This window comes from Micromonospora sp. NPDC005553, from assembly GCF_042871765.1.
GTDB lineage: Bacteria > Actinomycetota > Actinomycetes > Mycobacteriales > Micromonosporaceae > Micromonospora.
This window is the reverse complement of record NZ_JBIAJD010000010.1, coordinates 1-57,671: the sequence shown is the minus strand read 5'-3', so window position 1 is coordinate 57,671 and position 57,671 is coordinate 1. Positions and strand designations below refer to the sequence as shown.

General features: G+C 70.8%; 46 protein-coding genes (1 of these 46 running past the window's edge). 33 read left to right on the top strand and 13 right to left on the bottom strand.

Annotation, left to right across the window (positions count from 1 at the left end):
* From ACFYPG_RS30645 to ACFYPG_RS30630, 4 genes are all read left to right on the top strand, one after another.
* Window positions 1–9,658 carry the 3' portion of a LamG-like jellyroll fold domain-containing protein gene (locus ACFYPG_RS30645; protein ID WP_387354686.1) on the top strand. 200 nt of this gene lie to the left of the window's left edge, so the window shows 9,658 of its 9,858 coding nt (coding positions 201–9,858); the start codon falls outside the window, past its left edge; it ends in the stop codon at window positions 9,656–9,658.
* A gap of 129 nt (window positions 9,659–9,787) precedes the next feature.
* The gene (locus ACFYPG_RS30640; protein ID WP_387354684.1) at window positions 9,788–10,081 is read left to right on the top strand and encodes a hypothetical protein; all 294 of its coding nucleotides are present in this window, start codon (window positions 9,788–9,790) and stop codon (window positions 10,079–10,081) included.
* A 198-nt stretch (window positions 10,082–10,279) separates the two neighbouring features.
* A complete protein-coding gene (locus ACFYPG_RS30635) occupies window positions 10,280–12,565 on the top strand; it encodes a hypothetical protein (protein WP_387354682.1) in 2,286 nt (761 codons plus the stop codon).
* A 95-nt stretch (window positions 12,566–12,660) separates the two neighbouring features.
* Window positions 12,661–13,404, top strand: coding sequence for an ArsR/SmtB family transcription factor (locus ACFYPG_RS30630; RefSeq protein WP_387354680.1), 744 nt, complete (start codon window positions 12,661–12,663; stop codon window positions 13,402–13,404).
* A gap of 285 nt (window positions 13,405–13,689) precedes the next feature.
* Here the strand turns inward: ACFYPG_RS30630 and ACFYPG_RS30625 are convergent, their stop codons facing one another.
* A complete protein-coding gene (locus tag ACFYPG_RS30625) occupies window positions 13,690–14,058 on the bottom strand; it encodes a hypothetical protein (protein WP_387354678.1) in 369 nt (122 codons plus the stop codon).
* 46 nt (window positions 14,059–14,104) lie between these two features.
* On the opposite strand from ACFYPG_RS30625, the gene ACFYPG_RS30620 reads away from it, so the two are divergent.
* The 5 genes from ACFYPG_RS30620 (at window position 14,105) to ACFYPG_RS30600 (ending at window position 18,899) form a co-directional block, all read left to right on the top strand.
* Window positions 14,105–14,500 carry a cytochrome P450 gene (locus ACFYPG_RS30620; RefSeq protein WP_387354676.1) on the top strand — a complete coding sequence of 132 codons (396 nt, stop codon included), beginning with the start codon at window positions 14,105–14,107 and terminating at the stop codon, window positions 14,498–14,500.
* A complete protein-coding gene (locus ACFYPG_RS30615) occupies window positions 14,497–15,294 on the top strand; it encodes an isocitrate lyase/phosphoenolpyruvate mutase family protein (protein ID WP_387354674.1) in 798 nt (265 codons plus the stop codon). Before ACFYPG_RS30620 ends, ACFYPG_RS30615 begins: the two co-directional genes overlap by 4 nt.
* Before the next feature lie 153 nt (window positions 15,295–15,447).
* Window positions 15,448–16,416, top strand: coding sequence for a DUF5715 family protein (locus ACFYPG_RS30610; RefSeq protein ID WP_387354673.1), 969 nt, complete (start codon window positions 15,448–15,450; stop codon window positions 16,414–16,416).
* A 4-nt stretch (window positions 16,417–16,420) separates the two neighbouring features.
* Window positions 16,421–18,010, top strand: a complete 1,590-nt coding sequence (locus tag ACFYPG_RS30605) for an asparagine synthetase B family protein (protein WP_387354671.1) — start codon at window positions 16,421–16,423, stop codon at window positions 18,008–18,010.
* 61 nt (window positions 18,011–18,071) lie between these two features.
* Window positions 18,072–18,899, top strand: coding sequence for a MerR family transcriptional regulator (locus tag ACFYPG_RS30600; protein WP_387354669.1), 828 nt, complete (start codon window positions 18,072–18,074; stop codon window positions 18,897–18,899).
* Between the two features lie 4 nt (window positions 18,900–18,903).
* On the opposite strand, the gene ACFYPG_RS30595 is transcribed toward ACFYPG_RS30600, so the two are convergent.
* Together ACFYPG_RS30595 and ACFYPG_RS30590 are read right to left on the bottom strand one after the other, a co-directional pair.
* Complete coding sequence (locus ACFYPG_RS30595; RefSeq protein ID WP_387354667.1) at window positions 18,904–20,115, bottom strand: SLC13 family permease; 1,212 nt, start codon at window positions 20,113–20,115, stop codon at window positions 18,904–18,906.
* A 146-nt stretch (window positions 20,116–20,261) separates the two neighbouring features.
* Window positions 20,262–21,707, bottom strand: a complete 1,446-nt coding sequence (locus tag ACFYPG_RS30590) for a hypothetical protein (protein WP_355009854.1) — start codon at window positions 21,705–21,707, stop codon at window positions 20,262–20,264.
* A 138-nt stretch (window positions 21,708–21,845) separates the two neighbouring features.
* On the opposite strand from ACFYPG_RS30590, the gene ACFYPG_RS30585 reads away from it, so the two are divergent.
* Together ACFYPG_RS30585 and ACFYPG_RS30580 are read left to right on the top strand one after the other, a co-directional pair.
* The gene (locus tag ACFYPG_RS30585; protein ID WP_355009855.1) at window positions 21,846–22,553 is read left to right on the top strand and encodes a DUF305 domain-containing protein; all 708 of its coding nucleotides are present in this window, start codon (window positions 21,846–21,848) and stop codon (window positions 22,551–22,553) included.
* A 27-nt stretch (window positions 22,554–22,580) separates the two neighbouring features.
* Window positions 22,581–23,780, top strand: a complete 1,200-nt coding sequence (locus ACFYPG_RS30580) for a sensor histidine kinase (RefSeq protein WP_355009856.1) — start codon at window positions 22,581–22,583, stop codon at window positions 23,778–23,780.
* Window positions 23,781–23,826: 46 nt separating this feature from the next.
* Here ACFYPG_RS30580 and tnpA read toward each other — a convergent pair whose 3' ends face one another.
* Window positions 23,827–24,261: an IS200/IS605 family transposase gene (gene tnpA / locus ACFYPG_RS30575; protein ID WP_355009857.1), complete on the bottom strand. Its 435-nt coding sequence runs from the start codon at window positions 24,259–24,261 to the stop codon at window positions 23,827–23,829.
* A 23-nt stretch (window positions 24,262–24,284) separates the two neighbouring features.
* On the opposite strand from tnpA, the gene ACFYPG_RS30570 reads away from it, so the two are divergent.
* From ACFYPG_RS30570 to ACFYPG_RS30560, 3 genes are all read left to right on the top strand, one after another.
* Window positions 24,285–25,487: a transposase gene (locus ACFYPG_RS30570; protein WP_355009858.1), complete on the top strand. Its 1,203-nt coding sequence runs from the start codon at window positions 24,285–24,287 to the stop codon at window positions 25,485–25,487.
* Between the two features lie 76 nt (window positions 25,488–25,563).
* On the top strand, window positions 25,564–26,229 hold the full coding sequence (locus tag ACFYPG_RS30565; RefSeq protein ID WP_355009859.1) for a response regulator transcription factor: 666 nt from the start codon (window positions 25,564–25,566) through the stop codon (window positions 26,227–26,229).
* 146 nt (window positions 26,230–26,375) lie between these two features.
* Window positions 26,376–28,850, top strand: a complete 2,475-nt coding sequence (locus ACFYPG_RS30560) for an ABC transporter permease (RefSeq protein ID WP_387354664.1) — start codon at window positions 26,376–26,378, stop codon at window positions 28,848–28,850.
* A 111-nt stretch (window positions 28,851–28,961) separates the two neighbouring features.
* Here the strand turns inward: ACFYPG_RS30560 and ACFYPG_RS30555 are convergent, their stop codons facing one another.
* Window positions 28,962–30,224: a nucleotide sugar dehydrogenase gene (locus ACFYPG_RS30555; protein WP_355009861.1), complete on the bottom strand. Its 1,263-nt coding sequence runs from the start codon at window positions 30,222–30,224 to the stop codon at window positions 28,962–28,964.
* A gap of 123 nt (window positions 30,225–30,347) precedes the next feature.
* A complete protein-coding gene (locus ACFYPG_RS30550) occupies window positions 30,348–31,715 on the bottom strand; it encodes a protein kinase (RefSeq protein ID WP_355009862.1) in 1,368 nt (455 codons plus the stop codon).
* A gap of 538 nt (window positions 31,716–32,253) precedes the next feature.
* On the opposite strand from ACFYPG_RS30550, the gene ACFYPG_RS30545 reads away from it, so the two are divergent.
* The 10 genes from ACFYPG_RS30545 (at window position 32,254) to ACFYPG_RS30500 (ending at window position 40,007) form a co-directional block, all read left to right on the top strand.
* The gene (locus ACFYPG_RS30545; RefSeq protein WP_387354661.1) at window positions 32,254–32,886 is read left to right on the top strand and encodes an RNA polymerase sigma factor; all 633 of its coding nucleotides are present in this window, start codon (window positions 32,254–32,256) and stop codon (window positions 32,884–32,886) included.
* A 16-nt stretch (window positions 32,887–32,902) separates the two neighbouring features.
* Window positions 32,903–33,721, top strand: a complete 819-nt coding sequence (locus ACFYPG_RS30540) for a hypothetical protein (protein WP_387354659.1) — start codon at window positions 32,903–32,905, stop codon at window positions 33,719–33,721.
* A gap of 157 nt (window positions 33,722–33,878) precedes the next feature.
* Entirely contained in the window at window positions 33,879–35,114 is a 1,236-nt protein-coding gene (gene egtA / locus ACFYPG_RS30535; protein WP_387354658.1) for an ergothioneine biosynthesis glutamate--cysteine ligase EgtA, read from the top strand.
* 20 nt (window positions 35,115–35,134) lie between these two features.
* Window positions 35,135–36,472 carry an ergothioneine biosynthesis protein EgtB gene (gene egtB / locus ACFYPG_RS30530; protein WP_387354789.1) on the top strand — a complete coding sequence of 446 codons (1,338 nt, stop codon included), beginning with the start codon at window positions 35,135–35,137 and terminating at the stop codon, window positions 36,470–36,472.
* Between the two features lie 43 nt (window positions 36,473–36,515).
* A complete protein-coding gene (egtC, locus tag ACFYPG_RS30525; protein WP_387354656.1) occupies window positions 36,516–37,262 on the top strand; it encodes an ergothioneine biosynthesis protein EgtC in 747 nt (248 codons plus the stop codon).
* A gap of 50 nt (window positions 37,263–37,312) precedes the next feature.
* Window positions 37,313–38,278 carry an L-histidine N(alpha)-methyltransferase gene (gene egtD / locus ACFYPG_RS30520; protein ID WP_387354654.1) on the top strand — a complete coding sequence of 322 codons (966 nt, stop codon included), beginning with the start codon at window positions 37,313–37,315 and terminating at the stop codon, window positions 38,276–38,278.
* A 217-nt stretch (window positions 38,279–38,495) separates the two neighbouring features.
* Entirely contained in the window at window positions 38,496–39,083 is a 588-nt protein-coding gene (locus ACFYPG_RS30515; protein WP_030338044.1) for a TMEM165/GDT1 family protein, read from the top strand.
* A 39-nt stretch (window positions 39,084–39,122) separates the two neighbouring features.
* The gene (locus ACFYPG_RS30510; RefSeq protein WP_387354652.1) at window positions 39,123–39,485 is read left to right on the top strand and encodes a DUF1622 domain-containing protein; all 363 of its coding nucleotides are present in this window, start codon (window positions 39,123–39,125) and stop codon (window positions 39,483–39,485) included.
* Complete coding sequence (locus ACFYPG_RS30505; protein WP_355009869.1) at window positions 39,482–39,805, top strand: hypothetical protein; 324 nt, start codon at window positions 39,482–39,484, stop codon at window positions 39,803–39,805. Before ACFYPG_RS30510 ends, ACFYPG_RS30505 begins: the two co-directional genes overlap by 4 nt.
* A 4-nt stretch (window positions 39,806–39,809) precedes the next feature.
* Window positions 39,810–40,007, top strand: a complete 198-nt coding sequence (locus ACFYPG_RS30500) for a hypothetical protein (RefSeq protein ID WP_355009870.1) — start codon at window positions 39,810–39,812, stop codon at window positions 40,005–40,007.
* A gap of 98 nt (window positions 40,008–40,105) precedes the next feature.
* On the opposite strand, the gene nhaA is transcribed toward ACFYPG_RS30500, so the two are convergent.
* Entirely contained in the window at window positions 40,106–41,464 is a 1,359-nt protein-coding gene (gene nhaA, locus ACFYPG_RS30495) for a Na+/H+ antiporter NhaA (protein WP_387354787.1), read from the bottom strand.
* A gap of 336 nt (window positions 41,465–41,800) precedes the next feature.
* On the opposite strand from nhaA, the gene ACFYPG_RS30490 reads away from it, so the two are divergent.
* Window positions 41,801–43,264, top strand: a complete 1,464-nt coding sequence (locus ACFYPG_RS30490; RefSeq protein WP_355009872.1) for a polysaccharide biosynthesis tyrosine autokinase — start codon at window positions 41,801–41,803, stop codon at window positions 43,262–43,264.
* Here ACFYPG_RS30490 and ACFYPG_RS30485 read toward each other — a convergent pair.
* The gene (locus ACFYPG_RS30485) at window positions 43,245–43,799 is read right to left on the bottom strand and encodes a low molecular weight phosphatase family protein (RefSeq protein ID WP_355009873.1); all 555 of its coding nucleotides are present in this window, start codon (window positions 43,797–43,799) and stop codon (window positions 43,245–43,247) included. The genes ACFYPG_RS30490 and ACFYPG_RS30485 overlap by 20 nt on opposite strands.
* Window positions 43,800–43,967: 168 nt before the next feature.
* Between ACFYPG_RS30485 and ACFYPG_RS30480 the strand changes: the two genes are divergently transcribed.
* From ACFYPG_RS30480 to ACFYPG_RS30465, 4 genes are all read left to right on the top strand, one after another.
* A complete protein-coding gene (locus ACFYPG_RS30480) occupies window positions 43,968–45,215 on the top strand; it encodes a glycosyltransferase family 4 protein (protein WP_355009874.1) in 1,248 nt (415 codons plus the stop codon).
* 103 nt (window positions 45,216–45,318) lie between these two features.
* Window positions 45,319–47,097, top strand: a complete 1,779-nt coding sequence (locus ACFYPG_RS30475) for a DUF4012 domain-containing protein (protein ID WP_387354649.1) — start codon at window positions 45,319–45,321, stop codon at window positions 47,095–47,097.
* 14 nt (window positions 47,098–47,111) lie between these two features.
* On the top strand, window positions 47,112–47,741 hold the full coding sequence (locus ACFYPG_RS30470) for a hypothetical protein (protein WP_357208032.1): 630 nt from the start codon (window positions 47,112–47,114) through the stop codon (window positions 47,739–47,741).
* A gap of 671 nt (window positions 47,742–48,412) precedes the next feature.
* Window positions 48,413–48,976, top strand: a complete 564-nt coding sequence (locus tag ACFYPG_RS30465) for a hypothetical protein (RefSeq protein WP_387354647.1) — start codon at window positions 48,413–48,415, stop codon at window positions 48,974–48,976.
* A 76-nt stretch (window positions 48,977–49,052) separates the two neighbouring features.
* On the opposite strand, the gene ACFYPG_RS30460 is transcribed toward ACFYPG_RS30465, so the two are convergent.
* A complete protein-coding gene (locus ACFYPG_RS30460; protein ID WP_387354645.1) occupies window positions 49,053–50,492 on the bottom strand; it encodes an MFS transporter in 1,440 nt (479 codons plus the stop codon).
* An 85-nt stretch (window positions 50,493–50,577) separates the two neighbouring features.
* Entirely contained in the window at window positions 50,578–50,814 is a 237-nt protein-coding gene (locus ACFYPG_RS30455; protein WP_091397890.1) for a hypothetical protein, read from the bottom strand.
* 147 nt (window positions 50,815–50,961) lie between these two features.
* Between ACFYPG_RS30455 and ACFYPG_RS30450 the strand changes: the two genes are divergently transcribed.
* Window positions 50,962–52,122: a geranylgeranyl reductase family protein gene (locus tag ACFYPG_RS30450; RefSeq protein WP_355010278.1), complete on the top strand. Its 1,161-nt coding sequence runs from the start codon at window positions 50,962–50,964 to the stop codon at window positions 52,120–52,122.
* 84 nt (window positions 52,123–52,206) lie between these two features.
* Entirely contained in the window at window positions 52,207–52,380 is a 174-nt protein-coding gene (locus tag ACFYPG_RS30445; protein ID WP_355010277.1) for a hypothetical protein, read from the top strand.
* Between the two features lie 58 nt (window positions 52,381–52,438).
* Here ACFYPG_RS30445 and ACFYPG_RS30440 read toward each other — a convergent pair whose 3' ends face one another.
* Window positions 52,439–54,229 carry a bifunctional metallophosphatase/5'-nucleotidase gene (locus ACFYPG_RS30440; protein WP_387354642.1) on the bottom strand — a complete coding sequence of 597 codons (1,791 nt, stop codon included), beginning with the start codon at window positions 54,227–54,229 and terminating at the stop codon, window positions 52,439–52,441.
* Between the two features lie 186 nt (window positions 54,230–54,415).
* On the opposite strand from ACFYPG_RS30440, the gene ACFYPG_RS30435 reads away from it, so the two are divergent.
* Window positions 54,416–55,318, top strand: a complete 903-nt coding sequence (locus ACFYPG_RS30435) for an SDR family oxidoreductase (RefSeq protein WP_387354640.1) — start codon at window positions 54,416–54,418, stop codon at window positions 55,316–55,318.
* 101 nt (window positions 55,319–55,419) lie between these two features.
* Here the strand turns inward: ACFYPG_RS30435 and ACFYPG_RS30430 are convergent, their stop codons facing one another.
* Both ACFYPG_RS30430 and ACFYPG_RS30425 read right to left on the bottom strand, forming a co-directional pair.
* Window positions 55,420–56,079 (bottom strand): nucleotidyl transferase AbiEii/AbiGii toxin family protein, encoded by a 660-nt coding sequence (locus ACFYPG_RS30430; RefSeq protein WP_357208489.1) that lies wholly within the window; start codon window positions 56,077–56,079, stop codon window positions 55,420–55,422.
* Complete coding sequence (locus ACFYPG_RS30425; protein ID WP_124770765.1) at window positions 56,076–56,417, bottom strand: hypothetical protein; 342 nt, start codon at window positions 56,415–56,417, stop codon at window positions 56,076–56,078. Before ACFYPG_RS30425 ends, ACFYPG_RS30430 begins: the two co-directional genes overlap by 4 nt.
* Window positions 56,418–57,105: 688 nt before the next feature.
* Between ACFYPG_RS30425 and ACFYPG_RS30420 the strand changes: the two genes are divergently transcribed.
* Window positions 57,106–57,671 (top strand): hypothetical protein (locus ACFYPG_RS30420; protein ID WP_387354638.1); only part of this gene is annotated, 566 nt, incomplete at its 3' end.

Genomic DNA, 57,671 nt, shown 5'->3' with positions numbered 1-57,671 from the left:
CGGTGTGGCCTCCGCCGGTCGGGGTGGCGGCGGCGCGAAGCCGAACCAGGCATGGGGTTCGGCGGCCGGCAAGGGTCACGTGACACCCGGACGCCCCAACCGTGACCTGCCGAAGTCCATGCGCGGGCAGTACCCGTTGCACAAGCTCGCCGACAAGCCCGCCCCGGGGCGCAACAAGGCGTCCGTCGCGACGGCACCCGTCGAGGACACCCCAGGCTTCGACAAGCGAACCAGCCGGGAACGACCGGCCGAGCGCGACGTCAACCAGCGGGTCTTCGACAACGCCGACGGCACCCAGACCACCGAGTTCTCCTCCTCCCCGATCAACTACCGCAAGCCGGACGGCACCTGGGCGCCCATCGACCACGCCCTGGTGCCGACCGCCGACGGGTGGGGGATCGCGGCCGACTCGGTCGGTCTGCGCCTCGCCGGCAACGGCGCCGCGAGTCAGGTGGCCCGGGTGAGCTTCGACGGTGACACGGAGTTCGGCTTCGGTATGGCCGAGGCGGCCAACGCGCCGGGCCGGGTGAACGGGAACGCCGTCACCTACCCCGGCGTACGCCCCGACGTCGACCTGCGTCTGGAGCCCCGGGCGGGCGGCGTGAAGGAGACCCTGGTCCTGCGCTCGGCCAAGGCGCCCGCCTCGTTCGTGTTCCCGTTGAACCTGCGCAACCTCACCGCGAAGCTGGTCGACGGTCAGGTCGTCCTCAGTGACCGCGACGGGCGTGAACGCGGCGTGATCCCGGCGGGTTACATGGTGGACGCCGGCACCGGCGCGGCCGGTCCCGCCACCTCCACCAAGGTGGCGTACGAGCTGGTCACCACGGGTGGGCAGACGGCGCTGAAGGTCACCCCCGACCGGGCCTGGCTGACCGACCCGGCCCGGCGGTACCCGGTCGAGGTCGACCCGACCGTCGGCCCTCCAGTCGACGCCGTGAAGGCCGACAGCAGCATGTACGTGCACCGAGACGGCTCCGTCTCGGGTAAGGACGAGTTGCTCGTCGGTCGCACCGGTGATTCCAACGCGGCGGCTTACCTCAAGTTCGGTGACCTGGTCAGCCGACTCCAGAACCACACCATTCACGGCGCGGCGCTCTCGGTAGTCAACTTCGACGCGCGCTCCTGCAAGGCGCGCGCGGTCAGCGTCCACCCGGTGACCGGGTCGTGGTCGGCCGGCACCGGCTACTCGTACCCGGGGCCGGCGGTGGGTGGCGCGCTGGTCAGCCGCTCGTTCGCCCACGGGTACGTCGCTCTCGGCCAGTCCCAGTCCGCCTGCCCGGCAGCCGGGGAGATGTTCGATCTCGGCGTCGGCGGCCGTAACCTCGTGCAGCGCTGGGCCAACGGCCAGCAGGCCAACAACGGTCTCTCGCTGCGCGCGTCCACCACGGACACCTCGGCGTGGAAGAAGTTCGCCGGCACCGGCACCGCGAACCCGCCGGCGCTCTACGTCACGCACAGCCCGTACAACGCCGGGTACGCGATCCCGAAGCCCACTCCGGAGCCGGCCGTCCTGCGTAACCAGGACGGCAAGGTGAAGGTGACGGTCACCAACCTCGGTGCCGAGGCGTGGACGCCGGCCAACTACTACCTCGCGTACCGGGTCTACAACGCGCAGACCGGCGCCGCGGTGACCCAGCAGCGGGCGGCGAACCTACCCGCCACCCTGGCCCGTGGCGCGAAGGTCACCCTCGACGCGACAGTCAAGCGGTTGGAGCCCGGCTCCTACTTCCTCGACTTCACCATGGTGCGTACCGGTGGAGCGGTCTTCACCGACCACCAGGTGCCACCCGGTCGGATCGTGCTCCAGGTGTTCGACGTTCCGCCAGTCGTGCAGGAGCTCTACCCGGAGAACGGGTACCAGGCCCCGACGCTCACCCCGTTGCTCTGGGCGCGGGCCGTGGACACCGACGCCGCACCCGGCGCCACCTTGTCCTTCAAGTTCGAGATCTGCGACCAGACCGACGCCGGTGCGGCGACCAACTGCACCAACTCCGGCTACCAGGCCAAGCAGTCCTGGGTGGTGCCCGCCGGCCGGATGGTCTGGGGCAAGAGCTACCTGTGGCGCTCCTTCGTCAAGGACAGCGCCAACGAGGTCATCTCGCCGTACTCGACAATGCTCAGTTCGGTGCCACAACCGGACCTGCTGTCCCGGATCGCCACCTCGCCCAACGCCGAGCAGGGTCGCGAGTTCGACGCCCAGACCGGAAACTTCGCCACCTCCGCCGTGGACGCCACTGTGGTGACCGTCGGTCCGGAGCTGAACCTGGTCCGCACCTACAACAGCCTCGACCCCCGCACGACCGGCGTCTTCGGCGCCGGCTGGTCCAGCCGGTACGACATGACGCTGGTCCCCGACAACGACGGCTCCGGCAACGTGGTGGTCCGCTACCCGGACGGCCAGGAGGTGCGGTTCGGCAAGAACCCGGACGGCACGTACGCGCCGCCGCCGGGCCGGGTCGCGAAGCTCACCGTCGACAGCAGCAACTGGAAGCTTGTCGACCGTACCGGCAGCACCTACCAGTTCTCCCTGCTCTACAAACTCCAGAAGATCACCGACAACTCCGGGCACTCGGTCAACCTGACCCTCGACCCGATGACCGGCAAGCTCGCCCGGGCCCAGGTCTCCAACAGCCAGACCAACACCGCCGGCCGTTCGCTGACCTTCACCTGGAACGGCATCCACATCGCCTCGGTCAGCACCGACGCGGTCAACGGCGCGAAGCTGACCTGGAACTACACCTACAACGGTGACCTGCTGACCAAGGTCTGTGGCCCGGAGTCCGCCTGTACCAGCTATGACTACGCGGCCGGGTCGCACTACCGCACCGCCGTTCTCGACGCCAAGCCCGACTCGTACTACCACCTCGGCGAGACCGAGGGCACCGGCGCGGCCAGCGACGTGGCGATCAACCTGGGCAAGGACGCCGGCACGTACCGCAACAACGTCACACTGGGCCAGCCCGGTGTGCTGGAGGGCACCAACGGCACCGCCGCCGCCTTCAACGGCACCTCGGCCTACCTCGAACTGCCCAAGGGGCTGGTCAAGAAGAGCCGCGACGTCTCCGTCGAGCTGTGGTTCAAGATCGGTCTGACGCAGACCGGTGGCCCGCTCATCGGCTACCAGGACAAGGCCGTCGGCACCACGGCGACCAGCGGCGTCCCGCTGCTCTACACCGGCACCGACGGAAAGCTGCGCGGCCAGTTCGCCAACGGCACGATCGCACCGTTCACCTCGGCTGGCACCGTCAACGACAACAAGTGGCACCACGTGGTGCTGTCCGCGATGGCCAACACCCAGACCATGTACCTCGACGGTGAGCCGGTCTCCACCCCGCTCGGGCAGACGGGGCAGCCGATCGAGCACTCGCTGCTGACCTTCAACCAGGTCGGCCTCGCCTCGGCGACCTCACCCACGTCGTGGTCCGGCTGGGGCAGCACCGCCCAGCGCTACTTTGCCGGCACGATCGACGAGGTCGCCGTCTACTCCCACCCCATTGGCCTGGACACGGCCAAGGCGCACTACCGGTACGCGAAGCCGGCCGCCCAGCAGCTGACCCGGGTCACCCTGCCCAGCGGCCGGGTCGCCACCGAGGTCGAGTACGACACGGCCACCGACCGGGTCAGGGAGTACACCGACGACAACGGTGGCACCTGGAAGGTGGGTCAGCCCACCGTCTACGGCGGCGATACGGACCTGCGGCGCAGCGTCCAGGTCCTCGACCCGGCCAACCGCCCCTACCTGTACGAGTACGACGCGCTCGCCGGTCGACTGCTGCGCTCCGGCACCCCGCTCGGACTGGAGACCCGCGAGGAGGACCGCCCCGGGCAGACCAGCCCGACGCCGAGCCCGCCGCCCACCGAGGTCTGCACCCAGCCCGACCCGAACGACCCAGCCTTCTGCACCGTGATCCCCGGCGACGCCGGTGGGCCGATCTTCGTGCGGCACCCGTTGGACGGCATGGCCATCCGCTCGTTCTCCTACAACGCGGACGGCCAGCAGAGCAAGGTCACCAACGAGAACGGTGACACGGTGGAGATGACGTACGACAGCCGGGGTCGCCTCGCCACCCGCAAGAGCTGCCGTACGTCCACCCAGTGCTTCACGAACTACTACACCTACCCGGCCTCGATCACCGACCCGTTCGACCCCCGCATCGACCTGGCGGTGGAGCAGCGCGACGGCCGTTCCAGCGGCCCGACCGACAACAAGTTCCGGACCACCTTCACGTACCGGGACCGCACCGGTCAGCCCCTCACCCAGACCAACCCGGACGGCAGCCTGGTCACCCACACCTACACCAGCGGCGGCGAGGCCGGTGTCAACGGCATCCCCCCGCCCGGGTTGCTGGCCAGCAGCACCACCAACGGGCAGACCAAGCCCACCACCTACGCGTACTACGCCAACGGTGACCTGTACAGGGTGACCGAGCCGTCCGGGCTGGTGACCGAGTACACCTACGACGCGCTCGGCCGACGGATCACCGAGAAGGAAATCTCCGACACCTATCCCGCGGGCGTCACCACTACGATCACCTACGACGGGCACTCGCGGGTCGCCACCGTCACCGGCCCGGTCACCACCGACGCCGTCACCGGCAAGCAGCACCAGAGCCGAACCGTCAACGAGTACGACGCCGACGGCAACCCCACCAAGGTCACCGTCAGCGACCTGCTTGGTGGTGACCCCGAGCGGGTCACCAGCACCGAGTACGACGACGAGGGACGGCCGGTCCGGGTCGTCGACCCGGAGGGCAACGAAACCAGCTACGGGTACGACAGGTTCGGCAACAAGACGACCATGACCGACGCCAACGGAAACCGCTACGACTGGGCGTACACCGCCCAGAACAAGGTGGCCGAGGTACGGCTGCGGGACTGGCGCAGCGACCCGGCCGGCACCCCCGGCACCGGCACCGGCGACTACCTGGTCCTGCACTCCTACTCGTACGACTTCGCCGGGCGGCTGGCCAGCGACACCGACGCCATGGGTCGGCGACTGGAGTACAAGTACTACCGCGACGACCTGTTGGAGAAGATCACCCTCAAGGACTTCCGCAACCCTGACGGCTCCAAGCGGGACTACGTCGTGGAGGAGAACACCTACGACGGGGCCGGCAACGTGACCCGCAAGGTCGGGGCCAACGGCACCCAGATCACCGACCACACGCCGGACGAGGCCGGCAAGGTGAAGAGCACCGTGCTGGATCCGACGGGGGTGCGTCGGACCAACACCTTCACCTACGACTACAACGGCAACGTCAAGCAGACCGTCCGGACCGGAAATCCGTCGAACCTGAACTGGGAGGTACCGGCCACCTCCGAGGTCGTCGACTACACCTACGACGATGCCGGCAACGTGCTCACCGAGAAGGTCACCGCCGGCAGCAGCACCCGGGTGACCAGCTACACGTACGACAGGCGCGGCCTTCGCACCTCCGTCACCGACCCGCGTGGCAATGTGAGCGGCGCCGACAAGGCGAAGTTCACCAGCACCTTCCGCTACGACGAGTTGGGTCGCCAGGTCGGGCAGAGCGGCCCGACCGTCCTGGCCGAGAGCGACGGCAACGCCGCCGTCTCCACCAACCCGACCAGTTCGGTCGGCTACAACACCTTCGGCGAGCAGGTCGCCGTCAAGGACCCGCTCGGGCGAGTCTCCACCTCGGAGTACGACAAGCTCGGCCGGGTGGTGCGCAGCCTCGCGCCGATGTACCTCGCGCCCGGTGTGACCCAGCCGGTCACCCCGGAGCACAAGCGCCGCTACGACGCCCTGGGCAACGTGCTGGAGGAGACCGACCCGGCCGGCATCACCAACTACACGTACGACCAGCTCAACCGGTTGACCATCCGGGACGAACCGTCGAAGACCAACGACGACAGGGCGCTCACCCGCTACACCTACACCCGCACGGGCGAGGTCCTGTCGGTCACCGGCCCGACCGGCGCCCGGGTCGAGTCGACCTACGACGATCTCGACCGGCAGGTCACGCAGACTGTCGTCGAGCGACGGCCGACCACCCGCAACCTGGTCAGCAAGCTCGCCTACGACGACGCGGGCAATCTGACCTCGTCGTCGTCCCCCACCGGGGCGACGACTGTCAACACCTTCAACGGGGCCGGCGACATCACCCGCAGTACCGCCCCGACCGGCGAGGCCATGATCTTCGGGTACGACTTCGCCGGCCGCCAGGTCCGGGTCTCCGACGGCCTCGGCCGCACCACCCGGGTCGGGTACGACCAGTTGGGTAACCGGACGAGCACCGTGAACCTCAAGGCCGACGGCACGGTCCTGCGCACCCAGAGCTACGGCTACGACGTGGCCGGCAACATGACCTCGTCGAAGGACCCCTACAACACCGTCACCACCTACGAGTACGACGCGGCGGACCAGCTCGTCAAGCAGATCGAGCCGACCGACGCCGACCCGATCACCACCACCTTCGGGTACGACGCCGCCGGCAACCGGACCCGCTACACCGACGGCCGCAACAACTCCACCATCTACACGTACAACACGTTGGGTCTGCCGGAGTCGGCGATCGAGCCGTCCACGGCGAGCCACCCGACAGTCGCGGACCGGACGTGGACGGTCGCGTACGACGCCGACGGCAACGCGGTACGGCTCAGCGCCCCGGGTGGGGTGAGCCGCATGCGGACCTACGACGCGGCCGGCCGCCTGACAGAGGAGACCGGTTCCGGGGGTGACACCGCTACCGCGACCCGAACCCTGGACTACGACCAGGACGGCCGGCTGAAGAGCGTCAACGCTCCCGGTGGCAGCAACACGTACAACTGGAACGACAGGGGTGGGCTGCTGTCCACCGCCGGCCCGTCCGGCACGGCGAGCTTCGACTACAACGACGACGGTCGGGTCACCAGCCGCACCGACCTGACCGGCACGGCCAGCTTCGGCTACGTCAAGGGTCGCCTCGACACACTCACCGACAGCATCACCGGCCAGCAGCAGAAGCTTGGCTACGACGCCGCCGGTGACGTCAAGACCGTCGACTACGGCGCCGGCCGCGTCCGCACCTTCGGGTACGACGACTACGGGCGGGTCGCCAGCGACGTGCTGCGCAACGCGGGCGGCCAGACGGTGGCCTCGGTCACCTACGGCTTCGACCTCAACGGCCACCTCACCAGCAAGAACACCAGCGGCACCGCCGGGGCCGGCGCCAACACCTACGACTACGACAAGGCCGGCCGGCTGATCTCCTGGACCAGCCCGGCCGGGACCGTCACGTACGCCTGGGACGCCAGCGGCAACCGGGTCCGGGCCGGGTCCAAGACCGCGACCTTCGACGAACGTAACCGGCTGCTCTCCGACGGCGACTACACCTACGCGTACACCCCGCGGGGCACCCTGCGGACCCGCACCAGCTCGGGCCTGGCCGAACAGTTCTCGTTCGACGCCTTCGACCGGCTCACCGGGGCGCAGAACCAGACCTACACCTACGACGGCCTGGACCGGGTCGCGTCTCGCACCGGCAACTCCTTCGTCTACGCCGGGCTGGGCGACGAGGTGGTGCACGACGGTTACGAGTACTACGGTCGCGGCCCTAACGACGAGCTGCTCGCCACCGCCCAGGGCGCCGACAAGCGGCTGTCGTTGACCGACGCCCACGGTGACGTGGTGGCGGCCATCAACCCGGCCGACACCCAACTGTCCACGCTGAACGACTCGACCGCGTACGACCCGTTCGGCAAGAAGGTGACCAGCACCGGCAGCACCGGCCGGCTGGGCTTCCAGGGGGACTGGACCGACCCGGACACCGGGCAGGTCGACATGGGCGCCCGCTGGTACCAGCCCGGCACCGGCACGTTCACCTCGCGCGACAGCGTCAACTACACAACCGGCGACTCGATCCTGGCCAACCGCTACACCTACGGTGCTGGCGCCCCGCTGGACTTCGACGACCCGGATGGTCACTGGCCGCGCTGGATGAAGCGCGCCGCGAGCGCGGTGAGCAACACCGTCTCCAACGTCGTCAGTGGCGCGTACACGGCGTACAGCTACGCCAGGAACTTCGTGTCAACTGTCGCTCACTACGCCTGGTCCGGCCTCAAGGCGGTCGGCCGGGTCATCTCCAGCACCGCGAAGTGGATCGGCGAGAAGACGATGAACGCCGTCCGCTACGTCGGCAGCAAGATCCAATCCGGACTCAACCAAGTCGCTCGCGCCGCCGACTGGGCCAAACAACAGGCCAAGATGGTCGCGCAACGCATCTACCAGGCAAAGGTCGCGGTGACCGCCGCCGCGAAGTCGGCCATCAAACAAGCCGTCAAGTTCACCAAGCTGGCGGTGATCCCGGCGCTGACAAAGCCGCTCATCTCGCTCGGCAAGGTGGTATCCACCGGGTTCAAGATGGCCGCGAGCGTCGTCGCGGTCACCACAATGGCCATTCAGGACCCACAGAAGTACAGCCAGAACCTATGGCTGGCGGCCGCGCAGAAGCTGACGCCGCTCGTCGAGGGCGCCGAGAAGATGTGGGACAAGGCGACCCAGTTCGTCGAGGATCACGCCGCCGAGATCGCCGGCTTCGCCGTCGGTGCCATCGTCGGCCTGGGCTGCGGCGCGGCGATCGGCTGGACCGGTGTCGGAGCGGTGGCCTGCGGGGCGCTCGCGGGTGCGGTCGGCTCGGCGGTCACCGGTTACATGAACGGCAAGCGCGGCTGGGACCTCGCCGGCGCCACCGCCATGGGCGGCCTCACCGGTGCCCTCGGTGGCGCGCTCGGCTCCATCGGCGGCCAGGCGCTGGGTGCTGGTATTCGCGGGCTGAGTGGCGGGCTTCGTTCCGCCGGCAGCAAGGCAGTGAGCGCGGGCATTGGCGAGGCCCGGGCGATTGGTCGAGGCCTGCTTGGCAAGTGCCCCAACAGCTTCACGGGCGAGACCCGGGTGCTGATGGCGGACGGCAGCTTCAAGCGGATCGACCAGGTGCAGATCGGCGAGAAGGTGCTCGCCACCGATCCGACGACTGGCCGCACCGAGGAGCGCGCGGTTACGGCGCTGATCCTCGGCGCCGGCAGCAAGGACCTCGTCGAGATCACTGTCGACACTGACGGCAAGAAGGGTGATCGAACGGAGAGGCTGACCGCTACGGGCGGCCACCCGTTCTGGGTTGCCGGTCAGAACCGTTGGGTCGAGGCGCAGGATCTGGTGAGCGGCTCCGTCTTCGAGACGGCCGACCACCGGCCAGCGTCTGTGGTTGCCACGCGAAAGTGGACCGAGCAGCGCCAGGTTTACAACCTCACGATCGACGCACTTCATACGTACTATGTGATAGCCGGCAACACGCCGGTACTCGTACACAACTGCGGTGAGCAGCACGTGGCGCTGGGCTTGAAGGAAGAGGTAAAGGGTTTCGCCGAAAAAGTCGGCGCGGAGCACTTCATGCGGGACAAGGACTGGAAAGGCTCGGTATGGACTGCGGCTAACCTGCTTAAGTTCGATAAGCCAGGAGTTAGGGTCTCATTCACGCTCGACGGGATGCACGGGGCATCGGATGGCGTTGAGGCTGCCGTCGGTCAGTCGCTCATGAGAAATGCTCGACAAATCGGTGGTGCAACCGATTTGGAAGTGGCATTCTTCAAAGATGCCGGAACTCTAGGTAAGGTCGATTTCTATATCGGCGGCATGAAGCAGCTCAATCCGTTCCAATGAGCAGGGGGTGCCGTGGGCAATATTCAATTTCCACTTCAGTTTGATAGGCGCTTCCAGCTCTGGTCCTTCCATGTCGGCCATGGTGTCCTACTCCTGCGAAGCAACAGCCGGCCCGGCTTGCCTGGGCGCGTGGACGTGATGTTCCGAGGTGTAACTGCCCTGAGGCTGCGGGATGTATATGCGAATCTGGTGATAGATCGCGTGCCGCCTGAGGAGGTGTCGACAATTGTCGACAACGACATCGATGGTGCGGTGGAGCTGGATTCCCATGTTTTCTCTCTTGGGGTTGCTGGCGGGTCGCTAGGCTTCGTGGTGGCAGGAAGTGCTCACTTTTCTGAAGACGACATGGAATATGGTGAGCCGAGTTCGATCGATCATCCCGAACTCTCGGCGCATGTGCTGCGATCTGGAGACTTTGGCTAGATTTTTGTTCGTCTCCGATCGGCGGCTGGAAAGGAGTCGCCGGAACTTGCAGTTGGAGCGATGAAAATTTGCGTAGATTCCCAGGCGTCTTTCCGCCGTTTACCGCTCGCTTAAGGAATTTGAATGCAGGGATTCAAGTATTTGCGTCAGCGCGCCGGCCTCTGGAATGGACTCGCAGCCCTTGGTGTCATGCTGACAATGGCTGTTTCGTCCACTCCGGCGCACGCCGACGCCGCCGGCGGGGGTGGTGACTTCGTACCGATTGACAGCGTCCCCCTCCTGGACACCCGGGACGGCACCGGCGGCACTACCGGTGTTCGGGGCGCGAAGTCCGTCACCACGTTCAACGCCGTCGGCATCGCCGGTATCCCGACCAGCGGGGTCAGCGCGTTGATGGTCGATGTGACGGCTATCTACCCGACCGCCAACACGTTCCTGTCCATCTACCCGGACCTGACGGACCCGAAGGCTTCGGCCATGAACGCTTCCATCGGTGAGGTCATGACCAACTCGGCGGTGGTCAAGCCCGGTACGAACGGCAAGCTCGCGGTGCGCAACGCGGGCGGCAACGTCCACATCAGAGTGGACGTGGTGGGCTACTTCACCACCGCCACCGGCAGCACCGGCTCCGGTTTCGTGCCGGTGAACCACACCCGGGTGGTCGACACCCGGACCGGGCAGGGGATCACCGCCGGCACCATGCCGACTCGTGGCACACGTGCCGCAAACATCTCCGGTGGTGGGCTGGTGCCCAGTTCCGCGACGGCTGTCATGCTGGACGTCGTGGTGATCGGCGCGACCGGTAACGGTTGGATGACCGTCGGGTCGAGCACGGCCGCGGAGACCGGCATCGACTACGCCAAGGGCGCCACCTCGATGGGGATGGTCGTCAAGCTGAACCCCGGCGCCGGCGGCGCAGTGGTGTTGGAGAATCGCGGGCAGGCCGTGCATGTCGCCATCACCGTCCAGGGCTACTGGACCGGCAGCCCGACCACCGGTGCCGGCCTGCGCATGGTTCCTGCGACCACCCTGTACGACAGCCGCTTCCCCAGTGGCGCCCAGCCGGTGCCCGCCTACGGCACCGTCGATGTCGCGGTCGCGGGCACCAACGGCCTGCCGACCCGTGGTATCGCCGCGGCCGTCCTCAATGTGCACGCGGTCGCCCCGACTGTTGACGGGTTCTTCAACGTCACGCCCCTGGGCAGCGCCTTGAACGTTGCGTCGACGACGAACTTCCCCGCCGCGCACGTCGCCCGGTCCAGCATCGTGGTGACCAAGCTGGGCACCGAGGGGAAGGTCCAAATCAGGAACGCCAGCAGCGGGACCGTGCACATCGTGGTCGACCTGCAGGGCTGGTACGCCGACCCGATGCCGTTCCTGCCGACTGAGTCCTTCTCCCGCTCGACGGCGTTGCAGGGGGAGCCGAGCGACGGCAGCTCGCTCGGGACCATCGTCTACGCGCACACCGACAACACCGGGCAGGTGCGGGTCGTCCACCAGCAGAACCCGGACGATTTCAGCAGCGTCCAGCACATTCCCCAGTTCGGTGCGGAGGCGTTCACCGGGCAGCCCGCCTTGAACGTGCAGGGTGGCACCAAGCAGGTGCAGATCAGCGCCCTGCACACCGCCGGCACCGTGTGGACCGGTGCGCAGACGGCGGCGAACGCGGCGACCTGGGCGACGACCGGGAACCTCGGCGGCACCATGGTGGGCCGGCCCGCCTCGGTCACCCTCGCCGACGGCACCAGCGTGATCTTCGCCGTGGACGTCGATGGTCGCCTCTGGCACTACCGACAGACCGGGACGGCTGCGTCGTGGAAGAGCCTCGGTGACGTCGACCTCACCGGCGGCGTCACCCTGGTGAAGGTCGACGCCGGTGTCCGACTGGTCGCCACCACCATGACCGGCACCATCAAGACCGCGCTCTACTCCACCGACGGCACCCTCAGTGCGTGGGTAGACCTCGGCGGAAACGTGACCGGTGTGCCGGCCGCCTTCATCAACCAGGGCTACCGCACCGCCGTGGTGGCCCGTGCCGCCGACGGTTCGCTGATCATGAAGAAGCAGGAACTGGGTGGGGCCTGGCCGACGACCTGGCAGACGGTGGGTACGTTCACCGCAGCCGGTTCCCCGGCCGCGATCCTCGACCCGGCGTTGGGCCGGATCGCTGTCGTCGCCCGCGGGCCCGACAACGAGATGTACCGGGTGTACGAGACCGAGCAGGGCTCCAGCACCTTTGGTGAGTGGCTGCGCCTGTACGAGAACCCGAGCGACCCGACCGCCGCCACCGCCGCCACCGATCCCACCATCGCGCCGATCCAGAACTCCGGCGGAACCGGCTTCGTGGTGGTCTACCGCAACCGGAACAACACCACCATCGCGCTGGACCGGCGGTTCGCCGCCCCCGGTGGGATGGCGGCAGCGAAGGCCGGCCCGTCGGCGGTCAGCTTCACCGCACACCTGATCCCGACGCCGAAGTCCTGAGCTTCGGCACCACCAGCTCGGGGGCCTTCGTCCACGCGACGGAGGCCCCCGGGTCGTTGTTCACCGGCTCGGCGCCTGCTTCCTAGACTGGGGCGATGAGCGTTGGCACCGACGGTCGGGGGATGGCCGAGCTGGCGGCCCTGCTGGCCGACGGCACCCGCGCCGGGATGTGTCTGGCGCTGCTCGACGGGCGGGCATGGACCGCCGGTGAGCTGGCCCGGCGCGCCGGCGTCGCCCCGTCGACGGCCAGCGACCACCTCACCCGACTCGTCCGCGGTGGGCTCCTCGTCGAGGAACGGCAGGGCCGCCACCGTTACCTGCGGCTGGCCGGGCCGTCAGTGGCCCAGCTCATCGAGGACCTGGCCGGGCACGCCCCGGCCACGCCCACACCGACCGGGTCGCTGCGCGCGGCGACCGCGAGCGCTTCCCTGGCGTACGCCAGGACCTGCTACGACCACCTCGCCGGGCGGCTGGGCGTGCTGATGTACGACGCGCTGCTCAGCGAGCGCCGACTCGACCGGGCCAGCGGGCTGGCGCTCACGCCCGACGGGTGGGCCTGGGCGGCCGGGTTGGGCGTACCAGTGGACGTGCTGCGCGTCGCCCGCCGCCCGGTGGTCCGCGACTGCCTTGACTGGACCGAACGCCGCCCGCACCTGGCCGGGTCGCTCGGCGCGGCGCTCTGCCGCCGCTTCACCGAGCTGGGCTGGATCAGCCAGGGCATCGGCCGCGCCGTCCGTCTCACTCCCACCGGCCGCCCCGGCCTGGCCGCGGCCCTGGCCATCCCCGAACACACCCTCGACCTGCCGGTGGTCCCGCCGCCCACGAGCGGTCGCGCCTGACCGTCGAGCAGCGGGTGACAGTGGCGGGATCGTTCGGTGTGGGGCGAACGGTTCGCGCCCTACGGTCGGGCGGTGACTGACAACTGGCCGCACATTGCGCCCGCCCCGGGAACACCCTCGTGTGGACCGCCCTCGTTCGACCCGGAACGCGGTTGGTGGGTGACCCGGCACGCCGACGTGTGCGCCGCGCTGACCGACCCGGCGTTCCAGGTGCCTGCCGTCGACACCGGTCCGCCCGGCACCCTCGCCTGGCTGCGCGCCACGGTCAGCCGCTTCAGTCCACCGCTACGGCACGCCGACCGTCGGGCGGTCGCAGTGCGCGCGCTGGCCCCGCTGGACCCAAACGACCTGCGACTGGATGCGGTGCGGCTGACCGTGGCCGTTCTCGACCGTGCCGGCGACCGCGTCGACGTGATGCGGGAACTGGCCCGGCCGGTGCCGCTGCGGACGTTGGCTGGTCGCCTCGGTTTCGCTGATCCGGCAGCCGCCGGGACGGCGGTCGCGGTCGTCGCGGCGGCGTACCACCCGGGGGTGGACCCGGCCCTGACCGCGCGGGCCGACCGGGCGGTGACGGCGCTGCTGGCGCTCGCCGCAGGGTCCGCCGGAGGTACGGGCGAACCTGATCGGTCTGCTGGTCCAGGCGTGCGATGCCACCGCCGGCCTGATCGGCGCCGCCGCCCATCATCTGCTGCCCCCGGGTGTGCCGACCACGGCACGGACCGCCGACCTGCTGGCCGAGGTGCTGCGCCTCGACCCACCGGTCCGAGCCACCCGACGGGTCACCGTCGACGAGGTACGGCTGGGCGGGCGGGAACTGCCGGCCGGAAGCCCGGTGCTGCTGCGCTTCGACGCGGCCAACCGTGACCCGCAAGCGTTCACCGAACCCGCGACGTTCCGGCCCGGTCGGCCCGATGCCGGGCAGTTGACCTTCGGGACGGGGGAGCGGGGTTGCCCCGGCGACCGGCACGCCCTGGCGCTGGCCACCGGTGTGCTCGACGTGCTGCGGGAACGCTGCCGGCGCGGCCCCACCCCGATGAGTTACGAGCCGCACCCGACACTGCGGGTGCCGACAACCCTGGAGGTGAGCGGCAGATGATCGAACGTCGGGCCGCGTTCCACGCCCTGCACCGCGCCGGCCGCCCCCTGCTGTTGCCCAACGCGTGGGACCACGCCTCGGCGGCGGCGCTCGCCGCGCGTGGACATCCGGCCATCGGCACCACCAGCCTCGGGGTCGCCGCGACAGCCGGCCTTCCCGACGGCGTCGCGGCCACCGCAGCGGAGACCCTCGCCCTGGCCCGCCGGCTGGCTCGGTTGCCGGTGCTGCTCAGCGTGGACGTGGAGGCCGGATTCAGCGACGACCCGGCCGAGGTCGCCGAGTACGCCAGGGAGTTGGCCGGGCTCGGTGTGGTCGGGATCAACCTGGAGGACGGGCGCGCCGATGGCACCCTCGCCGACACCGAGGTCGCCGCTGCCAAGATTGTGGCGGTGAAGGCAGCGGTGCCGGAGCTGTTCGTCAACGCCCGCACCGACACCTGGTGGCTCGGGGTGGACGAACCACTGCCGCACACCCTCGCCCGTGCACGTGCCTACCGGATGGCCGGTGCCGACGGGATCTTCGTGCCCGGGACTGTCGACCTGGCCACCCTGCGCGTCCTCACCGAGCGGATCGACGCTCCGGTGAACGCGCTGTACCAGCCGGGCGGCCCAGGGCTGGCTGAGTTGGGCGGGGCCGGGGTGGCCCGGGTCAGCACCGGCTCGCTGCTGTTCCGGGCCGCGCTGGGCGCCGCGCTCGCCGCCGCCGACGCCGTCCGTGACGGCGGGTCGACCGCTGCGGGGGGACTGCCGTCGTACGCCGAAGTGCAGGCCCTGGTGCCCGCGGGCGGCGACTGACAGCGGCGGCCTGGGCACTCGACGGTGCGTGGTGGGCTGGGCGCACCCTTCGAGGGGAGATAGGAGGAATGTTCGGTCCGTTCCGGTCCCGATGATTACGGTGTGTTTCAGGGCGAACCTACCCAGTGCCGTGACCGGAGAGAGGGACCCGTCATGCGAGTGCCCAGCCGTAGCCCGGGACAGCAGCCCGGTTCGCCTCCGTCGCCCACCGCTCCGGCCCACCGCCGACCCTCCGGTGCGACCCCCCGCCGCGTTTCCGCCCCCGCCCCCGACCTGCCCGCTTACCGGGCCGCCGTCGCCGAACTGCTGGTCGAGGTCGGCGCGCTGGCCGACGCGGCGAGCACCCGGGCCCGGCAGGTGCTCATCGACGAGCGGCTGCGGGAACCGGCGCTCGCCGCCGTCCTCGACGCCACCCCGCAGGGGCTGATCGGCGCGCGCGAGACGTTGCTGCTGGAGATGGCCCGCTACCAACCGAACGAGCGCACGTCGGCGACCGACCTCAGCGCGCTGGTCCGGATCTACCTGCTCTCCCGCATCGACGTGCTGTGGTGGCAGGACGCACCGACCTTCGTCACCGACGAGCAGGTCAACGGCAGCCCCGAACTGGTCGACCTGGAATGGCTGCGCCGCCGCGACCTGCTGCGCTTCCGTTACCAGGAGCAGCCGGCCACGATACTGGGCCGGGCCGCCCGCGGGCTGCGTCGCCGGCTGCGACCCGACGCCACCCCGCGCACCGCGGGGCTGCTGTTCCGCCGCGCCCGGCGCGAGGTGGTGGCGCTGCTCAACGACATCGGACGGGAGTTTTCCGCCGTCGCGCCGCCGGCCACCCCTCCGCTCTGGGTGACCAGCCTGGTCCGCAGCGCCGAACACCAATACCGGCTGCGCCGTCTGGGCTACGCGGCGATGCTGCCCAGCGGGCACTGCCTCGGCTACTCGGCCGACGTCGAGTTGGCCTGGTTCGAGCGTTTCGGCGCGCGCGAGGCCCTGGCGGAACTGCTGCTGAGCAGGCAGGAGGCCGGTGAGCTGAACGTGATCGACGAGGGGCAGGCCTGGCACCTGTGTCTCGCTCCCACCGCCCGGCGTCGCCTACGCCGGTCCTACGAGGCTGAGATGGGGGTCTGAGCCGGTGTGCGGCATCGCGTTGAGCATCGGCCCCGAGGCCGACCCGGCGACCTTCCGGCGGATGCTCGCCGCCCTGGCCCCGCGTGGTGAGGTCACCGAGACCCGGTCCGAGAACGGACTGCTCGCCGGCACCCGGCGGCTGCGGATCGTCGACCGGGACCGGGCGGTGCAGCCGTGGACGTCGACCGACGAGCGGTGGCTGCTCTGCTTCAACGGCGAAATCTTCAACCACCGGGAGTTGCGGGCGCAGCTGACCCGCCTGGGGCAGACCTTCCGCACCGAGAGTGACACCGAGGTGCTGCTCGCCGCGTTCCAGCAGTGGGGCGAGGCGGCGGCGACCCGACTGCGCGGCGAGTACGCCTTCGCGGTCGTCGAACGGGCCACCGGCCGCGCGTACCTGGCCCGCGACCCGCTCGGGGTCAAGCCGCTGTACTGGTCCCGTCGACCCGGCTGCCTGCACCTCGCCTCCGAGGTCAAGGCGCTCGTCGGGCACGGTGCCCCGATCGCCGAGGTGCCGCCCGGGCACCACGGCTGGGCGGAGGCGGACGGGCACGTGCGACTGAGTCCGTACGTCGACCTGCTCACCATCGCCGACGGCCTGCCGGTCATCGACGACCCGGACGAGGCCGCGCTGCTCGTCCGCGCCGCGCTCAGCGACTCGATCCGGATGCGGGTGGAGACCGACCTGACCGTCGGGGTGGTGCTCTCCGGTGGCCTGGACAGCTCGTTGACCCTGCGGCAGGTCCGCGACATTCACCCGGACTGCGTCGCGGTGACAGTAGGCGTCGCGGACAGCCCCGACGTGGCGTACGCCCGGCGGCTCGCCGCCGACCTCGACGTGCCACATGTGGTGGTCGAGCTGCGCCCGCGCGACATCCGGCTCGCCGACGTCCGCGAGGCCGTCCGGATCTCCGAGCTGACCGAGTACGGCGACATCATCAACGCGGTCGTCTCGGTGCCGATCTTCCGGCGGCTCCGCGATCTGGGCATCAAGGTGGTGCTGACCGGCGACGGCTCCGACGAGCTGTTCGGCGGGTACCCGATGTATCACCAGGTCGCCCCGGCGGCGGCCCGCCGACTGTTCCTGCACCGGATCCGCAACCTGTGCCGCACCGAGTTGCAGCGCGTCGACCGGGCCGCGATGGCGTACGGCGTGGAGGCCCGGGTGCCGTTCCTCGACCTCAGCGTGGTGGAGCTGGCGATGCGGTTGCCGGTGGATCTGAAGCTGCGCCACGGGCAGGAGAAGTGGATCGTCCGGCGGGCGTTCGCCGACGTGCTGCCGGACTACATCCTCCGACGTCCGAAGAACCCCATGTCGTACTCGTCGGGGTTGCACGAGCGGGTCCGGCTGTACAAGCCGCTCTTCGCCCGGCTGCACCGCTCCTTCGGCTACGACCTGCAGGAGCCGGTCCGTCGGGACTTCGACACCGTGCTGAGCCGCTGTGGCAACGACCTGGACCTGGCCATCGCCGACGGGCTGACCCGACCCGACTACACGGTCCTGGAGCACGCCCGCGACCTGGTCGGCGCGGCCAAGTGGAACGCCGCTCCGATGGTCCGTCGGCTGGTCGGCCCGCGCCCCGCCCGCCACTGACCGCTGCCCCGCACGCCACGCTTGACTCTGACACGGTGTCAGGGACGAGTGTGAGGGGACCATGTTCACCATCGGAGACTTCGCCAGACTCGGCCGGGTGTCGGTGCGGATGCTGCGCCACTACGACAGCATCGGCCTGCTGCCCCCGGCCAGCGTCGACCCGCACACCGGCTACCGCTTCTACCGCGCCGACCAGCTGCGCCGGCTCAACCGGGTGATCGCCCTCAAGGAGCTGGGCCTCACCCTCGAACAGGTGCGCTCCATCGTCGACGACGCCGTCGACGTGGCCGAGCTGCGTGGCATGCTGCGGCTGCGCCGGAGCCAGCTGGCGGAACAGTTGGCCGCCGACACGGCCCGGCTCACGGCCGTCGAGGCGAGGCTTCGAATGATCGAGTCGGAGGGTCGGATGACCACCCAGGACGTCGTCCTCAAGGAGATCGCGCCGGTCCGCGTGGCGGAGCTGACCGCCGTCGCGCCCAGTTACCAGGGTGAGGACATCAGCCCGGTGATCCAGCCGCTCTACCCGGAGATGTTCCGTCGGCTGACCGCCGCCGGGATCACCCCGACCGGGCCGAGCATCGCCTGGTACGAGCCCGTCGACCCGGGCGGCGACGCTGTCGTCGTACACGCCGGTGTGCTCGTCGACGCCGAGCCGTCCGCGGCGCCCGACGTCACGGTGCGCGACCTGCCGGAGCTGCGCACCGCCGCGACGATCATCCATCACGGGGCGATGGACGACGTCGAGCCGAGCATGCAGGCGCTTGCCCGGTGGATCGAGGAGAACGGCTACCGCACCGACGGCTTCGCCCGGGAGGTCTACCTCGACTACTGCCCGGACACCCCGGAGAAGGGCGTCACCGAGCTTCAGGTCGCCGTGTACCGCGACTGAGCGCTCAGCTCACCAGCAGCAGCGCGCCGACCGCGGCGAGCGTCGCGGTGACCGCGAGCAGGGTGCTGGTCAGCACGAAGCGGGTCACCGGCACCGCGACCCGGGCCGCCCGGCAGCGCTCGAACCACAGCAGGGTGGCCAGTGACGCCCAAGGGGCGGCCAGCGGGCCGACGTTGGTGCCGATCAGCAGGGCCAGCAGGCGGGTGTGGTCGCCGGCCGGCAGCACCGACTCACCGGCCAGGTAGGCGGGCAGGTTGTTCACCGCGTTGGCGAGCAGCGCTCCGGTGCCACCGGCGCGCAGGGCGCCCAGGGCACCACCGTCGGTGCCCACCAGGGTGCCGACCAGGTCGTCCAGCCCGTGCCGGCCGAGGGTCTGCACCACAAGGAACAGGCCGGTGACGAAGAACAGCAGGCGCACCGGGACCAGCCCCGGGCGCAGCGTGGCGGGGGAGCGGACCAGGAACCCGACCAGCACCAGCGCGAGCCCGACCGTGGAGGCGATCTCGATCTCCACGCCGGCGAGGATGCCGGCGACGAAGATCAGGCAACCGGCGAGCGCCGTACGGTGCAGCACCGGATCGGCCGGCACGTGCCGGGTCGGCGGGACGAAGCGCCCACCGGCGGGCCGCTCCCGCCGCCACCACCCGAACCAGAGCAGCGCCATGGTGACCACGACGGCGGCGAGCTGTGGCAACGCCATCCGAGCCGCGTACGTCAGCGGTGCCAGCCCGACCCGGTCGGCGGCGAGCAGGTTGGTCAGGTTCGACACCGGCAGCAGCAGGCTCGCGGTGTTCGCCAGCCAGACCGTGGTGACGGCGAGCGGCGCGGCGGGGACCCGCAAATTCCGGGCCAGCGCCAGCAGCACCGGGGTGAGCAGCACGGCTGTGGTGTCGAGGTTGAGTACGAGGGTGGTCAGCGTGGCGAGACCGCCGCAGAGCAGGAACAGCGCGGCCCACCTGCCCCGGGAGGCGATGGCCAGTCGGCTGGCCAGCACGTCGAAGACACCGGCCACCGCGGTCAGCTCGGCGAGCACGATCACGGTGCCGAGGAACAGCAGCAGCGGCAGGATCCGGTGCAGGGTGGCGGTGGTCTCCGCCCGGGGGAGTAGCCCGCTCAGCGCGCAGGCCGCCCCGACCACGGCGAGGACGGCCGCCACCACGTCCAGCGGGTGAGGCCGCCAGCGCGTGGTCGGTTCGGGCGGGGCTGCGACTGTCACAACTGTTCACGTTGACACAGGGTCTGACCAGGTGCCCGGCAACCCCGCGCCCTGGTGACCAGCCCCACCGTGTCGACCTGCCGCCGGACACGGGCCGGGCCCGGCCCCCGATGATCGGGAACCGGGCCCGGTGTGGTGCGCGGTGCCTACCAGCCCAGGTAGCTGGGCTGGGTCTGCACGTTGAGCTCCTGGTAACGGGTCAGCTTGGCCGACCAGGTACGCCAGTCGTTCAGCTCCAGGACGTCCAGGCCCTTCACCATGTCGTTCGAGTAGATGTGGCCGTTGTAGTAGTACGCGGACCAGGTGCCGCCGCCGACGAAGGTGTCGGCCGACAGCGGGCCGCGCTCCCAGAAGGCGATCTCCTTCGGGTTGGCCGAGTCGGTGAAGTCGAACACCGAGATGCCACCCTGGTACCACGCCTGGACCATGATGTCCTTGCCGAGCACCGGGATCAGCGAGCCGTTGTGCGCCACGCAGTTCTCGGTGTCGGCGTTCGCCCGGGGGATCTTGTAGTAGCTGCGGAAGGTCATCGTCCGGGCGTTGCCGCGGCCGGCGATGTCGTAGATGGCGTCCGCGCCGCGGTTCGGGCCGACGGCCTCGTTGCAGGTCGCCGCCCCGCCGCCACCCAGCTCGTCGGTGAAGATCACCTTGGTGCCGGAGTTGTTGAAGGTGGCCGAGTGCCAGAACGCGAAGTTGGTCTCGTCCCGGACCCTGTTGATGACCCGGGGGGCCTCGCGGTTCTTGATGTCGAGCAGGATGCCGTCACCCATGCAGGCGCCGGCGGCCAGGTCCTTCGACGGGTAGGCGGTGATGTCGTGGCAACCGGTGGTCGCCGAGCCGGTCGGGCTGCCGGGGAAGCCACCGTCCGGGAAGAGGTTCGGCGTCGCGACCACTGCCGCGTCGGTCGGCTTCTTCAGCGGCACCTTGACGATGGAGATGGAGTCGTGCGGCGGCTGGCAGTCCGGGAATTCGGCCCGCGGGCTGTACGACGAGACGTACAGGTAGACGGCCTTGCGGTCCTTGCCCGGCACCAGGGTGTGGGTGTGGGAGCCACAGGCGGTCTCGACGGACTTGATGTAGCGCGGGTTGGCCTTGTCCTTGATGTCGAAGACCTTGATGCCCTCCCACGAGCCCTTCACGTCCGCTCCCTGCGTGGTGCTGTTGCAGGAGTCGTCGCTGCGCGACGAGTCGGTGGAGAGGAAGAGCAGGTCACCGTGGACGGAGATGTCGTTCTGCGACCCCGGGCAGAGCACCCGGGCCTTGACAGTCGGGGCGCTGGGCCGCGAGATGTCGTAGATGACGAAGCCGTTGTAGTTGCCGGCGAACGCGTACTTGCCCTGGAAGGCGATGTCGCTGTTCGTCGCGTCCAGTGGGGCGACCTTGGGCAGGTTGGCGATCTGGCGCAGGTTGGGGCTGCTGACGATCTCGTCGACGCCGGGGATCGTGTTGGTGAGGGCGGGAGCCGGGGCCGTCTGCGGCACCGTCTGGGCGCTGCTCGCCGGGGCGACGAGGGCGCTGGCGACGAGGAGGCCGGTCGTGGCGAGCGCCACGACACGCAGTTGTCGTAACCGTGGCTTGTGGAATCTGATCATCGGCGGGGCCCTTCGCAAGGGGGAGACGATGGTTGACACGTTACCGTCCGACGAAGATCGTCGATGTGAGCTGGATCACATGAAAGCGGGTTCTTCAATGGATAGCATCGCGGTGACCTCGACTGCAGGGAGTGGCCCATGACCAACCGGCGCGCACGCATCCTGGCCGTCGTCACATTGGCTCTCGTGTTGCCGCTGGTGGTGTTCATGGTGATCCGCCTCGACGGCGACACCGGTACGAGCGCACCGCAGCCGGTCTCCGCCCCCGCCACGTCCGCCGCGTCGCCGCCGGCCAGCCCCGTCCCCACCGACCTGACCGTCATCGCGCCCGGCCGTCCGGGCGAGACGGCGGCCACCCGCCCGGCGCACGAGGTCCGCGACGCCGGTCCCGCCCCGCACAACTCGCTGGACGTCTGGTTCGTCCGGATGATGATCCCGCACCACGCGCAGGCCCTGGCGATGGCGGAGCTCGCCCCCGACCGGGCCGCCGACCCCGACGTCCGGGCGATCGCCGAGCGCATCCGGGCCAGCCAGGGGCCGGAGATGGGCATGATGCGCGGCTGGCTGCAGACCCGTGGCCTCCCGGCGGAGATGCAGGGGCACGACCACGGCACCATGCGCGGCATGCAGTCGCCAGAGTCGATGCGGCAGCTCGCCGCGGCCCGTGGCGCTGACTTCGACACGCTCTTCGTCCGGATGATGACCGAGCACCACCAGGGCGCCATCGAGATGGCCACCAACCTGCTCACTGTCGGCTCCGACCTGACGCTCAACGAGTTCGCCAACTCCGTCGCCACCGAGCAGACCGTCGAGATCGACCGCATGCGCGAGGTCCTCGGCGGCTGAGCCCGAGCGCCCCGGCACGTACGCTGGGTGACCGTGACACGCACCCTGTTCGGTCGCCCGCTGCGCGGCGTCGCCTTCGACGTGGCCGTCGCCGCGCTGGTGGTCCTCGTCTCCCTGGCCGCGGCGGTGAACCAGCCGGGCGGTTGGGCGGCCACGGCGGTCGGCCTGGGGATGGCGGTGGCGTTGCTGTTCCGCCGCACCCACCCGAGCGCGGTCACGGTGGCGGTCGCGGCGCTCGCGCTGATCCAGGTCATCGCCCGCTGGGGTCCACTCGTCTACGACGTGGCCGTCCTGATCGCGCTCTACAGCGTGGTGAAGTACGGCCGGCGGCTGCGCGACGGCGTGTTGGCCGGTGCTGTCGCGGCCGTCGGGGTGCTGCTGGCCGCCGCGCAGACCCCCAACGTCATCCAGTGGTGGGTGACCGCGCTGTGGTACGCGCTGGTCACCGGCGCGGTGTGGTTGGTCGCGCTGAACGTGCGGACCCGCCGGCTCTACGTGCTCAGCCTGGAGGAGCGGGCCACCACCCTGGAACGCGAGCGGGAGGCCGAGTCCCGGGCGGCGGTCGCCGAGGAACGCACCCGGATCGCCCGTGAGCTGCACGACGTGGTCGCCCACAGCATGGCTGTGATGATCGTCCAGGCGGACGGGGCCCGGTTCATGCTCGACCGTGACCCCGCCCAGGCGCGCACCGCCGTGAAGGTGGTCGCGGACACCGGCCGGCAGGCCCTCGAGGAGATGCGCCGCCTGGTCGGCGTTCTCCGCGACGCCGGCCCGACCGGCGCGGACGGGACCGACGGGCTCGCGGTGGCGGCCGACCCCGAGCACCGACGCCTCGCGCTGGCCGAGCTGCCCGACCTGCTGGCCCGGTTCGACGACGCCGGTCTGCACGTCCGCAGCACCGTCACCGGTGCGCCACCGGCCCTGCCGCCAGGCCTGGAGCTGACCGTCTACCGGGTGGTGCAGGAGGCGCTGACCAACGCCCTCAAGCACGCCGGCGTCGGCGCCGGCGTCGAGGTCGTGCTGTCGTACACCGCCGAGGCCGTCCTGGTCCGGGTGGTCGACGACGGTCGCGGCCGCCCGCTGGTCAGCCCGGCGCCGTCCGGCGGTCACGGCCTGCTCGGCATGCGGGAGCGGGTGACGGTGTACGACGGCAGCCTCACCGCCGGTCCCCGGCTGACCGGGGGCTGGCAGGTCGAAGTTCGGCTGCCGCTACCGACATGCGGGTAGTGCACCGCCCTTCAGGGCGGTGGTGAAAGCCCGCGTGGGAGGGCCGTCAAGGCCCTGGCGTGCCCTGGACCGCGCGGTTCTGTTGTTCGATGTACTGCCGCAGGACGCTCAGGGGTGCCCCGCCAACGGACCCGGCGAAGTATGACGCTGACCACAGGCGGTTGGTGCGGTAGTAGTGGCGGACGAGGTCGGGGAACTCTTGGCGTAGCCGCCGGCTGGACACGCCTTTGAGGGAGTTGACCAGTTTCGCCAGGGCGATCTTGGGTGGGAAGTTCACCAGTAGGTGGACGTGGTTGTCTTCGCCGTTGAACTCGATCAGCTCGGTGTCGAAGTCGGCGCATACCGTCCGCATGATGTCGTGCATTCGTTTGAGGTGTTGGTCGGAGAAGACTTGGTGCCGGTATTTGGTGACGAAGACCAAGTGGGCATGTAACGCGAAAGTGCAGTGTCTACCGGTGCGGATGTCTCCGAGATCGGCCATAGACCAATGGTAGGCTCGGCCCCGTGCAGCTTCGGTACAACTACCGGCTCTACCCGGATGCTGCCCAGCGTGAGGCGCTGGCGAAGGCGTTCGGGTGTGCGCGGGTGGTGTTCAACGATGGGCTGCGCGCGCGTCAGCAGGCGCGGGAGGCTGGTCTGCCGTATCTGACGGACGCGGAACTGTCCCGGCAGGTCACGGCGGCGAAACTCACCCCGGAGCGTGTGTGGTTGGGTGAGGTGTCGTCGGTGGTGTTGCAGCAGGCCCTGGCGGATCTGAACACCGCGTACCGCGCCTTCTTCGCCTCGTTGTCGGGCAAGCGTAAGGGTCGCAAGGTCGCCGCTCCCCGGTTCCGGTCGCGTAAGGACAGCCGGCAGGCGGTCCGGTTCACCGCCAACGCCCGGTTCAAGGTCCTCGACAACGGTCGACTGCGGCTGCCGAAGATCGGCGATCTGGAAATCCGTTGGTCGCGGGAGTTGCCGGCTGCGCCGACGTCGGTGACGGTGGTCCGGGACGCCGCCGGTCGGCACTTCGCCTCGTTCGTGGTGCAGACCGCCGACCAGCCGTTGCCTGAGCTGGAGTCGGAGGTCGGCATCGATTTGGGGTTGACGCACTTCGCCGTGATGTCGGACGGGTCGAAGGTGACCGCGCCGAGGTTCCTGCGCCGTGCGGCCCGCAAGCTGCGCCGGTTGCAGCAGGGTTTGTCCCGCAAGCAGCGGGGCAGCAACAACCGTAGGAAGGCCGTGGTGAAGGTTGCCCGCGCGCATGCGAAGGTGGCCGACACCCGGCGGGACTGGCAGCACAAGCTTTCGACGCAGATCATTCGCGACAACCAAGCGGTGTTCGTCGAGGACCTGTGCGTGAGTGGTCTCGCCCGCACTCGGTTGGCGAAGTCGGTGTACGACGCTGGGTGGTCGCAGTTTACGGCCATGCTGGAGTACAAGGCTGCCCGGTACGGGCGTACTTTCGCCCGGGTAGATCGGTTCTTTCCGTCGACGCGCATGTGTTCGGACTGCGGCCGGGTCAACGACAAGATGGTGCTCGACGTCCGGACGTGGGGCTGCCCGTGCGGCAGCCTGCATGACCGGGACGTGAACGCCGCCAGGAACATCAGGGCCGCCGGACGGGCGGACCTCAACGACCGTGGAGCGCAGGTAAGACCGGCACCCGTGCCGGCACCGCGCAGGGAAGCGGTAACCCGCCGGGAGCTTGTCCCTTCCGGGGCGTAGCAGACCGGAATCTCCGCCCTTCAGGGCGGAGAGGGCGTCAACGTCAGAGCCGGCAACGGACGGAGGTGATCGCGGCATGACGGTCCGGGTAGTGATCGTGGACGACCAGGCGCTGGTCCGCGCCGGGTTCCGGATGGTGCTGGAATCCCAGCCCGACCTGGAGGTCGTCGGGGAGGCCATCGACGGCGCGGACGCCCTGCGGGTGCTCGCCCGCACCGAGGCCGACGTGGTCGTGATGGACATCCGGATGCCCACGATGGACGGGGTGGAGGCGACCCGTCGGCTCTGCGCCGAGCGGCCCGCGGGTGGCCCTCGGGTGCTGGTGCTGACCACCTTCGACACCGAGGCGGACGCGTTCGCGGCGCTGCAGGCCGGGGCGAGTGGCTTCCTGCTCAAGAACGTCCCGCCGGAGGAACTGCTGGCCGCGATCCGGGTGGTGGCCCAGGGCGACTCGGTGGTGGCTCCGTCGATCACCCGGCGCCTGCTGGACCGGTTCGCCGGGCAGCTCGGTGCCGCCCCCAGCGGCGACCCTCGACTCGCGCAGCTCACCGAACGGGAACGGGAGGTGCTGCTGCTGGTCGCCCAGGGGCTGTCCAACGCGGAGATCGCCGCCCGGGTGCACGTGGCCGAGGCCACGGTGAAGACCCACGTCGGGCGGATCCTGGGCAAACTCCAGCTGCGCGACCGGGTCCAGGCGGTGGTCCTGGCGTACGAGAGCGGGCTGGTCACGCCCGGCGGATGACTCGGCGTACGACCTGGGTCGTAGCGGCCGGCGTTCGCACCGCGACCCGGGGCGCAGGCAGGTCGAGCGCACAGGTGGAGATCGACAGACCGGTGCCGGCCATAGCGTCGGAGGGTCCGATCCGCCACCTGCACCGGGAGCCCCGCATGATCCGCCTGACCCTGCGTTCGCTGCGCGCCGAGGCGCTGCGCATGCTGCTCTCGGCGCTCGCCGTCGTGCTCGGCGTCGCGTTCGTCGCCGGCACGATGATCTTCGTCGACGGGATGCGGGCCGGGGCGTACGAGCGGGCCGGCACCTTCGACCGCCACACCGACCTGGGGGTCTACTCGGCGGGCCGCGAGGTGCTGCCCCCGGCGCTGGTCGACCGGGTGCGGGCGGTCGACGGGGTGGCCGCCGCCGCCGGTGAGCTGACCAACACCGCCGGGATCGTCGGCGCCGACGGTCGGCCGGTGCTCGGCTTCACCATGCTCGTCGCCATCCCCACCGAGGACGCTCTGCGCTCGTACGACGTGGTGGCCGGCCGGTTGCCCGACCGGGCCGGGGAGGTGGTGCTCGACGCGCCGACGGCGACCGAGCAGGGCTTCGGGCTCGGCGCGGCGGTCCGGATCGGCGCCACCGGTGGGGCGGCCCGCGCGTACACCCTGGTGGGCACCGTCGACGTGGCCGGCACCGCCCGCGACATCGGCGGTCCGTTCGTCGGCCTGGTCGGGCCGGACGCGTTGACCCTCACCGGCGAGCGGGGCTACGGCCGGATCATGGTGGCGGCCCGACCGGGCGCCGACGTCACCGCGCTCACCGAGAAGGTACGCGCCGTGTCCGGCGCCGAAGCCACTGTGAAGAGCCGCCAGCAGATCCTCGACGAGGCAGTGGAGGACGCGGTGCGCAACGTGGACCAGTTCCGCATGCTGCTGTTGATCTTCGTAGGGGTCGCGATAGTGGTGGCCGGCTTCGTGATCGCCAACACCTTCGCGATCGTGCTGGCCCAGCGCACCCGACGGACCGCGCTGCTGCGCCTGATCGGCGCCACCCGGGGACAGGTCTTCCGGGCCACACTGCTGGAGTCGGCGGTGCTGGGGTTGGTGGCATCCGCGCTCGGGGTGCTGCTCGGGGTGGCCCTCGCCGCCGGGCTGCGGCTGGTGCTGTCGCACCTGGACGTGCCGGTCACCGGTGGGCTGACCGTGACCGGTTCGACAGTGCTCACCGGCCTGCTGCTGGGCACCGGGCTCACCGTGTGCGCCGCCCTCCTGCCGGCCTGGCGAGGGACGCGGATCGCCCCGGTGGCCGCGCTCACCGACGCCGCGGTACAGCCCAGCCGGGGTGCCGGCCGGGTGCGGCTGAGCATCGGCGCGGTGGTCCTCGCCGTCGGTGTGGCCGCGCTGGCCGGCGCCGCCAGCGCCGGCCAGCTGCTCCTGGTGGCCGTCGGTGGGGTGCTCACCTTCTTCGGGATCGTGCTGTTCGGGCCGGTGCTCGTCCCCGCGCTGGCCCGGGTGTTCGGTTGGCCGGTCCGACGAGTGCTCGGCGCCGTCGGCGAACTGGCGGTCAGCAACACGGTGCGCAATCCACGGCGGGTCGCCGCGACCGCCACCGCGCTGGTGATCGGCATTGGACTGGTCTCGTCGTTCATGGTCGGTGCGCGCAGCACCAAGGACGGCATCGAACGCAGCGTGGACGCCCAGATCGGAACGGACTTCGTGGTCAGCGGAATCGGTCAGGACCTTCCGGCCGCGCTCGTCGGTGAGCTGGCCTCCCGTCCCGAACTGGGTGTGGTGCACGAGCAGCGCAGCACTGTCGTGGACGACGTCGAGATCCGCGCGGCCCACCCGGCGCTGGTGGGCCGGACGCTGAGCGGGGTGCTGGCCGGCGACGCCGAGCGGGTCGGGCCGGGGCAGGTGCTGGTGCACCGCGAGTTGGCGCGGGCCCGCGGCTGGGAGATGGGCTCCCCGGTGACCGTCAGGGGGAAAGCGTTCCGGGTGGCCGCCGTGGTCACCGACGACACCCCGGACGGTGAGGTGCCAGCGGGTCACGTCATCGACCTGTCCGACCAGGACTTCGCCGCGCTCTTCCCCGCCCGACGCGGCTACCTGGCCGAGATCGACCCCGCCGCCGGGGTGAGCGCCGAGCGGGCCCGCGACGCGATCACCGCGGTGCTGGGCCGCTACCCCACGGTGAACCTGATGGACCAGGGCGCCTACAAGAAGATGCTCACCGGCACTGTGGACATGCTGCTCGCCTTCGTCACCGCGCTGCTCGGTCTGGCCGTCGTGATCGCCCTCGTCGGCGTGGCGAACACCCTGAGCCTGTCGGTGGTCGAACGGACCAGGGAGAACGCCGTGCTGCGGGCGGTCGGGCTCACCCGAGGGCGGATGCGGGCGGTGCTCGCCGTCGAGGCGGTGCTGATGGCGCTGGTCGGCGCTGTGCTCGGGGTCGGACTCGGCACCGGAGTCAGCGCGTCCGCGATGGCCCTGCTGGACCGCCTCGGCGGTGACTTCCACGTGGTGCTGCCGCTCGGCCAGCTCGGGCTGATCCTCGGTGTCGCGGTGCTCGCCGCCCTGCTCGCCTCGGTGCTGCCGGCCCGCCGGGCGCTGTCCCGCCCGGTCGTCGAGGCGCTCGCCGACCAGTGACCCGGTCGCCGGGGTCCGGACCGGCCGGGTCAAACCCCGGCGACCGGACGGACATCCGCCGGCCGGTCCCGCCATCTTCCCCGGCGGCGGGACCGGCCAGCGGTGCCGGGTCTACAGGCGCTCGACCATCGGGCCGACGCACCGGTTGCGGGTGTCGAAGACGTAGCGGGCGTGCCTGACCACGAGGTCGTAGTCGAAGGTGTCATGGTCGGTGACCACCACCACCGCGTCGGCCGCGCGCACCTCACGCTCGCTGAGCTCCACCACCGTGATCCCGGCCGGGATCTGGTGCGCCTCGGCGTACGGCTCGACGGCGTGCACCTCGGCGCCGAGGGACTGCAGGCGACGGGCCACGTCCGCAGCGGGGGAGTCGCGCATGTCGCCGGTGTTCTTCTTGTACGCCAGACCGAGCAGCAGCAGCCGGGCGCCGCTGACGGCCCGGCCATCCCGGTTCAGCCCTCCCATGATCCGCTGCGCGACGTGTTCGGGCATCTCGTGGTTGACGTCGTTGGCCAGCTCGATGAACCGGAACTGCCGCCCGAGACGGCGCTTGACCTGCCAGGACAGGTAGCACGGGTCGATCGGCAGGCAGTGCCCGCCGACGCCGGGGCCGGGTCGGAACGGCATGAAGCCGAACGGCTTGGTCGAGGCGGCGTCGATCGCCTGCCAGACGTCGATGTCGAGGTGGTGCGAGAGCATGGTCAGCTCGTTGATCAGCGCGATGTTGACCTGGCGGAAGGTGTTCTCGATCAACTTGGTCAGCTCGGCGACGCGGGTGGAGTCCACCGCTACGGTGCGTTCCACGAGGCGCTGGTAGAACGCGTCCACCCGGGCCAGCGCAGCCGGGTCCACACCGGAGACCACCTTCGGGGTGTTCTCCAGGCGCCAGGTCGGGTTGCCCGGGTCGATCCGCTCAGGGCTGTAGCCGAGGTGGAAGTCACCGGGGCTGGTCAGGCCGCTCGCCGACTCCAACAGCGGGCGCAGCAACTCCTCGGTCGTGCCCGGGTAGGTGGTCGACTCCAGGATCACCGTGCAGCCCGGGCGTACGTACCGGCCGATACCGATGCCGGCCTGCTCGACGAAGCTCAGGTCCGGGGTCCCGTCGCGGAGCGGGGTCGGCACCGTGATGACGCAGATGTCGAACCCGTCGGCGTCGGTGTACTCGGTGCTGGGGTGGTAGCGGCCGCTGCCCAACGCGCGGCCCAGCCGGTCGGCCGGAATGTCCTCGACGAACGACTCGCCGGAGGCGAGACGCTTCACCCGGTCGGCGTCGACGTCGAGACCGACAACGTCGAGGCCCGCCTCGACGGCCCGCATGGCCAGCGGCAGTCCGACGTACCCCTGACCGATCACGACCAGCTTTTCAGCGCTCACCCAGGCTCCCGCGGCAGATGGTGTAAATAGCCTGCTGAGAGCCTAGAGGCGTCTTCGGCGCCGTAAGTCCGTTTTGGGGATATCGGTGCTGATGGGACTGGCGGGGTCGGCGCGGCGGTCGGATCAACCGCCCGCCGGCACCTCCGGTTCGAGCGGCGGGCTGGAGGTGGCGGGTGGATCAGCGGGCGCGCTGGTCGTCGGCGGCGCGGCCGTCGTGGGCGCCGCGCTGGTGGGGGGCGGTGCCGAGGTGACTCCCACCGACGGCGTCGGCGAGTTGACGGTCTGGCTCGGCTGCGGGGTCGGCGTGGCGGAGACCGACGCCGACGGGGAGTTGCCGGGGACGTGCGGCCGGTCCGGCCGGTCCGGCTCGACGCTGGTGATCTGCTCGTTCGCCGCGGGCAGGTCGACGGGGCCGCTCGGCGCCACCGTCGGCGAGGTGGCCGGCAGATTGACCGCCGGGTTATCGCCGACGTCACGCGTCGCGGCCAGCGCCGCGCCGAGCCCGACCAGCGCGACCAGCATGGCCGCCGCCGCGCCGACGAGCGGACCCCGCCGTCGCTGGCGCCCGTCCGCCACCGCCGCCCCGGCCGGCACGTCCGTCCGGGTGCCCGGCCCAGCGTCGCGCAGCGCGACCGGCCCGGCCATCGCCGTCGGCGGCTCGCCGCCGGTGACCGCCGTCCGAGCGGCCTCGGCCATCGCCGCTCCGCTCGTGAACCGCTCCAGCGGATCCTTCGCCAGGGCCCGCGACACCAGGGCGCGGACCGCCTCCGGAATGTCGTGCGGCAGCTCCGGCGGCTCGTCGTCCAAGTGCCGCACGGCGACCTGGAGCGGATTGTCGCCGGTGAACGGCGGACTGCCGGTCAGGCAGCAGTAGGTGACCGCGCCCAGGGCGTAGATGTCGGTGGCGCCGCTGACCGGCCTTCCGGCGGCCTGCTCGGGAGCCATGTAGAGGGCGGTGCCCGGCACCGCGTTGGTGCTGGTGATGCTGGTGATGTCGGTGGAGCGGGCCACGCCGAAGTCCACCAGGACGACAGTGCCGTCCTCCTGCACCAGCAGGTTGCTGGGCTTGACGTCGCGGTGCACGATGCCGCCGCGGTGCGCCGCGTTGAGCGCTGCGGCCGCCTGGGCCACGATCGACATCGTCTCGGCCACGTCGAGCCGCCCGGCCGCCTCGATCCGCTTGGACAACGGCTCGCCGGCGACGAACTCCATGACGAGGTAGTCCGCCCGCCCGCCGTCGGGGAGGTCGTCCGCACCGCAGTCGAAGACCTGCACGATGCCGGGGTGCCGCAGCGCCGCCATGATCCGGGCCTCGGCCCGGAACCGGGCGATGAAATCGGGATCGGAGACCAGCGCCGGCAGGAGAACCTTGACCGCCACCTGCCGGCCGAGGATCAGGTCGGAGGCACGCCAAACGTCGCCCATGCCGCCCGTGGCGACACGTTCGTCCAAGCGGTAGCGACCGCTGAGTACGACCTCCGATGACAACACCGCATTACCGTACCTAGAGTGGCGCGGGGCGGCGCACCGTGGCAGGGCCGCCGGGCGGCTGGTTCAGACCGGCTGATCCGGCCTGACCTGTGTGGACGCCAGCCCTTCGTGACGGTGTGGATGTGCGCTGTCACGAAAAGCGACTATTTCCGTCGCTCGGGTCGTCAATGGTGGCAAGAAACCGACTCCAGGCGTGGTTGGCGTCCGTCGCGTACTGCCCGTTACGACGACGCGCCGTCGAGGCGGGTTGAAAATTGTCACTCTTCCGTGACACGACGCCGACTTGTCGCCTCGTGAGCCCGCTCTTAGCGTTAGCCCGGCTCGGGCCCTCCCGGCTACCTCGGCGCGCAGCGCGCCGACCGACCACCCTGGCGTCGGCCCCCGGACACGCCGCCCCGACAATCGTGGTCGCGGGGACAATCAGAGCGGTGGAGGGCGGTGCGGTACCGATGCTGATCGGGCGGACGACTCGTGCCGCGTGGTGCGCGCCAGCCCGGCTGGTCGGGCCGACACGCCTCGAACGATGCGTGGACCGCGCATGACCGCCGACCTGTCGGAGGTGGTGACCGCCGCGCAGGCCGGGGACGAAGAGGCGTTCCGCCTCCTCTACCGCAGCCTCCAGCCCGGGCTGCTCCGGTACCTGACCGCGCTCGTCGGGGCCGACGCCGAGGACGTCGCCAGCGAGACCTGGCTCCAGATCTCCCGGGACCTGCCCGGCTTCACCGGGGGCGAGTTCCGGGCCTGGGCGGTCACCATCGCCCGTAACCGCGCGATGGACCACCTGCGCCGGATGCGCCGCCGCCCCTCGCTCCCGGTCCCGGTGCAGGCGCTCGCCGAGCTCGCCAGCGACGCGGACACCGCCGAGCGAGCCAGCGAGACGCTCGGCACCGAGACCGCCCTCGCGCTGATCGCCACCCTCCCGCCCCGGGAGGCCGAAGCAGTCCTGCTGCGGGCCGTGATCGGGCTGGACGCGGGATCCGCCGGCCGTGTGCTGGGCCGCCGGGCCGGCGCCGTGCGGACCGCCGCCCACCGTGGCCTACGCCGCCTCGCGGTCCTGCTGGAGCGGCAGAGCCCGACCGAGTCGTCGCTCGGGGTCGAGGGGGTGCCACCGCCGCGGCTGGGGAGCAACCCCGCCGTGCGGGCATCGCACGTCGAACCGGTGGACGGCTGACGTGAGGGGACTCCCGATGAACCCGTTCCGGCGGGCCGACCACGCCGACACCGAGCGGCTGCTCGACGCGGCCTCTGCCCGGCCGGACGCCACGCTGGATCAGGGCCCCTGCGCCGCAGTGGACGCGAACTCACCTGAGGCGCACCTGAGCGCCCGCGACGTGCCCTCGGCCGAGCCGGTGGCCGCGCTGCTCGCCGCGGCGGCCGGCCCCGTCCGCCCTGGCGAACTGGCCGGGGAGGACGCCGCGGTGGCCGCGTTCCATGCCGCCCGTGCCAACCCGGCGCCGGCCGTGCGGCAGCGGCCACACCGTCGCCGAATGACCACCGGTGCGGTGGCCTGGATCGGCGCGGTGGCAGCCACCGCCACCGCGGGAGCCGCCTTCGCCGCGGTCACCCGGGAGCTGGGGCCGGACCCAATCGCACCGGCACCGTCGCGCCCGTCACCCTCACCGCACCAGGGCGCGTCCCGGTCGGCCGAGCCCGATCGGTCGGCGGGCCCCGGCGTCGCCTCGCCGCCGGGTGCGCCGCCGTCGGTCACCGCCACGCCGCCGCCCGGTCCCACCACCGTCGGCCAGGTGCACGGCCTGTGCCGGGCGTGGCGGGCGAAGAAGCCCGAGCAGCGGGAGAAGGCACTGCGCACGCCGGGTTTCCAGAAGCTGGTGACCGCCGCCGGCGGCCCTGCCGAGGTCGAGGCGTACTGCCAGCGGCTGGTACCCGAGACGAAGCCGTCCGAGTCGGCGAAGGTCACACCCTCCGAGTCGGCGAAGCGCAAGCCGTCCCCTTCGGGGAAAGCCCCGCCGTCACCGCCGGGATCGGGCCACCGCGCCGAGGGCTGACCAGTCGGGGGCGGGAGCGGTTTGGTTCCGCCCTGCTTCGGAAATTCGTCTGTTAGACAGAGGTTGGTGGCACCGTGCACGCCTCCGACGGTGTCGGTGGGTGGGTTTACGGTGGCAGAGTGTGCCGGACCTGGCACACGGAGAGGGGGCCCGACCCTTGGTGACGTCATCCGACCTGGACCGCAGCGCCATCCTGCGCGAGTCCGCAGCCGCAGTCCGACACCTCGCCCGGATCTGCTTCAAGACCGGCCCACCCACCCACACCGGCGTCGAACTGGAATGGACAGTGCACGACGTCGCCGATCCCGCCCGCCCCGTCGACGCGACGCGGCTGCGGGCGGCGCTGGGGCGGCACAGCCCCGCCACGCTGGATGCCACCAGCCCCGCCGAGCCGCTGCGGCACGGCGGCATGGTCACCCTGGAGCCGGGTGGCCAGTTGGAGATCTCCACCCCGCCCCGCCCCTCGGTCGCCACGTTGATTCGCGCCACCGAGGCCGACATCGCCCAGGTCACCGACCTGCTGGCCGCCGCCGGGCTGATCCTCGGCAGCAGCGGCATCGACCCCCACCGACGGCCCCGCCCGGTGGTGGAAACTCCCCGTTACCGCGCGATGCGCGGAGCCTTCGACCGCCACGGCCCGGCCGGCCGCACGATGATGTACAGCACCGCCGGCCTGCAGATCTGCCTCGACGCCGGTGAGCCGGACCATGTCGCTGACCGGTGGGCCGCGGCCCACGCGGTCGGGCCCCCACTGCTCGCGGCGTTCGCCTCCGCCACCCGACACGCCGGGCGGCGCACCGGTTGGGCCTCCGCCCGGATGGCCGCCTGGCTGGCCATCGACCCGGCTCGCACCCGCCCGGTCTGGGCACCCTCCCGAGCCGAGGACGATCCGATCGACTCCTGGATCAGCTACGTGCTCGCCGCGCCGCTGCTCTGTCTGCGCCGACACGGCGCCGACTGGGCCGCGCCGCCCGGGGTGACCTTCGCCGACTGGCTCGACGGCGCGCTGCCACGACCGCCCACCACCGATGACCTCGACTACCACGTCAGCACTCTTTTTCCGCCAGTACGGCCGCGCGGCTACCTGGAGCTGCGCTACCTCGACGCCCAACCCGATCGGGGCTGGCGGCTGCCACTGGCGGTGCTGACCGCCCTGTTCGCTGACCCGGGCACCGTGCGCGAGGCGTACACGATCGCCATGCCGGTGGCGCACCGCTGGTCGGCCGCCGCCCGACACGGCCTGGCCGACCCGGCGCTGGCCGCTGCCGCGGCGGCCCTGCTCGACCTGGCCGTGAGCACCATGCCACGACTGGAACTGCCGGCCAGCACGCACGACGAGATCCGGCGAGGGCTACGCCAGCGGCTGGCCGCCGCGGAGAGGAGACACCAGTGAGCGCGAGGAGTGAGCCGGTGGTGCGAGCCCCGCAGGCGAGCCGGGTCGATGGCGAGCGGTTGCGCGACCACATCGCTGTGGAGTTGGCGCGGGCCCGCGCCCGCACCGCGTTGCTGACCGAGGCGGTCGACGACGCCGACCTGACGCGCCAGCACTCACCGCTGATGTCGCCATTGGTCTGGGACCTCGCCCATGTCGGTAACCAGGAGGAGCTCTGGCTGGTCCGGGACGTCGGGGGCCGGGAGCCGGTCCGCTGCGACATCGACGAGTTGTACGACGCGTTCAAGCAGCCGCGCCGGGACCGCCCCGCGCTGCCCCTGTTGCCGCCCGCGGAGGCGCGCGCCTACCTGGCCACCGTTCGGGACAAGGTGCACGACCTGCTCGACGCGGTGACCTTCACCGAGCGGCCGCTGGTCGCCGACGGGTTCGCCTTCGGCATGATCGTGCAGCACGAGCAGCAGCACGACGAGACCATGCTCGCCACCCACCAGCTGCGATCGGGGCCGGCGGTGCTGCACGCCCCGGCGCCGCCCGAGCCGTCGGTCCGGGTCGGCGCGGAGGTGCTGGTGCCGGCCGGCGAGTTCACCATGGGCACCGACACCGATCCGTGGGCGTTGGACAACGAACGTCCGGCGCACCGGGTCGACCTCCCGGCCTACGTCATCGACGCCGCTCCGGTGACCAACGGCGAGTACGCGGCCTTCATCGCCGACGGCGGCTACACCGAACAGCGCTGGTGGAGCGATGCCGGCTGGGAGCATCGGGTTCGGGAGCAGCTGAGCGCCCCGATGCACTGGCGTTCCGACGGCGACGACTGGTCGTATCGGCGCTTCGGTCAGTGGGCGCGCGTCCGTGCCGACGAGCCGGTGGTTCATGTGTGCTGGTACGAGGCGCAGGCGTACGCCGCGTGGGCGGGCAAGCGGCTGCCGACCGAGGCGGAGTGGGAGAAGGCGGCCCGCTGGGATCCGACGACCGGGCGCTCGCGGCGTTACCCCTGGGGGGACGACGACCCGACCGAGGCGCACGCCAACCTCGACCAACGCCATCTGTGGCCGGCGCCGGTGGGCGCGTACCCGGGCGGCGCCTCGCCGTTGGGTGTGCACCAGCTCATCGGCGATGTCTGGGAGTGGACCTCGACCGCGTTCGACGGGCATCCGGGGTTCGCCGCGTTCCCCTACCGGGAATACTCGGAGGTCTTCTTCGGCAGCGATCACCGGGTGCTGCGTGGTGGTTCGTTCGGCACCGACCGCTCTGCCTGCCGGGGCACCTTCCGTAACTGGGACTATCCGATCCGCCGGCAGATCTTCAGCGGTTTTCGCTGCGCCCGGGACGCGCGACCGGACGAGTCGTACCGGTGAGTCGCCGCACGACCGGCGGCCCGGCGGCGGGCCGGGGGCGCTGATGTGTCGCCACCTGGCCTACCTGGGGCCGCCGGTCACCCTGGCCGAGTTGTTGTTCGACCCTCCGCACTCGCTGGTGCGGCAGTCCTGGGCGCCTCGCGACATGCGTGGCGGCGGCACGATCAATGCCGACGGGTTCGGTGTCGGCTGGTACCCGGGTGAGGGTGAGCCGGTGCGGTACCGGCGGGCGCAGCCGATCTGGAGCGACCCGACCATCGCCCAACTGGCGGCGGTGACCCGCAGCGCGGCGGTGGTGGCGGCGGTGCGCTCGGCCACGGTCGGGATGGCGGTGCTCGACGGTGCGGCGGCGCCCTTCGCCGAGGGGCGGTGGCTGTTCAGCCACAACGGTGTGGTCCGCGGCTGGCCGGACGCCGTGGTGCCGCTCGCCGCCGCTCTGCCGGTGCGTGACCTGCTCACTCTGGACGCCTCGACCGACTCGGCGCTGCTCTGGGCGCTGGTGCGGCATCGGTTGCGCGCCGGCGCCGACCCGGTAGAGGCGCTCGGGCGGACGGTGACCGAGGTCGCCGCCGCCGCCCCCGGGTCGCGGCTCAACCTGCTGCTCACCGACGGGCATCGGATGGTGGCCAGCGTGGCGGGGCACGCGTTGTCGGTGCGCGAGTCGCCGGGTTCGGTGCTGCTCGCGTCCGAGCCGCATGACGACGATCCCGGGTGGCGGTCGGTGCCGGAGGGGCACCTCGTCGTCGCCACCCCGGGTGAGGTGCGGGTACGTCCACTGCCGACCCGGTGAGCGGGGTCGGGCAGGCACGAAACGGCTGATCGAACGAAAGGAGCGAACCGATGACAGCGGAACCCCTGGAGATCTACCTCGAAGAGGGCGACCTTGAGCGTGGCCTGCGCGACGACGTCCGGGCCGGGCTGAGCGCCGAGCCGAAGTGGCTGCCGCCGAAGTGGTTCTACGACGCCCGGGGCAGCGAACTCTTCGAGGAGATCACCCGACTGCCCGAGTACTACCCGACCCGGGCCGAGCGGGCCGTGCTGGCCGCGCACGCTCCCGACATCGCGACGCTGACCGGGGCCAAGACGCTCATCGAGTTGGGCTCCGGCTCGTCGGAGAAGACCCGGCTGCTGCTGGACGCCTTCACCCGCCGCGGTGGGCTGGGCACGTTCGTCCCCCTCGACGTGTCGGTCAGTGCGCTGCGCGGGTCCACCGCCCAGATCGCGGCCGACTACCCCCGCCTGCGGGTGCGGGGCATCGTGGGGGACTTCACCCGGCAACTGGACCGGCTGCCCACCGGCGGTCGGCGGTTGGTGGTGTTCCTCGGCGGCACCATCGGCAACCTGTTGCCTGCCGAGCGGGCCGAGTTCCTGACGGCGATGCGCGCCGCGCTGGAGGTCGGCGACTGGTTGTTGCTCGGCACGGACCTGGTGAAGGACCCGTCGGTGATCGTGCCGGCGTACGACGACGCTGCCGGGGTCACCGCCGAGTTCAACCGCAACGTGCTGCACGTGATCAATCGGGAGTTGGGCGCCGATTTCGACCCGGCCGCGTTCGCGCACGTCGCCGCGTGGGATCCCGACCACGAGTGGATCGAGATGCGGTTGCGGGCGACCCGGCCGATGAGCGTGCGGGTGCTGGGGCTGACAGTCGATTTCGCGGCGGGGGAGGAGCTGCGTACCGAGGTCTCGGCGAAGTTCCACCGGGAGGGGATCGCGGCGGAGCTGGCCGCGGCCGGCTTCGCCACGGCGGAGTTCTGGACCGATCCGGACGCGCTCTTCGGTGTCACGCTGGCGCGGGCGCGGTGAGCCTGTTCACCCGGCTCGTCCGGTCCGGGAGGTGATCCGATAGGCTGAACGCGCGAAGGGGAGTAGCCCCCAATGTCGTGGTCGACATACTGGTGCGTTCCGCATCCGGCCACGCGGCCCCGGTTCTCTCGGGGCGGGCGAGACCTTCGACTCAGGCTGTTGCAGCCGGGTCGAGGGCGCCCCTGTACCTCCTCCCGGCGTGAACGGGAAGGACGTCATGGAGGGATTTTTCGCCGCGCTGGTCGTCAGCTTCGGCGTCATCTTCGTCGCCGAGCTGGGGGACAAGTCCCAGCTGATGGCGCTGACCTTCGCCACGCGGTTCAAACCGATTCCGGTGCTGATCGGCATCACGGTCGCCACCGCTGTGGTGCACCTGGCGTCGGTCGCCATCGGTGCGGGTCTCGGGGCGGTGCTGCCGACCGAGTGGATCTCCCTGGTCGCCGGCGTGGCGTTCCTCGGGTTCGGTGCGTGGACGTTACGTGGGGACAAGCTCACCGAGGAGGAGAAGCGCAAGGCCGAGAAGACCAACAAGACCGCGCTGGTGGCGGTGTCGGTGGCGTTCTTCCTCGCCGAGCTGGGCGACAAGACGATGCTCGCCACGATCACGCTCGCCACCAAGTACGGCTGGTTCGGCGTCTGGCTCGGCTCCACCATCGGCATGGTTGCCGCGGACGCGCTGGCAATCCTGGTCGGCCGGATGCTCGGCCGGCGGTTGCCGGAGAAGACCATCAAGTACGGTGCCGCGATCCTCTTCGCCATCTCCGGTCTCTGGCTGATCCTGGAGGCGGTGAACGAGCTGACCTGAGCGCCGACTAGCTGCCCGGAGGGCGGGTAACGGCCCGGGGTGGAGCCGGCCGAGTTGTTGCGCCAGGGCGACCAGGTGCTGGTTGCCGTGGTCGAGGTGGCCGGCGCGCTGGTGATCTTCGTTGGCGCGATGTGGGCGGCGGTGCGGTTCGTGGTCGAAGGGCTGCGACACCGCAGCGCCGCCCGCTTCACGCCGATCCGGCTGTCGCTGGGCCGCTTTCTGACCCTCGGCCTGGAATTCCAGTTGGCGGCCGACGTGCTGCGTACGGCGGTGTCCCCGTCGTTCACGCAGATCGGCCAACTGGCCGCCATCGCGACGATCAGAACGGCGTTGAACTACTTCCTGGGCCGCGAGATCCGCCAGGAGCAGCGTCAGGTGGCCGAGGGGGAGCGTCGAGCGTGATGGGCACCCTGGCCACGGCGGTCACCGCCCTGGCGCTGGTCGCCGGGGTGCTCACCACGCTCACCACCGGGGCGCTGCGCAGCGGCGTCCGGGTACTGCTGGACCTGCTCGTCGGGGCCGGCCTGCTCCGGCTCGCCGGCGAACCGGGTTGGAACGGCCTGGCCGGCGCGGTGGCGATCATCGCCCTGCGTCAGCTGCTCGGGGCAGCGCTCGGCAGCTCACCCCCGTGGTCCGGCCGACAATCAGCGGCACGCTGCGCCGAGGACGATCACCACCTACCGTTGGCCTCGACAGGTGAAACGGGAAGAGCGGGAGGATGACCAGATGAGCCGGCACGACGAACCGAACGAGTACGGCTACGCCGGCGGTGCCACCGCCCCGGAGCCGCCGCGCGGCGGCAAGCCCGACGAGCAGGATCGCGTCGAGGCGGTGGCGGTGCCGGGCGACGACCTCACCGGGCCGACCGCCGAGGCGCTGGTCGAGGAGACCGAGGACCTGCCGCCCGCCGACCGTCGCCACTGAGCGCGAGCGCGCGCGCTTGGTGCGGCGGCGCGGCACGGCGGCTAACCCGCGCCGCGCCACCGCTCGGTGCCATGGTTCGGCGGGCGGCGCTGGCGTGGTCAGCGGGCGTCGGGGTGCTGGTAGACGTCGGGTACGCCGTCCCCGTCGGCGTCCAACCGCTCCCGCTGCGCCACCCTCCGGTACGCCGCGTTGCGGCGGCTGAGCACGGTGGCGGCCAGCCCGGCGGAGATCACCGAGCCGAGCAGCACGGCCGCCTTGACCCGGTCGTCGGCCGTGCTGCCCGCCCCGAACGCCAGGTCGCCGATGAGCAGTGAGACGGTGAAGCCGACGCCGGCCAGCAGGGCGATCCCGAGCAGGTCGGCCCAGGTGATGTCCTCGTCCAGTTCGGCGCGGGTGAACCGGGCCAGCAGGTAGGTCGAGCCGAAGATGCCGATGCTCTTGCCGAACACCAGGGCGGCGACGATGGCGATCACCATCGGATCGCTCAGCAGGGTGCCCAGGTCGGTGCCGCGCAGTGTGACCCCGGCGGCGAAGAAGGCGAAGATCGGCACCGCGAAGCCGGCGGACACGGGCCGCCAGCGGTGCTCCAGGCGGGCGGCGAGCCCACCCTCGCCCGCCTCCGCGCTGGCGGCGGCCGGCTGGTCGCCGGCCGGCGGTCTGCGGGCGAGCACCGGCACCGTGAAGCCGAGCAGGACACCGGCGACCGTGGCGTGCACGCCCGAGGCGTGCATCAGTGTCCAGGCGGCCACAGCGAGGGGGATCAGCGCCCACCACCAGGTGCGCCCCCGCTGCACCAGCACCGCGAAGAGCCCGATCGGCGCGAACGCGGCGAGCAGCGGTACGGGCTGAAAATCGGCGGTGTAGAAGATCGCGATGATGGTGATCGCGAACAGGTCGTCGACCACCGCCAGGGTGAGCAGGAATGCGCGTAGCCCCTGGGGCAGATGTGAGCTGACCACCGCGAGGACGGCGAGCGCGAAAGCGATGTCGGTGGCGGTCGGAATGGCCCACCCGCGCAGGCCCTCCCCGCCCCCGGTCAGCACCACCGCCACGTAGATCAGCGCCGGCAGCAGCATCCCGCCGAGCGCCGCCGCCACCGGCAGCGCGGCTCGGCGCGGGTCGCGGAGGTCACCGGCGACGAACTCCCGTTTGAGCTCCAGGCCCACAACGAAGAAGAAGATGGCCAGCAGGCCGTCGGCCGCCCAGGTGGCCAGATTCAGGTCGAGGTGCCAGGGCGCGCCGGGCCAGGGCACGACGTCGCCGAGCCGGGTGTACGAGTCGGACCACGGGGAGTTGGCCCAGATCAGCGCGATCAGAGCGCCTGACAGCAGAAGCACGCCGCCGACGGTCTCGGTGCGCAGCACGTCGGCCAGGTGCCGGGCCTGCGGCCAGGACGATCGGGAGAACAGCCGGATCTTTGGCGGACGCGGGCCGGGAGGCGGGGTGGGGGAGGTCAACTTCGGGCTCACCTACAGGAGTCGGGACGGCAGGTTTCCACTCGCCGACCAGACTTCCCGGCACACCGCTGTCGACCCTATCCGGCGACGCGGTCGGCGGCGACCGCTGGGCCGATCGGACGCCCTCCGATCGGCTTCGGACTTTTCCCCGTTGTCGCCGCAGCCGAATGGGCGTTTGTCGGGTTGGTCATGCGGGCGCACATCTCGCCGCGGAAAATACATAACTCCGGACATAAGCCGTATGAACCGCTTTAATGGTTTCACGAGTTTAGAGACGACCTTGGGGGTTTTCGTGAAGTTCTTTGCCGTAACCGGACCGGCACGGGGGCGCTCCTGATGGACCTGCTCCGCCAATTGCGCCACGTGCGTCGGCACTGGTGGGTCGCGCTGGTCACGGTCATGGTGGCTCTCGGCGTCTCGGCGTTCCTGACCGTACGTGCCCAACCTCGGTACGTCGCCTCGGTGACCTTCTTCGTCACGACCCCCAACACCGGCGTCACCGACGCCTACCAGGGCGGGCTCTTCCTCCAGCAGCGTGTCAAGTCGTACGCCGACCTGCTCAGCAGCGACCGGCTGGCGCAGAGCGTGGTGGCCGAGACTCCGGTCGGCCTCACCGCGGACGAGGTGCAGCGCCGGGTGAGCACCTCCACCGAGACCGGCACCGTTCTGCTGCGGGCATCGGTCACCGACACCGACCAGACCCGCGCGTTGCGCGTGACGGAGAGCCTCGCCAACAAGTTCGTCGAACTCGTACAGAAGGTGGAGACGACACCGGAGGGCAAGGCCCCCATCAAGATCGAGGTCGTCAGTGGCCCGCGGGTCAGCGCCAACCCCGTCTCGCCGCAGCCGGTCCGCAACCTCACCCTCGGTGGCCTGGTCGGCCTGCTCCTCGGCATCGGTCTGGCGATCCTGCGCGGCGTCGCCGACGTCCGACTGCGCGACGCCGCCGGCCTGCAACGCGCCACGGGCAGCCCGCTGCTCGGTGAGATCCCGTTCGAGGCCAACGCCCGCAGCGCGCCGCTCATCGTGGGCGACGCCGCGACCTCGGCGCGCGCCGAGGCGGTCCGCAAGCTGCGGACCAACCTGCGCTTCGTGGACGTCCACGAGCCGGCCCGGGTCATCGCGGTGACCAGCGCCCTGCAGGGCGAGGGCAAGACCACCCTCTCCTGCAACCTGGCCATCGCGTTGGCCGAGGCGGGCTGGCGGGTGCTGCTCGTCGACGCCGATCTGCGCCGCCCGAAGGTCGACGACTACCTGGGCCTGGACGCCGGCGTCGGCCTCACCGACGTGCTGGTCGGCGACGTGAAGGTGGGCGACGTCGTGCAGCGCTGGGGCGACAAGTCGCTGCTGGTGCTGCCCAGCGGGTCGGCCCCGCCGAACCCGAGCGAGCTGCTCGGCTCCAAGGCCATGTCGGACCTGCTGCTGGCGCTGCGCGAGTCGGCCGACATCGTGATCATCGACACCGCCCCGCTGCTCGCGGTGACCGACGGCGTGGTGGTGGCCGTGCAGGCCGACGGCGCGCTGCTGGTGACCCAGCAGGGCCGCACCTCGCGGACCCAGGTCGCCGCGGCGGCCCGGTCACTGCACTCGGTCTCGGTCCGGCTGCTCGGTTGTGTGCTGAACATGGCCAAGGTGGCCAAGGCGGAGGCGTACCAGTACGAGGCCTACCGGGTGGTGGCCTCGACGGCCGAGGCGTCGGTGCCGGCCGAACGGACCGCGTCCGGCCGGCACAGCGCAACCGCCGACGGGGTCAACGGAGTCCCCGACCACACCCAGGAACTCACCCGGCTGCCCCGATGAGCACGGCGAGGGGCCGCAGCGACCGTTCGATCTCCTCGGCGCAGCGTCGGAAGTCGGCCACGGTGCCGCCGATCGGGTCCCGAAGGTCGTCCTCGTCCGGGGCGGCGGGTTGCAGTCGTCCCCGGGCCTGCGCGGCGGCGCCGATCGCCGCCCGCAGCGGGTCGTCGGCCGAGTCGGTGGGCGGGTCGGCCGCCGCGGCCAGCCGACCGAACTGGCGCAGCGTGAACGTCCGGTGCAGCGCTCCCGGCGCCAACGAGGTGCAGACCGAGCGTTGGCGTCGGGTCGCGGTCAGCACGAGCGTCGCGTCGACCAGGTACTCGGGGCGCAACCCGCGGGTGCGAAATGCTGCCGGGTCCGTGCCGTTCTCCGTCGCGACCTCCAGGGCGTACGGGTGCATGGCCAGCCCGTCGATCGCGTCGGTGCCGGCGCTGGCCACCTCGACGGGTCGGTCGGCCAGCAGCCGGCGGGCCAGGTACTCGGCCATCGGTGACCGGCACAGGTTGGCGTGGCAGACGAACAACACGCGATCAGCCATCGGTGCCCCTCTCGTCGGTACGGACACCGAAGCGCGCACCGCGGGGGCGGTGCGTCGACGCCGGTGGCCGCGCGGGGAGGGGTTGTCGGCATCGTACGCGCGCCGCACGCCGGCCGGTCGTGGTGCCGCGCCGGTCGCTGGCGATCCCGGTGGGACGGGGGTGTGTCGGTGAAGATCGGCATCCTGTCGTACCACTTTCCGCCCGAGCCGGCGTTCATCCCGGGGAGCCTCGCCGAGGAGCTGGCCGCGCGTGGGCACGAGGTACGGGTCCTCACCGGCTTTCCGGACTACCCCGGTGGCCACGTCTATCCCGGCTGGCGGCAGCGGTGGCACCACGAGACGCACAGCGAACGGCTGAGCGTCCGACGGGTGCCCCGGTACCCCGGGAGTGCCGCGTCCGCCGGCGGTCGAATGGCCAGTTACCTCTCCTTCGCCGGCAGCGCGGGGCTGGTCGCACGCCGTTTCCTGGGTGACGTGGACGCGCTCTACGTGTTTCAACTGCCGGCAACGACGTTCGCCGCCGCCGCGGTGCTCCGGTTGCTCGGGCGGGTGCCCGCGGTGCTGCACGTGCAGGACGTCTGGACCCGCGACGGCGCGGACGAGGGGGGCGAGGGGCGCTGGGCGGCGCGGATGGGCAGCACGATGACCCGGATCTACCGGACCGCCGCGAGAATCGCGGTCGCGGCGCCGTCGATGCGGGACCTGGTGGTCGCCGCGGGCGCCGACCCGGCCCGGGTCCGGCTGGTGCTGAACTGGACCGACGAGCGGATCTTCTACCCGGCGACACCCGGCGCGGCGGCACGCCAGCTGGTCCGTCGCGACGGTCGGTGCGTGGTGATGCACGCCGGGACCATCGGCGCGCGGCAGGGGCTCGAGACCGCGGTCCGTGCGGCCGCGGCACTGGACCGGACGATGGATCTGGTCCTTGTCGGCTCGGGCGCGGCGGAGCGGCGGGTGCGGGGGCTCGCCGCCGAGCTGGGCGCGGAGAACGTCCGTTTCCTGGAGCGGCGGTCGCCGGTCGACATGCCCGAGCTGTACGCCGCCGCCGACTACCAGCTGGTGATGTCGCGCGACCTTCCGGAGCTGCGCAGCACGGTGCCCGGCAAACTCCAGGCCGCGCTGTCCTGCGCCGCGCCGGTGATCGCCTCCGCCGGTGGGGACACGGCCGAGCTGGTCGAACGGGTTCGAGCCGGGCTGTCCTGCGCACCCGAGGACTGGGCGGCACTGGCCGACCGGTTCTGGTTGGCGGCCACCATTCCGCCGCCGGCGCGCACCGAGATGGGTCGCCGGGGGAGGGCCGCGTACCTGCGCGAGATGTCGCTGCCCGGCGGCGTGGACCAGATCGAGCGGCTGTTGCACGAGGCGGCTGGACGGATCGCCGAGCCCGCCACGGAACCACGAAGAAAGCTCGCTTAAAGGACGATAACTGCATTAACGGCATGAACTTCCCTTGGACGTGCTAAGAACGTCAGGGAATCGACCTTCTGTCCGGTTCCGCGAATGGGAGTTAGGTGTGACGGTGAGCGAACGGCCGATCCGGCGGCGGAGCCGGTCCCGACGTCGTCGGCGGGCCCGACTGCGACGGGCGCTGCTCGGCGCCCTGGTGGTCGGCTCGCTGCTACTGGCGACCGCCGGGTGGGTCGGCTTCCGGGGCTGGCAGGCGCGCACCCACCTGCTCAACGCCGCCGGCCTGGCCCGGGAGTTGAGCGCTCAGATCGTCGGTGGGGACACCGACCGTGCCCTGCGGACGCTCGCCGCCCTCCAGGAGCAGGCCAAGGCGGCCCGCTCGGCAACTGCCGACCCGAGTTGGCGGCTCGGACGGCTGACGCCGATTGCCGGCGACGACCTCGACGCTGTCGCGCAGATCGCCGTCGCCATCGACGAACTGGCCCGGCACGCGTTCCCGACCCTGCTCCGCACGGACCTGGCCAGCCTGGTGCCGACCGGCGGCCGGTTGGACCTCGCGCGGCTCGCCGCCGTCTCGACGGAGCTGACCGGGGTGCACGAGTCGGTGCAACGTACCCGCCAGAACCTGGCGGCGGTGCCAGCCGACAGTCTGGTCAGCCAGATCCGGCAGGCGCTGGGCGACCTGCGCGACGAGATCGACCGTCTGGCCAGCCTCACCACGGCAGCCGACCAGGGCGCCCGTCTCCTCCCGCCGCTGCTCGGAGTCAACGGCCCACGCCGCTACCTGCTCGTCTCGCAGAACCTCGCCGAGTTGCGTGCCACCGGCGGCATGTTCGGCGCCTACGCGATGATCGAGGCAGAGAACGGCAAGGTGCAGATGGGCAAGCAGGGCAGCACCTCCTCGCTCGGTCGGTTCACCCCGGCGCTGAAGGTGCCCGCCGAGACCCGGGCCCTCTGGACGGACCTGCCCGGCATCTACCCCGCCGACGTCAACCTGTCCCCGCACTTCCCGACCGCCGCCGCGCTGTACCGCGAGATGTTCCGGCGCAAGACCGGCACCACTGTCGACGGCGTGCTCGCCGTCGACCCGGTGGTGCTGTCCTACCTGCTCAAGGCGACAGGTCCGGTGCTGGTGCCCGGCGGTGTCCCGCTCGCCAGCGAGAAGGTGGTGCAGACCCTGCTCAACGACAGCTATCAGCGCCTCGACGTCAAACAGCAGGACGAGTTCTTCGCGGCGTCGGCGTCAGCGGTGTTCGACTCCTTTTTCAAGAAGAATGTCAACCCTCGGGTGTTGTTGTCCGCATTTGACCGTGCTATCACTGAACGCCGGATATTGTTCTGGAGTGCCCGACCTGAGGAACAGCGGACATTCGGCGAGAGCCGGATGGCCGGGACGCTTCCGGAACAGGACACCGTGCCGACCGTCGGCGTGTTCCTCAACGACGGCAGCGGCGCGAAGCTCGGCTACTACCTGCGGCCGACGGCGAACCTCACGGTCGGCGAATGCCGGTCGGACGGTCGCCGTGAGCTCCGGCTACGGGTGACCCTGCGCTCGACGGCGCCGAAGTCCGGACTTAGCAAATCCGTGCTCGGCCTCGGCCTGGCCGGCGATCCGTACACCGCCCGAACGTTGGTGTCGATCTTCAGCCCGGCTGGTGGAGCGGTGCTGGAGGCCCGACTGGACGGGGCCGAGACGGCGCTTGGCAGCGGCACTGAACGCCGCCGCCACGTGGCCACGGCCAGCGTCGACGTCGGCCCCGGCGCCGAGAGGGCGCTGGAGGTCACCGTGCTGACGGCCAAGACCGGCGTCGGGCAGGCCGAGCTGTGGCTGACCCCCACCGCCAGCCCCTGGACCACCCAAGTTCATTCCGCACCAAGCTGTGATCAGTAGGAGGGAACCAAATCATGCGGCTATCCCGCATCATCATGGCGCTCACGGTCGGCCTGGCCGTGGTGGCTGTGCCGACGGCAGCGGGGGCGGCAGCGCCGCAGCCGCAGCCCACCGCGACGACAGACCCGCCGCAACCGCCGCCGTACCCGCCGACCGCCGCGTCGCTGACCGTCAACCGTCCGACGATCTACCTCGGCGAGACGGTGGTGCTGACCGGCACCAACTTCGGCCCGAACGAGACCGTCGACATCAACGTGACGGTCACTCCGCAGGCCGCTCCGGCCGGCGGCGCGGCTCCGGCTCGCCGCAGCGACGGCAGCACCGTGGCCATGGCACCGGTGGCCTACCAGGCGAGCGCTCCCCTGCACTTCACGGCCTACACCAACGGTCAGGGCCGCTTCACCAAGAGCTACAAGCCGTCGGTGACGGGTCTGCTGACCTTCACCGCCACGGGCCGGGAGTCTGGCCGTACCGCCAGCACCGAGCTGCGCGTGCTGCACAAGAAGCAGCCGCTGCCCGTCACGGGTGACAGCATCGGCACGCCCATGAAGCTCGGCGGCGGCCTGGTCGGCGCCGGAGCGGTGATGTTGCTGCTGACCCTGGCCTGGCGTCGCCGCCAGCGCTTCGGTGGTGCGGCGCACTAGTTCACACCACCGGGCTGCGCCCGGACAGCACCGAAGCTGGCGCCCGTCGGAACTCCGACGGGCGCCAGCCTATCCGTTTCGTCGGTTTCATGCGGTCAGCCCTTCCCTGATCCACTCGCGTTCCTTGATATCGCCATGTCCTGCCGTCCGGGATGCCCCGGTTTCCGTGAACCCGAGTGGATCACGCGCGTGAGGGCAGGTTGGACCACTGTCGTGTCGATCTGGCGTGGGTGGTTTGTCCGATGGCAGGTGGTCTGGGGGTGTGACCGGGTGCACCGGTGGGCTGGAATCATGGCCGGGGCGGGGTCGTTACATACCCTGACGATCGCAGTACCACCGGCTCGCCGCCCGACCTTTGAGGGCGGGTCGCGCAGGTGGGAATGGCAGCCTCCACCCGGTCGTTACAACCCCCCACGACCGCTGGCACCGCCTCGATGAGGGTGCCGATGGATGGGCCACCCCGGAATGACCCCGGCCCGGCGGTCGTTACACAGGGTCCCGGCGCCACGAGCCCCCCCCCGCTCGCCAGGCCGCCGACTCCGACGCCCGATCAGGCGTCACCCCTCAGACTTTTCCCCTTTGTAAGTGCAGCGCCGGACGAGGTGCTCACACCCTGCCGCCGCCCCCCTTTTGGCGGTCGGGGTGTCCTACCCCCGAAGGAGCTACCCCTCATGAACACGATCTTGCGTAAGAGCGTCCTGTCTGTTGCTGGTCTCGCGTTCGCCGGTGGTGTGTTCGCCGGTCCGATCGCCGCCCATGCCGCCAGCCCGGCCGTGGACGCCAAGCCCGTCGCGGTGGCCGTCCAATCCGCGCCGAAGCCGCAGGGTGACCAGTCCCACATCAGCCTCAACGACGAGCAGACCGCCAACGTGAAGGCGATCATCGCCGCGACGAAGAAGGCCGGTCTGCCGGAGCGGGCCGCGGTCATCTCGATCGCGACGAGCCTGCAGGAGTCCAAGCTGGAGAACCTCGGCCACCTCGGCGACGCCAACGACCACGACTCGCTGGGCCTGTTCCAGCAGCGCCCGACCAGTGGTTGGGGCACACCCGAGCAGATCACTGACCCCGAGTACTCCACCACCGCGTTCCTCAAGGGCCTCAAGCAGGTCGACGGGTGGCAGGACATGGCGCTGACCGACGCCGCGCAGACCGTGCAGGTCTCGGCCTACCCGGACGCCTACGCCCAGTGGGAGCAGCAGGCCACCGACCTGGTCGGCCAGTACTGGAACAGCTGACCCGCACCACCGCACGACAGCATCGGCCGCTGGCCGGCACCCGCAACCCGGGGTGCCGGCCAGCGGCGTACGCCGGTCAGCTCTTGTGGTTGTGGGTTCGCCAGATATCGATCAGCGCAGCGATCAACGCGAGGGCGATGATGCCGGTGGCGAGCATGAGGGACTGTTCGAAGGCGTCGGTCCAGTGCCCTCGGCTGTCGGCCAACGTGGAGAAGAACAGCGAGCCGACGGCGGCGATGCCGGCGGCGGCGCCGATCCGCTGGCCGGTCTGGAGCATGCCGGCGCCGCTGCCCGACTGCTCGACGGGCACCTCGGAGAGGGTGATCGTCTGGTTGGGGGCGATCACCAGCCCGCTGCCGATGCCGGCGACGAGCAGTGGGCCGGCGGTGACCCAGGGAGCGGGGGCGTCCGGGAAGAGGCGCAGTGCGATCACCGTGGCGGCCAGTCCGACCACCACGGTGAGCAGTCCGATGGCGACCAGGGGTCGGCCGAAGCGGTTGACGATGCGGCCACCGAGCACGGCGGCGGCCGCGGAGCCCAGGGCGAACGGGGTGATGGCCAGGCCGGCGACGAGGGCGCTGTAGCCCAGCCCCATCTGCAGGAACAGGGTGAAGATGAAGAAGATCGCGGTGAAGCCCCCGAAGTAGACGAGCGCCAGGACCGAGCCCAGCGTGTACGACTGGAAGCTGAACAGTCGGAGGTCGAACAGGGGTTGATGGTGGCGTGCGTAGCGTCGTTCCCAGAGCCCGAAGGCGACCAGCACCGCCAGGCCAACCGGGATGAGGGCCCACTTCCACGGGGTCCGCCACTGCTGCTCCTGCACGAGTGGCAGGAGGACCAGGACGACACCGACGCCGAGCAGCAGGACCCCGAAGGGGTCGAGTCGATGCCAGCCGGGTTGACCGGTGGGGCGGCCGGGCAGCAACCGCCAGCCGAGGATCACCGCGAGGACACCGACGGGCACGTTGACGAAGAAGACCCAGCGCCAGCCGTGGTCCTCGCCGCCGACGGCGATGAGCAGCCCACCGAGCAGCGGCCCGACGGCGGTCGAGATGCCGATGGTGGCGCCGAGGATCCCGAACGGGCGGGCGCGTTCGGGCCCGCGGAACAGTTGCTGGATCAGCCCGATGACCTGCGGGTTGACGATGCCGGCGGCGGCGCCCTGCAACAGTCGGGCGATGACCAGCCAGGTCGGGGAGGTGGCGAGGCCGGCGAGCGCGCTGGTGACGGTGAACAGCGCGATGCCGAAGACGAAGGCGTTGCGCCGGCCACGGGCGTCGCCGAAGCGGCCGGCGGGCACCAGCGCCAGGCCGAAGGTGAGCGCGTACCCGGAGAGAATCCACTGCAGGTCGCTCGACGACGCGTGCAGCGCCCGGTCGATGGAGGGCACGGCCACGTTGACGATGCTCACGTCGAGCAGCGTCATGAAGGCGGCGACGAGTCCGACGCCGACGGCCTGCCAGCGCCGTCGGTTCTCGGCCGCCGTCACCGGCTGCGGCGTCTGCGCCGCGCTCATCGCGCCCCCCGTCGACCCTCGGTCACGCATGGTTGACCGCTACCCGGGTCTTCGGGGGGCGAACCGTGCCAGCTGGCTCCGCGGGTCACGCCATCTGGCGGGCGCAGAACCGGGGACCGAAGTCGAGGCCGGCCATCGGCGAGTCCTCGCGGTGCAGCAGGCCCTTCTCGGTGAGCAGGTGCAGAGGGCTGCCCACCTGCTCCGCGGTGAGCCCGGATTCCTCGGCGATCAGGTCCGGGTAGGGCACCTGCCCGCGTGCCTCGAGGGTGGTGACCGCCTGGTACACCCGTTGCTCGGCCTCCGACAGTTGCACCTGCTGCATGGTTCCTCCTCTGTTCGTCCGCCACTGCGGTGGCGGTTGCCGTGCGCCGTTTACCCCCTCGGTGCCCGAAGATGCACACCCGATCGGGCGGTCGCGACGGCGGGCGGGTCCGGCGGGCGGGCCGGGGAGGTGCCCTAGGCTGCTTTCGTGATCGTTTGGGATCTCGTCGTCGTTGGCGCTGGCCCCGCGGGGCTGTCCGCGGCGCACGCCGCTGCCCGTGCTGGCGTCTCCACCCTTGTCGTCGAGCGAGCCGTACACCCGCGGTACAAGACCTGCGGGGGTGGCCTGATCGGCACCTCACTCGCGGCCGTCCAGGATCGGATCGAGGTGCCCGCGCACGACCGGGTGGACCGGGTGACGTTCACCCGCGACGGCCGTCGGGAGTTCACCCGCCGCAACGGCAGCCCGGTGGTGACGATGGTGCGCCGCGAGGAGTTCGACGACCGGCTGCGCGCGGCGGCGGTCGCCGCTGGCGCGCAGCTGCGGGAGCGGGTCGCGGTCCGCGCTATCGAGCAGGACCCCGAGGGGGTACGCCTGCGGCTGGCCGACGGTACGACGATCGCGGCTCGTGCCGTCATCGGGGCGGACGGCTCGTCAGGGGTGACCGGGCGGCACGTGGGGGTTCGGTACCGGCAGGTGGATCTGGGTCTGGAGCTGGAGATTCCGGTGCCGCCGGTCGAGCAGGAGCGGTGGCGGGGCCGGCTGCTGTTGGACTGGGGCGACATGCCGGGCTCGTACGCCTGGGTCTTTCCCAAGGGCGACCGGTTGACCGTCGGCGTGATCGCCGCGCGGGGGGCGGGGGAGGGGACCCGTGAGTACCTGCGGCGGTTCGTCGACCGGTTGGGTCTGACCGGGTTGCCGGCGGAGCACGACTCCGGTCACCTGACTCGTTGTCGGGCGGAGGATTCACCGTTGCGCAACGGCCGGGTGCTGGTCGTGGGGGATGCGGCGGGGTTGCTGGAGCCGTGGAGCCGGGAGGGCATCAGCTTCGCGTTGCGCTCAGGCGAGTTGGCCGGAGCTGCGGTCGCGGATGGTGACCTGGCCGGGTACGAGCGGACGGTGGCCGAGCGTCTGCTGCCGGAGATGCGGGCGGGTTTCCGGCTGCTCGACGTGTTCACCCGTCGCCCGGACGTGTTCCACGCCCTGTTGGCGACCCCGCCGGGCTGGCGGATGTTCGTGCAGTTCTGCCAGGGGCGGGCGAGCTTCGACGAGATGTTGAGCCGCCGGCCGATCCGGGCGGCGCTCGCGGTGCTCGACCGGTTGTCCCATTCGTCGCGCCAGGCCACCACCGCTCACCCAGGATCCTAGGATGCCTTAGAGGGTGTGCGTCCGGCTACTGGTGTCGACCGGCGGGGCCGCCGGACAATCACAGCGGAGCAGGGGGAGGCGCTGATGACCGAGCAACAGTTCACCGACGACGAGTACGCGTTTCTGCGCCACGCGCGGTTCGGGGAGTTGCCGCCCGCCGTCCGTCCCGACGAGCGGGTGGCCCTGACCGAGACCGATCCCGGGCGCGACCGGCCGGAGGAGTCCGAGGACCCGATCCGCTGGAACGTGCAGGGCTGAGAACGCGCGACGGGCCGCGGGTGTCGCCACCCACGGCCCGTTCCTGATGCGCTGCGGGTCAGAAGACGGGCACGCCCTCGCGTACCAGACGCCAGTTGGGCTGGAAGAAGTCGGCCGGGTCGATCGTCCCCCTGGCCTGCGCCCAGTCGATGAGCAGCTGACGGATCTCCTGCTGCGCGTTGTAGACCTGGGTCTTCACGATGCCGGGGAAGTTGCCACCGCCGCTGCGCCGGTAGTTGTTGACCGCCACCACGAACTGCGCGTTGTCCGCGACCGGGGTGTCGCTGCCGGCCAGCACCAGGCGGGTGATCCGCTGCCCGACCGGCTTGGAGATGTCGATGTCGTAGTCCAGGCCGGAGAAGACGTCGTAGTTGTAGTCCGGCACCGCCGGGTCGCTGATCTGCTCCGGGTCGACCGGGGCACCCGGCGCGACCGTCCGGAAATACTTCGCCGAGTACTCCAGGTAGGCGCGTACCTCGGCGCCGCTGAGCACGACCGCCTCGAGGGTGTTGTCGTACACGTACAGGCCGGCCACGTCGCGGATCTTCACGTCGCCGGCGGGGAAGACGGCGGTCCGGCTGAACGGGGCCGCGATCGACAGCACCGGCAGGTCCGCGTACGCCGTGCCGGCCAGCGCCGCGCCGACCACCTCGGTCTGCACGTGGTTGATGAAGTCCAGGATCGGCGTGTCCTTGTAGCGCGACTCCGCCGCCGACAACTCCACAGTGGACTGCGCAACCACCTGGTTGACGTACGCGATGGTCTTCTGGTGCTGGGCCCGCACGGCGGCGAGCACCTTCGGGTCCTCGACCACCGTGTTGGTGTTCAGCATGGTGGCGGCCTTCTTGGTGATCGCCCACCGGCCACGCTCGCGGGTGAGGGTGAAGTCCATCCGGGTGAGCCGCTGGCCCCACTTCGACGGCTCGGAGAGCAGCACCTGCGTGCCGGTGCGCTCGTTGGTCACGAACCGCTCGACCACCTCGTTGTGCGCGTGACCGAAGAGGATCGCGTCGATCCCCGGCACCTGTTGGGCGATCAGCGCCACCGGGTTCTCGTTCGGCAGCTCGGGGCCGTAGCTGGAGGTGCCGCTGTCACCGCCGTGCGCGGAGATCAGCACGAGGTCCGCGCCGCGGGCCCGCATGATCGGCACCCACTTCGCGGCGGTCGCGATCATATCGTCGAAGCGCAGCTTGCCCTCGACGTTGCCCTTGTCCCAGATGGCCACGCCGGGGTTGGTCAACCCGAGGATGCCGACCCGCAGGGTCGGCGCGGCGAAGCCGAGGGAGACCTTCTTGATGACGTACGGCAGGAAGGCCGGCTTGCCGGTCTTCGCGTTGACGGCGTTCGCGGCGAGCGCCGGGAAGCCGAGCTGACGGATCCACAGGTCCAGCAACGGCAGACCGTAGTTGAACTCGTGGTTGCCCAGGGTCACCGCGTCGTAGTCGATGACATTCATGGCCCGTGCCATCGGGTGCTTCTCCCCGGTGGCGGTGATCGGCTCCTGCTTGGCGTAGTACGTCGCGAGGGGCGTGCCCTGGATCGTGTCGCCGGCGTCGAGTACCAGCGTCGCCTTGCCGCGCCGCTCCCGACGAATCTGGTTGATCAACGTCGCCAGCTTCGCCACGCCGATGTCGTTCTGCTTGCTGTCGTCGTACTCGGCGTCGCGGTAGTAGTCCCAGTTGTAGACGTTGCCGTGCGTGTCCGACGTGCCCAGGAGGGTGAGATCCCAGGTGCGCGGCCGGGCCGCGCCGGCCGCCTGCGCGGGCGCGGCGGCGATCAGCGGGGTGGTCGCCGCGGCCGCCGCGGCGACGAGCACCTGGCGGCGCGACGGGCCGGAGGAAGAGGTCATGACGTGCCTTTCCATGGGGGTGGACGCGCCTCGTGAGCGCCTTGCGCACCCTAACCAGCAGCGGGCACCGCCGCACGACAGCCCTGGTCGTTGCAGCGGTTTCCGCAGGCCGACGCAGGGTAGGGCGGTCAGGGACGGCATTCGCGGGAGACCCCCGCTTCCCGCGCGCAGCGAGGAGAGTTTTCAGTGAGCGAGGACCAGCACACCCAGCAGGACCCGACCAGCCAGTACGGAGGGCAGTCCGGTCAGCCCGCGCAGCAGCAGTCGGCGCCCGGCTCGACCGCGGAGATGAACCCGCGGCCGGACCACGGGGAGGAGTCCTACCGGGGCAGCGGCAAGCTCGACGGCAAGCGGGCGCTCATCACCGGCGGTGACTCGGGGATCGGCCGGGCGGTCGCGATCGCCTTCGCCCGGGAGGGCGCGGACGTGCTCATCTCGTACCTCAGTGAGGAGGAGGACGCCGACGCCCGGGAGACCATCCGGCTGGTCGAGGCCGCCGGCCGGCGGGGCGTCGCGGTACGCGGCGACGTCACCGACGAGGCGCACTGCCAGGAACTGGTCGACCGGGCGGTGCGCGACCTGGGCGGTCTCGACATCCTGGTGAACAACGCGGCGTACCAGATGTCGCAGGACAAGGGGATCCTCGGGATCAGCACCGAGCAGTTGGACCGGGTGTTCAAGACCAACCTGTACGCGATGTTCTGGCTCTGCAAGGCAGCCATTCCGCACCTGGCCGAGGGGTCGGCGATCATCAACACGTCGTCGATCCAGGCGTTCGACCCGTCGCCGCAGTTGCTGGACTACGCCACCACCAAGGCGGGGATCGCCAACTTCACCAAGGCGCTCGCCGCCGACCTGGCCGAGCAGGGCATCCGCGTCAACGCTGTCGCACCGGGCCCGGTGTGGACGCCGTTGATCCCGGCAACCATGCCGGAGGAGAAGGTGAAGCAGTTCGGCACCGACACCCCGGAGGGGCGTCCCGGGCAGCCGGCGGAACTGGCACCCGCGTACGTCTTCTTCGCCTCGCAGGAGTCCAGCTACGTGACCGGCGAGATCCTGGGGGTCACGGGCGGTCGACCGACCAAGTGAACCGCCGTCGGGTGGGCGTCCGCTCGGGATGCCCACCCGACGCTTGTGGCCTGCTCGCGTCGCGTGGCCCGTTGGTGCGGCTCGTTCGTGTGGCCCGCTGGTCAGCGGGGCCAGGCGGCGAAGCGTTGCCGGATCTCGGCGACGTCGACGGCGCCCAGGCCGTACCGGCCGAAACGCTGGTCGGAGAGCCGGTCCAGATAACGGCCGGCGGCGCGCACGTCGTCCGGGTCCAGCGCGGGGTCGACCTGCCGTGCCAGCACCAACAGTTCGGTCACGTCGTAGTGGTCGAGGGCCGCGGCCACGTCGATGAAGTCGCGAACCTCCCGCCGGTTGACCAACGCCGCGATCTTGTTCGCCACCAGGTCACGAACGTCCATCACCGGGCCGAGGTCCATCACTACCGGACTCTGCTGGCGGTCCAACCGGGCGAGGCTGAGCCGGATCTGCCGTCCGTCGCGGCTCACCACGAAGTCCTTCATGTCCTGCTCGTACCCGTCGAACAGTTCGGCCAGCTCACTGTCCGGGTCGGCGTCACTGACGATGAACCCGGCCCGCTCCAGGGCCACCCGCACCCCGGCGGACGCCGCCGCCGCGGCACCCTCCACGTCCGCGAAGAGGTCCACGTCCTCCGTCGGTCGGGCGACCAGCCCGTGCGCCGCCCACGCCACCCCACCACCCAGAACGAACCGGTACGGCCCGGCGGCGGCCAGCGCCACCCGGGCCACCTCCCGGTAGAACTCGTGCAGATGAGGTTCGATCACGCCGCGCGCAGGCCGCGGTGCCGGCTCTCCCACGCCTGGCGTACGCCCCGAGGCAGGTTGAGCAGTCGCCACACCCGACGCAGCGTCCGCCCGTTGATCAGGGCGCGCAGATCCTCGGCTCGAGTGGTCTCGCGAAGCACGTTCTCGTACATCCAGAGCAGCTGGTCCGGGTCGCCGAGGTCGAAGGTGCGCTCGGCGTTCCACATCAGCCGTACCGGCAGTTCCACCACACCTCGGGTGGGGCCGGCAAGCTCGGCGAGGGTCCGTGCCACCACAGCGGGGCGACCCGGGCGGGCCAGAAAGGCCACGCCGGTCGCGGTGGGGGAGACGGCCTGCATGGTGTCAGGGTAACGCCCGCCAGAGCCGGTGTCGCTCAGGTCGATCCGAGCGCGCTGCTCATGCGCGCCGACCTGACCCCGCCCGGCTGCGAAGTCTGTCCGGTTTGTGCGGCCTTTGCACGGTCGGTGCGTTCCTGATCGACTCGGGTTTCCTGATGTCGGGGTGTCCGGGCGTCCGGGATGCCCCGCCTTCCGTGAATCCGAGTGGATCACCCGGAGAGGGCTGGTCCGATGGCGTGGAGCCCGGTTCCGTGTGGGTGGTTTGTCTGTATCTGGGTGTGGCCGGGTGCACTCGCGGGCCGGAATCATGGCCGGGGCGGGGTCGTTACATACTCTGACGACCGCAGTACCACCGGCTCGCCACTCGACCTTTCAAGGTTGGTCGCGCAGGTCGGAATGAGAACCTCCCCCGGTCGTTGCAGTCCGCACGGACGACCGACGGGCACCGCTTAGACGAGGGTGCCGGCAGGTGGGCCAACCCGGAATGACCCCGGCCCGGCGGTCGTTACACAGGGTCCCGGCGCCACGAGCTCCCCCGCTCGCCAGGCCGCCGGCCCTGACGCCCGATTAGGCGTCACCCCTCAGACTTTTCCCCTTTGTAAGTGCAGCGCCGGACGAGGTGCTCACACCCTGCCGCCGTCCCCCTTTTGGCGGTCGGGGTGTCCTACCCCCGAAGGAGCTACCCCTCATGAACACGATCTTGCGTAAGAGCGTCCTGTCTGTTGCTGGTCTCGCGTTCGCCGGTGGTGTGTTCGCCGGTCCGATCGCCGCCCATGCCGCCAGCCCGGCCGTGGACGCCAAGCCCGTCGCGGTGGCCGTGCAGTCGGCCGCGCCGAAGCCGCAGGGTGACCAGTCCCACATCAGCCTCAACGACGAGCAGACCGCCAACGTGAAGGCGATCATCGCCGCGACGAAGAAGGCTGGTCTGCCGGAGCGGGCCGCGGTCATCTCGATCGCGACGAGCCTGCAGGAGTCGAAGCTGGAGAACCTCGGCCACCTCGGCGACGCCAACGACCACGACTCGCTGGGCCTGTTCCAGCAGCGCCCGACCAGTGGTTGGGGCACGCCGGAGCAGATCACCAACCCCGAGTACTCCACCACCGCGTTCCTGAAGGGCCTCAAGCAGGTCGACGGGTGGCAGGACATGGCGCTGACCGACGCGGCGCAGACCGTGCAGGTGTCGGCTTACCCGGACGCCTACGCCCAGTGGGAGCAGCAGGCCGCCGACCTGGTCGGCCAGTACTGGAACAGCTG

Coding starts and splice junctions, on each gene's coding strand:
- ACFYPG_RS30635 (WP_387354682.1), top strand. CDS start 10,280: ATGGCTGTTTCGTCCACTCCGGCGCACGCCGACGCCGCCGGCGGGGGT.
- ACFYPG_RS30630 (WP_387354680.1), top strand. CDS start 12,661: ATGAGCGTTGGCACCGACGGTCGGGGGATGGCCGAGCTGGCGGCCCTG.
- ACFYPG_RS30615 (WP_387354674.1), top strand. CDS start 14,497: ATGATCGAACGTCGGGCCGCGTTCCACGCCCTGCACCGCGCCGGCCGC.
- ACFYPG_RS30610 (WP_387354673.1), top strand. CDS start 15,448: ATGCGAGTGCCCAGCCGTAGCCCGGGACAGCAGCCCGGTTCGCCTCCG.
- ACFYPG_RS30600 (WP_387354669.1), top strand. CDS start 18,072: ATGTTCACCATCGGAGACTTCGCCAGACTCGGCCGGGTGTCGGTGCGG.
- ACFYPG_RS30590 (WP_355009854.1), bottom strand. CDS start 21,707: ATGATCAGATTCCACAAGCCACGGTTACGACAACTGCGTGTCGTGGCG.
- ACFYPG_RS30585 (WP_355009855.1), top strand. CDS start 21,846: ATGACCAACCGGCGCGCACGCATCCTGGCCGTCGTCACATTGGCTCTC.
- tnpA (WP_355009857.1), bottom strand. CDS start 24,261: ATGGCCGATCTCGGAGACATCCGCACCGGTAGACACTGCACTTTCGCG.
- ACFYPG_RS30565 (WP_355009859.1), top strand. CDS start 25,564: ATGACGGTCCGGGTAGTGATCGTGGACGACCAGGCGCTGGTCCGCGCC.
- ACFYPG_RS30560 (WP_387354664.1), top strand. CDS start 26,376: ATGATCCGCCTGACCCTGCGTTCGCTGCGCGCCGAGGCGCTGCGCATG.
- ACFYPG_RS30545 (WP_387354661.1), top strand. CDS start 32,254: ATGACCGCCGACCTGTCGGAGGTGGTGACCGCCGCGCAGGCCGGGGAC.
- ACFYPG_RS30540 (WP_387354659.1), top strand. CDS start 32,903: ATGAACCCGTTCCGGCGGGCCGACCACGCCGACACCGAGCGGCTGCTC.
- egtC (WP_387354656.1), top strand. CDS start 36,516: ATGTGTCGCCACCTGGCCTACCTGGGGCCGCCGGTCACCCTGGCCGAG.
- egtD (WP_387354654.1), top strand. CDS start 37,313: ATGACAGCGGAACCCCTGGAGATCTACCTCGAAGAGGGCGACCTTGAG.
- ACFYPG_RS30515 (WP_030338044.1), top strand. CDS start 38,496: ATGGAGGGATTTTTCGCCGCGCTGGTCGTCAGCTTCGGCGTCATCTTC.
- ACFYPG_RS30500 (WP_355009870.1), top strand. CDS start 39,810: ATGAGCCGGCACGACGAACCGAACGAGTACGGCTACGCCGGCGGTGCC.
- ACFYPG_RS30490 (WP_355009872.1), top strand. CDS start 41,801: ATGGACCTGCTCCGCCAATTGCGCCACGTGCGTCGGCACTGGTGGGTC.
- ACFYPG_RS30485 (WP_355009873.1), bottom strand. CDS start 43,799: ATGGCTGATCGCGTGTTGTTCGTCTGCCACGCCAACCTGTGCCGGTCA.
- ACFYPG_RS30470 (WP_357208032.1), top strand. CDS start 47,112: ATGCGGCTATCCCGCATCATCATGGCGCTCACGGTCGGCCTGGCCGTG.
- ACFYPG_RS30465 (WP_387354647.1), top strand. CDS start 48,413: ATGAACACGATCTTGCGTAAGAGCGTCCTGTCTGTTGCTGGTCTCGCG.
- ACFYPG_RS30460 (WP_387354645.1), bottom strand. CDS start 50,492: ATGAGCGCGGCGCAGACGCCGCAGCCGGTGACGGCGGCCGAGAACCGA.
- ACFYPG_RS30455 (WP_091397890.1), bottom strand. CDS start 50,814: ATGCAGCAGGTGCAACTGTCGGAGGCCGAGCAACGGGTGTACCAGGCG.
- ACFYPG_RS30445 (WP_355010277.1), top strand. CDS start 52,207: ATGACCGAGCAACAGTTCACCGACGACGAGTACGCGTTTCTGCGCCAC.
- ACFYPG_RS30440 (WP_387354642.1), bottom strand. CDS start 54,229: ATGACCTCTTCCTCCGGCCCGTCGCGCCGCCAGGTGCTCGTCGCCGCG.
- ACFYPG_RS30425 (WP_124770765.1), bottom strand. CDS start 56,417: ATGCAGGCCGTCTCCCCCACCGCGACCGGCGTGGCCTTTCTGGCCCGC.